A 54,943-nucleotide genomic window follows, 5' to 3' on the forward strand; every position below is an offset into this window, starting at 1 on the left:
GCTTTCCCCCACCACAACCCACCGCGCCGCGCCCCCCCCCCCCCCCCCGCGCGGGGCCCCCCGGTTGACACTTGTCCCGCCCCAAAGTGACAACGACGTGCCCCTCGGCGGCGGAGGGGAGCGTCAGCGGAGGCGGGAGCGCGTCAGTTGAGGACGCGGTAGCCGACCATGAGGTACCCGGTGGAGGAGACCCCGCTCGCGAGGGTCTCGAACCGCAGCGCGGGCACGCCCTCCAGGAGGCGGCGCCCGCCCTCCGCGACGCCGGGCGCGATCACCAGCCGCAGCTCGTCAACGACGCCTCCGGCCAGCATCGCCTGGGCGATCGAGATGCTGGCGTGCACGCCGATGTCGCCGCCGTCGCCCTCCTTCAGCCGCCGCGCGAACTCCACGATGTCGCCGTCCACCGCCTCCGCGCCGGACCACGCGGGCTCCAGAGGAGCCGACGTCGCGACGTACTTGGTCACTCCGTTGATGAAGTCCGAGAACGGCTGGATGTCCTTGCCCGGCCAGAACCGTGCCCACTCGTCGTAGCTGCGCCGACCGAGGATCACGGCGTCCTGCGAGCCGATCACCGTGCCCAGGTTGGCGTCCATGTCCTCGTCCCAGTCCGGGATGAACGCGTCAGGGTCCTCCGCCACCCCGTCCAGCGACACCAGTTCGTAGACCACGATCTTCCGCATGCGCACCCTCCTGCCGAACGGGGCACCGTGCAGCGCCCCGCGCATCCGCTGGTATAGAACCTAGGCCGACCGAGAGGAACCGCAAGCCAACGGAGGCGCGCGAGTTCGTCGGCCCGCCGTGGGCGGGGAACTCCTGAACCGGCTGCGCTCCTGTCAGGCCGCGCGACGGCGCGTGCGCCGGGAAGGCTGCCGGCGGGCGGCGGCCAGTTCGGCGACCGGAGCGGTGACACCTGGCGCCGTCGCGCCTCCCGCTTCGACCTTGACGAGCGGCACGCAGGCGCGCTCACGCACCCAGACGGCGGTGCGGGTCAACGGCGGACGGTTCATGAGGGGAGACGGTATCCGGATGAATACCGAAGGTCAACCGATTCCCGCTCGATTCACCCTGCGTGTCATCCGTTGGTCAACCTCCGTTCACCTGAGGAACGCCGCCACCCGGTCGGGCCAGGTGTCCGCGTCGGCCGCGTTCTCGGCGACGAACAGTTCCGAGCCGGGGATCAGCTCGTGCAGCCGGTCGGCGCTCGACAGCGGGTGACCCGGGTCCCCGGCCCACGGGAGCAGGAGCACCGGCATCCGCAGCGTCGCGATCTCCTCGGGGCTCGGCAGGTCGGACAGCGCCGCGCCGCGCAGCACGGCCGGGGCGGTCGCGTGCTGCAGCTGCGGCTCCAGGGTGACGCCGCGCTCGGCGAGTACGGGTGGCATGGCCAGCGTGGAGGCCGCCATCAGCTCCATGAGCGCGTCCCAGCCCTGCGCCTCCAGCAGGTCGGCCATCTGCCCGTAGATGCCGGCCTGCGCCGCGCGCGTCTCCCACGCGGTCGGCGGCAGGCCGAGCACGAGGCGGCGGAAACGCTCGGGATGCCGCACCGCGGCGGTGAGGATCGTGCCGGTGCCCATCGAGATGCCCACGGCGTCCACCGGCTCGCTGGCGCCCACGGCGTCGAGCAGCGCCAGCAGGTCGTCGGCGAGGGCCGTCCAGCGGTAGCGCTCCGGATCGTCGGGGCCTGCGGAGCGTCCGTGGCCCGCGGCGTCGTAGCGGACCAGGCGGTGGCCGCGCGCGGCGAGCGGCCGCAGGTCGAGCAGCTCCAGCTCGGCGTCGCGGCTGGAGGTGAGCCCGTGCGCCTGCAGCACGGTCGGGCCCTCGCCCGCGACGTCGTAGCTCAGGGTCGCACCGGTCCGGGAGAGCGTGAGGTCGGACATGGCCGCTCCTTCCTGCGTGCGCCAGGGTCGGCGTGGCGCGCGTCGGTCGTCATGGTAATCCCGGCGCCCGACGCCGACGCGGGTGACTCGGCGGCCCCCGCGCCGCACAATGTACGCATGCAGCAGCGCATCAGCAGGCTGACGACCGAGGGCGGCGCCGAGCTGGCGATCGCGACGGCCGGAGCCGGCCGCCCGCTGCTCTACGTGTCGGGCTGGGTGGGCCACCTGCAGCTGAGCTGGGAGATCCCGGAGGAGCGCGCCTACCTGGAGGGTCTCGCCCAGGGCTGCCTGTTGGTGCGGTACGACCGCGCGGGATGCGGGCTGTCCTCCCCGTCGGACCGGCCGCCGTCGCTCCCGTTCGAGCTGGAGCAGCTGGATGCCGTGGCCGCGGGCGTCGGCCCGGCGCCGTTCGACCTGATGGGGTCGTCGATGGGCGCGCCGATCGCGGTGGCATGGGCGGCGGCGCATCCGGAGCGGGTCAGGCGGCTGGTGCTCTACGGCGGGTGGAGCTCCGGTGCCGAGCTGTCGCCGCCGAGCGCACGCGACCACATCCTCGCGCTGGTGGAGTCGCACTGGGGCCTCGGCTCCGACGTCCTCACCGACATCTTCGCGCCGGACGCCCACGCCACGACGCGCGAGGAGTTCGGACGGTATCAGCGCGCGTCGTCGGACGCCGCGACGGCGAGGGCGCTGTTGGAGCTCAGTTACCGCCTCGACGTCGGCGACCTCCTCGACGGGGTGCGCGCCCCGACGCTGGTCGTGCACCGCGAGCGCGACCGTGCGGCGCCGGTCGCGCAGGCGAGGGCGCTGGCGGAGGGCATCCCCGGCGCGGAGCTCGTGGTGCTCCCCGGGCGCTCGCACCTGCCGTACGCCGGGGACGCCCACGCGCTGGTCGCGGCGGTGCGCCGCTTCCTCGGCCTCCGGGCGTCGCGACGCGGAGCGGGGACGCTCACCGAGCGGCAGATGGAGGTCGCCGCGCTGATCGCCGACGGCCGCACGAACCGGGAGATCGCCGACCGCCTCGGCATCGACGAGCGGTCGGCGGAAGGGCACGTCGAGCGCATCCGGCTGCGGCTGGGCTTCCGGTCGCGCGCGCAGGTGGCTGCCTGGTACGCGGCGCAGCGCGAGGGAGGGGCGCGCCGCTGAAGTGGGGTAGTTCCCCGCCTGGATCGGCGCGCGGGGTCGTGGAGGCTGACCTCCATGACCCGAACCACCAGCGCCCCTCCGGCGCAACCCGGCACCGCCGGCTTCGAGCAGCACGCCCTCCGCGGCCCGTTCAACGCCGCCTTCTTCCGCGTCATGGACCCGTACATCGAGCGGAAGCTTCGCCCGCACAAGCTGCACGCCTTCGCGGGCCTCCCAGCGGAGGTCGTCGAGCTCGGCTCCGGCGTCGGCGCGAACCTCCGCCACCTTCCGCGCGGCGCCACCCTGATCGCCATGGAGCCGAACGGCCACATGCACGCCCGGCTGCGCGCCGCGGCCGACCGCGCGGGCGTGCGGCTCGACCTCCGCGAGCGCCTGGCCGAACACACCGGCCTGGCCGACCAGAGCGTCGACACCGTGATCTCGTCGCTGGTGCTCTGCACCGTGCAGGACCCGGACGCCGTGCTCGCCGAGGTCCGCCGCATCCTTCGCCCGGGCGGGACGTACCGTTTCGTAGAGCACGTCGCCGCTCCGGACGGGACCCCGACGCGGCGGGTTCAGCGCCTGCTGCGCCGGCCGTGGGCGTGGACGTTCGAAGGCTGCTCGTGCGAGCGCGACCTGGAGGGCGCCCTCCGCACGGCCGGCTTCGCCCGCGTCGACGTGGAGCGCTACCGCATCCGCACGCCGTTCCTGCCGTTCAACACGCAGATCGCGGGGGTGGCAATCAGGTGAAGCGGTGTGGATAACACGGCGTGACTCCTTCGGCATCGGTAGTATTTCTGTCAGGACATCGGCGGAGGGAGCCATCGTGGACGAGTTGCTCATGACCCCCATCTACGCGCAGGCCGAGGCTGCTGACATCATCAGGATGCCGCGGTCCACCTTCAACCACTGGGCAACCGGCTACACGACGACATCGGGAAACCGCAAACCACCGTTTATCACGGTGGACCGTCCGGGGCGCGGTTACACGGTGCCGTTCATCGGCTTGGCTGAGGCCTGGATCGTGAAGGCATTCGCTCAAGCCGGAGTGCCTATGGGTCGGATCAGGCCGGCGCTGGAGCAGCTCCGTAGTCAGATCGGTGTTGAGCACGCTCTTGCGAGCGATCGGCTGAAGACGGACGGCGCAGACATCCTCTGGGATCTGCGGCAGCGGGATGCAGCGTTCGACGACAATCGCCTGGTCGTCGTCCGCAATGGCGACGCGACATTCGGCGAGATCGTGCGCGAGCACCTGAAACGCGTCGACTATCGGGACGGGTTCGTCGGTCAGCTCCGGATTCCGCGAGTCGACGGCGCAGACATCACCGTTGACCCGCAGATCAACTTCGGGCAGCCCACGCTTACGCAATACGGGATCCGTGTCGACGACATCCTGGATCGGATCGCAGCCGGCGAGACGATGGAAGAAGTCGCTGCCGACTTCGATCTTCCCAACGCGACCGTCGAGCGCCTCGCACTCGCGGCTGCATAGGCGGCATACGTGGCAGCGCTTCGGTTCTTCACCGATCGGAGCCTTGGCGACCATCATGTTCCCGGGGCACTCCGCGCCGCGGGATGGACGGTGGTGAGCATGCGCGAGCGGTACGGTCCCATTGCAGCGCAACAGCTCGCAGACATCGATTGGATCCACGAAGCGACCGGTGAGGGCGAGGTGCTTCTGACCGGCGACAAAGCGATCGCGAAACGACCTCTGGAAGCGAGGGCGGTCCTCGCGGCAGGGGCCCGTGTGTTCGCGTTAGGGAGCAGCCAACTCACTGGTGCCGCGAAGGCGGGAAGACTCCTGGGCCACGAGAGGGCGATCTTTAGGCGCGCACGCTCTCAGCGCGGACCGTACATCGTGAGCGTGAGCGTGACCGGACAGGGGCTTCAGACGCTCAAGTTGCTCGGGTAGCGCCGTCACGCCACCCGTGCCCTCCGGAACGCGACCCCCGACGTGATCCCCAGCACCACGATCCCGATCGCCTCGATGATGACGGTCTCCGGGACGAGGGTGAACGTCCACACCTCCCGGATGCCGAACAGGCCGACCGTCAGCGCGAGCAGGAGTGCTGCCAGGCTGGCGATGACGAACAGCAGGCTGAGCGTCGTGGCGAGCCGCAGCCACGCGCCGCGCAACACCAGCATCCCGATCGCCAGCACGATGGCGGCGATGGAGTTGAGGACGAACAGCACGCCGAGCAGACCGCCGACGCCGTCGAAGATCAGGAACAGATGGATTCCGCCGATCAGCACGAGCACGATCGCGCTCAGGATGCGCATGAGCCACAGGGGCCCCTGGCTGCTCTCGGTCATGGCACTACCCGCTTCCGTCTCCTGGCCTCCACCGCTGAAGGCCTCATGGGGAACACGAACGAGCCTCAGTATCGGTTCAATCTGAGGCGCAGGGCTAGCATCGCAACCATGCCTCACGCGTCGGACTGGAGCCCTGGCACCGTGCGTGGGGCGGCGGGCGGGCTCGTCGCGCTGACGGTGGCGACCTTCCTCGCGGTGACGACGGAGATGCTGCCGGTCGGGCTGCTGCCGGCGATCGGGAGCGACGTGCGGGTGTCCGACTCGGTCGCCGGGTTGCTTGTCACCGTCTATGCGTTCATGGTCGCGGTGCTGGCCGTGCCGCTGACGCTCTCGACGGCGCGGTTCTCCCGGAAGGGTCTGCTCCAGTCCACCCTCGTGGCGTACACCCTCAGCAACCTGGTCGTGGCGGTGGCTCCGAACTTCGGCGTGCTGGCGGCGGGACGGGCCTTCGGCGGGATCGCGCACGCGCTGTTCTTCTCGGTCAGCATCGGGTACGCGTCCCGGCTGGTGACCTCCGCGTTCACCGGGCGCGCGCTGGCGCTGGTCACCGCGGGAGCCTCGGCCGGGTTCGTGCTCGGGGTGCCGCTGTCGACCTCCCTCGGCACGGCGCTCGGCTGGCGTGCGGCGTTCGGAGTGCTGGCGGGGGTGTGCGCGATCACGGTCGTCGTCGTCGCGGTGCTGCTGCCGGCGGTGCCGGGAGGCGGGACCGGGCACACGGGGCAGGGCGCGGGCGCTCGCCGGGTGCGGCTGGGGATCGTGTCCACGACGAACGCGGTCGTGTACCTGGGGCAGTTCACCGTCTACACGTTCGTGTCGGTGATCCTGCTCGCGACCGGGCTCCCCCTCGCCGGGGTCGGCCCTGTGCTGCTCGGGATCGGCGCGGTCGGCCTCGCCGGGACGTGGTTCGCCGCGACCACGCTCGACCGGAGGCCGCGCGCGACCGTGCTGGCGCTGCTCGGCGCGGTGACGATCGGGCTGGTCGGTGTGGGGATCGCGTTCCCGGCGCTCGCCGGTGTGCTCGCGGCCGCTGTGCTGTGGGGCGCGGGCTTCGGCGGGGTGGCGTCGGTGTTCCAGACGGCGGCGATCCGCACGCGCGGCGCGACTCCGGAGGTCATCGGGGCGCTCGTGAACTCGACCGCCAACATCGGGATCGGGGGAGGCGCGGCGGTCGGCGCCGCGGTCCTGGCGGGCGTCGGGCTGGGCTGGCTGCCGTTCGCGGGGGCGGCACTGGTGGTCGTGGGGCTGGTCGTGGTCCTCGTCGCGCGCCGGTCCTTCCCCTCCACTCCCGACGGGGTATCCACCTACTCGAAGGGCACCTAAACGCCCTTATCCGGGCGTTTTAGGGGCGTTTACGTGCCCCTCGGCGAGCTCGGCAGTGGGCTCAGGGGCCGTAGGCCGTCAGGAAGCGGTCGCGGAAGGCGTCCATCCGCCAGACCGGTGCGCTCGGCGACGGCAGCAGCCCGGGCTGCCATCCCCACGACGCGATCCGCTGGGTGACGGACGGGTCCTTCGCGATGATGCTGATCGGGACGTCGTGGTTCGCCCCCGGCCCGCTGACGACCGTCGCCGGCTGGTGGTCGCCGAGCACCACGAGCACCAGGTTCGGGTCGTTGAACGTGGTCAGGAACGAGGTCAGCGCGCCCATCGAGTACTCGATCGACTGGCCGTACAGCTGCTGGACGTGGTGCGGGTCCTGCCAGACGACGCTCGGCGGGAGGCCCTCCGCCGGCTGCGGGCCGTACACCGAGCCGTCGCCGAGCTGGTCCCAGGGCAGCAGCTTCGGCAGCGGCGTCCACGGCGTGTGCGACGAGACCAGGTCGATCTCCGCCATCAGCGGCTGGTGCGGCCCGGAGAGCTCGTGCTGCTGGAAGTACGCCAGGCTGTACTGGTCGGGCACCCGCGCATAGCTGAAGCTCGGCCCCCGGTAGCCGACGTTCGTCGCGTTGAGCTCCTGCTCGTAGTGGTAGAAGGAGGTCCCGACCGGCCACGGTGTCAGGTCGGAGGGGACGTCGCTCACGGTCCGCCAGCCGGCCTTGCGGAAGGCGTCGCTGAGCGTGAACCGGGTGCCCGCGGTGACCTGGTTGTAGCGCTGCTGGGAGTCGACCCACAAGCCGGTCTGCAGGGTGGAGTGCGCGAGCCAGCTGATCCCGCCGAACGTGGACGAGGTGAGGAACGCGCTGCGTTCCGTGTAGCCGTGCGCGGCGAGGGCGGCGTTCCCGCTGCGGAGGACGGAATCCACCCCCGGCGAGAAGGAGGTGCCCTGCACGGCGACCTGCCCGTAGCTCTCCACGAAGACGACGACGACATCCTTGCCCTTCAGCCCGGTGAGCAGGTCGGAGGCGGGCAGCGCCGCGTACGGGTCGCTGGACGCCGCGCGGTCGAAGACGGCCTGGTCACGGGCGGCGACCTGCACCTGGTTCACCGTGGACGCCGCGGCGGAGAGCCCGTCCGCCGCCGCCACCGGCTCGCCGGGCACGAGCTGCACGCCGATCAGCGCGATGGCCAGCCAGCCGGCCGTGACCGCGGACGCCGCGATCAGGCTCGGCCGGCGCCGCGGGGTGAGGACGCGCGCCAGGCGCAGCAGCGACGCGGCCACCGCGACGACGGCCGCGGCCGCGAGCAGCGCGACGAACGCCAGGATGCCGATCGCCCCCGCCGTCCCGGTGGAGTCGCGGACCACGCCGTACCCGTCCACCAGCTCGGACCAGCCCGACACCACATCGAACGGCCGGCCGACCGTCGCCTCGAACACGCGGTCGAGCGCGGCCACGATCGTCGCGAGCACGAGCAGCAGGGCGACGAGGATCGCGAGCGTGCGGCGCGCCCAGCGCCACGGGAGCAGGATGAGCGCGGCCAGGGCGAGGACGCACTCCAGCGGGACGCGCGCGAGGGCGAGCGCCGAGTCGGAGGCGACCAGTCCGGGGGCGAGGGAGGCGAGGAAGAGAGTGAGGGTGGCGAGGATGGTGACCACGGCGCTCCAGACGTGGCGACCCTGGCGCACGCCGGTCACGGGAAGCCCCCGAACCGGTCGGACAGGGCGTAGCGGAGCAGCACGACATCGCCGATCGGTCGGGCCTCCACGAGCGCGGCGCGGCTGTCGCTCGTCCACGGGTACGCGCCCTCGCCGACGAAGCGAGGGGCGTCCCTGTCCCCGACGAAGAACGGCGCCACCGCGAGGTGCAGCTCGTCGGCCAGCCCGTCCGCGAGGAACTGGGTCAGCGTGGTCCCGCCGCCCTCCACCATGAGGCGTCGCACGCCGCGCTCGCCGAGGTCGGCGAGCAGGTCGGTCATCCGCACGTCGTCGCCGAGCGGCACGACGGTGGCGGCCTCGCCGAGCCGGTCGCTGATCCGGCTGTGCTGCGCGCGCGGGCAGTAGACGAGCTTCATGGTCTCGCCGAGGGTGAAGAAGTTCGCGTGCGGGTCGAGGTCGCCCGTGGAGGTAACGGTCGCCTTCCACGGCGTGCGGCATTTGCCGGAGGCCTCCCGCCGGTCCTGGCGCTCGGCGCTGCGGACGAGCAGCCGCGGGTTGTCGCGTCGCACCGTGCGGGCGCCGACGAGGATGACGTCGTGCCGCGCACGGACCTCGTCCACCCGGTCGAAGTCGGCGGCGTTCGAGAGCGCGAGCTTCGGCGGTCGCGCGGTGTCGAGGTAGCCGTCGAGGGAGATGGCGCAGCTGACGGTGACATACGGTCGCTCGGTCATGGCCGCATCCTCCTCCGTTGCAGCACGGCTGCGGACTGCACGATCAGCGCGGCAGGGGCGAAGCACACGAACGCCAGCACGCCGTACAGCGTGGCCGCGGAGACGCCGGCCGCTGCGCCGAAGCCCGCCATCGCGAACGCCCATCCGGCCGCGCCCTCCCGCGGACCCCAGCCGCCGAGGTTGAACGGGATGGAGGCCGCGAGCATCACGACCATCCCGAGCGCGAGCAGGCGGAATGGCGGCACGTCCGCGCCGACGGCGACCGCCGCGATCGCGAAGGTGCCCAGGTGGCACGCGCAGACGACCACGGACGCGACGACCGCCTTGACACAGACCGACACCGAGCCGAGGCCCTCCCTGACCTCCCGCCACTCGTGCGCCAGCGCCCGCCGGACGCGCCTGCTGGCGAACGCTGCGGCCGCTCCGCCGACGATCACCGCAGTGAGGGCGACGCCGAGCACCGGCAGCAGGACGCCCTCGAACTCCATCCCGACGATGGCGAGGACGACGACGGCGAGCACGAGTTGGACCGCCTGGCCGAGCAGCCGCTCCAGCGCGACGGCCCGTGCCGCGGCGCCCATCCGGTCGGCGTTCCTGCCGTGATCGACTGCGCGCTGGACGTCGCCGACCACGCCGCCGGGCAGCACGGTGTTCACGAACTGCGAGCGGTAGTACGCCCCGATCGCCGTGGACCAGCGGATCCCGACGCCGAGCCGTCCGGCGATCAGGCGCCAGCGCCACGCGGCCGCGACCGTGGCGATCGCCGTCAGGGCGAACGCGGCGATCACCGTCGGCCCGTCGAGGCTGAGGAGGCCGTGCAGGAAGGGTCCGGCGCCGACGCGGGCGACGATCGCGATCAGGATGGCGACGGGGATGAGGACGCGGAGCGTGATGCGGAGCCACGGTCGGGTGAGGACGCGGCGGAGTCCGGGTGACGCCGCCGCCGGCGTCGCCTCCTCCACCGCTGCGTCCAGCCGGGCGGTCATCGCGGCCACGCCAGGACGTCGAGGTGGTACACGACGGCGGACAGCCCGCCGCGTCGCTGCTGCTCGCGGCGCAGCTCCCGGTAACCGGCGGCGTGGTCGAGCAGCGCGCGGTCGCCGTCGACCTCCTCCTGCTCCACCGCCGCGTCGGTCCAGCCGTCGAACCACTCGCCCAGCAGCAGCGGGTCGCGACGGTCGAGCCGCCACGTCGTCAGCGCGGTGCGGACGTGCCAGCCCGCGCGCGTGAAGAGCCCGCGCACGATCGGCGCGCCGAACCTCCCGAGCAGGCGGCGGCCGTCGATCTCCCGGCGCTGGTGCTCGTTGAAGGCGCGGGCGAAGCGGATGTCGCGCGGGTCCCAGGGCCGGAGCTCCACGTCGCCGGTCACGCTGAGCGGCAGGAACGCGGGAGCGCCCGCGGCGAGGCACGCGTCCACGATCGCGTGCGCCTCCCGCGCGGTCACGACGTCGAGGAGTGCGGAGGCCGTCACCAGGTCCGCGCCGTCGAGGTCGGCGGCCGCGAGCCGGTCGAGCGGGGTGACCCGGGAGGCGACCGTGATCGGCATGCCGGAGCGGTCGAGGGGAGGCTGCGCCTCGGTCGCATGGGCGGTGAGGTCGGCGTTCCAGTCGTGCAGGACCCAGCTCTGCGGCCCGGAGAGCTGCGGCGCGAGCCAGCGCATCATCGAGCCGGTGCCGCTGCCGAGGTCGTGCACGGTGACCGGGCGGGCGCGCGCGGGCACGTCGGCGCCGACGAGTCCCGCCGCCAGGCGTGCGAGCCGCCGCGACCGCGCGCGCCCGTCCTCCGCCTCCCGCAGCGCGAGCCAGTCGGCACTGACCTCCAGCATTCCGCTCACGACGGCACCGCCTCCGGACGCAGCCCCTCGACGGCGGCCTCCCGCAGCGCGGAGGCGACCACCGCGATCGTGTCCTCCCAGCGCCGGCCGGCCCCTCTGGCCTCCAGCGCCGCCGCCTTCAGAGCATCGCGGCGCGCCGCGCTCGCCCACCACTGCTGCAGCACGACGCGCAGCGCCCAGGCGTCGTCCGGCGGCACGATCATCGCCGCGTCCTGCCGCACGATCGCCTCGGGGATGCCGCCGACGCCGGTCGCGAGCACCGGGACGCCGTGCGCGAGCGCCTCGGCGACGGCCATCCCGTAGCTCTCGCTGCGCGATGGCAGCACGACGAGGTCGGCCTCCCCGTACGCCTCTGAGAGGGCGCGCGGGTCGAGGACGCCCGCGAACCGGATCCGGCCGGCGAGGCCGGCGGCGTCGATCACGGCGGTCAGCGCCGCGACGAAGTCCGGGTCGACCGTCACCGAGCCGACCAGTGTGCAGGTCCAGTCGTCGCGATCGGCGAAGCCGGCGAGGGCGCGCAGCAGGAGGTCCTGGCCCTTGTGCGGCGCGACCGCGGCGACGCACAGCAGGCGGCCGCCGTCAGCGGAGGCCGTCGTCGCAGGAGCGGGGTCGACGCCCGGATGGGCGACCACGATCCGGTGCGGGTCGGCGGCGTCCTGCTCGAGGAGCTGGGAACGGGTCCACGCGCTCGTCGCGACGATGCGGCGGACGGAGCGCAGGGCGGCGAGGTCGCTGTCGTCGAGCATGCCGTCGCCCGAGGTCGTCGGCGCAGCGACCATGTGCGCCAGCACCACGATCCGCAGCCGCGACCGGTGCGCTACGACAGCCTCCGGCTCCCGGGACACCAGCAGTCCGTCGACCAGCGCGAGCGCCCCCTCCGGCAGCGCGGCCAGTGCGCGCGCCGTCCAGCCCGTGCCGCGGCCGGTGACCAGCAGCATGTGCACCGTCCACCCCTCGGCGCGGAGGCCGTCGCGGACGCGTTGGTCGTACCGGTTCCCGCCGCTCACCCGGCGCGGGTCGTCGATGGTCTCCGGCACCACGAAGTACACCTCGGTCATAGCGGCCTCGAGTAGCTCGCCCACGCGATGTGGGACTCGTGGAGGGTGACGGCGATGGAGGTCAGACCGGTCGCGCGGCCGAGCGACCCGGCGGCCGCGGCGTCGGCGAGCCGGTCGGCGATCGCCCGGCAGAGCACCTCCGTGGTGGTGTTCATCCCGGCGAAGGCGGGCTCGTCGTCCAGGTTGCGGTAGGTGAGCGAGCCGGTGATCTCCGCGAGAGCAGCCGATGCCCGGCCGATGTCGACCACGACGCCGTCCGCGTCGAGCTCGTCCGCGCCGAAGGTCGCGTCCACGATGAAGGTCGCGCCGTGCAGTCGCTGGGCGGGCCCGAACGCCGCGCCGGTGAAGCTGTGGGCGACCATGAGGTGGTCGCGGACCGTGACCGTGAACGGCATCAGGCGTCCCTCCAATCGATGCTGTGGCAGAGCTCGGAGCCGGGGTCGGCCGCCAGTCGTGCGAGGACGTCCGGCAGCTCTCGCCACGACGACGACCCGGTCAGGAGGGTGTCGAACGCCGGGTCGCGTAGCAGGTCGAGTGCGAGCGCCAGCCGGTCGGCGTGGCTGCGGCGGTCGCGGCGGGGCGACACGGTGCCGACCTGGCTCGATCGGAGGGTGAGCCGGCGGGAGTGGAAGTCCTCCCCGAGCATCAGCGTCACCGGCCGGTCGCCGAACCAGCTCGCCTCGATCACCTCGCCCTCGGCGACGACGGTCGCGAGCGCGAGGCGCAGGCCGGCCTCCGAACCGCTGGTGTGGATGACGAGGTCGCGGTCGCGCGGTGCGGAGTCAGGCTCTGCGAAGTGCACGCCCAGCTGCTCGGCGACCTCCCGCCGCGCCGGGTCGACGTCGACCAGGGTGACCTCCGCGCCCGGGATGCCGTGCGCCAGCCGTGCGACGCAGCAGCCGATCATCCCGGCGCCGATCATCGCGATCCGGTCGCCGAGCATCGGCGCCGCATCCCACAGCACGTTGACCGCGGTCTCCACCGCCCCCGCGAGCACCGCGCGCTCGGCGGGCACGCCCTCCGGCACCGGGAACACCGCAGTGGCCGGGACGACGAAGGCCGACTGGTGCGGGAACAGCGTGAACACCGTGCGCCCGGCCAGCTCAGGAGGCCCCTGCTCGACCACGCCGACGTTGAGGTAGCCGTACTTGACCGGCCCGGGGAAGTCGCCCTCCTGGAACGGCGCCCGCATCAGCGCGTACTGGCTCGGCGGCACCCGGCCGCCGAACACGGTCGCCTCGGTGCCGCGGCTCACCCCCGTGCGCAGCGTGCGGACGAGCACCTCCCCGTCGCGGGGCTCCCGCAGCGGCTCGGACCGCAGGGCGCCGACGCCGGGCTCCACGATCCAGAAGGCGGTGGCTTCCCGCATGTCCAGCTCCTCTCGCGGTGGTCGCTCGGTGGGGCGGACCCCTGTGAACCATCCGTGCACACGCTGCGTGTTAAGGCAAGATGCGGCAGCGCACGGTGCCGTTCCCCCAAGACACGAGGCTCATGTGAAAAGGGTTCAACTCGCAGCGGTCGGCTGGGCCGGCGCGGGCGTCGCGGTCGTCCTCCTGATCGGGCTGCTGGCGGTCGAGTGGTGGATGACGCCGCTGCCCGCTTCGGGCTGGGCGGCCGCCGCGGCGTACCTCCTGGTGTCGAACGTGCTGCTGGTCCGCGGCCTCCAGCGCCGCCGGACGGAACGCTTCGGCCCCGCCAACATCGTCACCTCGATGCGCTCGACGCTGGTCGGACTGATCACGGGACTGGTGGTGGCGTCGTTCAGCGGGGCCGTGCCCGTCCCGCTGCTGGTCGGCCTGGTCATCCCCGCCCTCGCGCTCGACGCGGTCGACGGCTGGGTGGCGCGGCGCACCGGGAGCACGAGCGAGCTGGGCGCCCGGTTCGACATGGAGGTGGACGCGTTCCTTCTGCTGGTGCTCAGCGTCTACGTGGCGCCTGTGCTCGGGCTCTGGGTGCTCGCGATCGGGGTGCTGCGGTACGCGTTCGTGGTGGCGGGGTGGCTGCTGCCGTGGATGCGGGCGACGTTGCCGTACCGGTACTGGCGGAAGGTGGTCACGGCGTTCGCGGGGGTGGCGCTCGCGGTGGCGTGCACGGGGGTGCTGCCCGCGCTCTCCATGGTGCTGGTCGCCGGGGCGCTGCTGCTGCTCGTGGAGTCGTTCGGGCGGGATGTGGTGTGGCTGGTGCGCGAGCGCGCCAGAGCGCAGCAGGACCAGCCGGTCGATTCGGTTCCTACGATGGAGAAGTGACCACTCCCACAAACGACGTCCCGACGCCCGCCCGCCCCCGCGTCCTCTCGCTCGGCGGCCCCAGCCTCGTCATCGAGTTCGGCGGCTCCCGCTTCCTCGTCGACCCGACCTTCGATCGGGCGGGTGAGTATCCGATCGGCTCACGGGTGCTCACCAAGACCTCGGACGCGCGCCTCCAGCCCGACGACCTGGGGCACATCGACGCGGTGCTGCTCTCGCACGACCAGCACCCGGACAACCTCGACGCCGGCGGTCGCGCGTATCTGCGGACGGCGCCCCTGGTCGTGACCACACCCCTCGCAGCCGGACGCCTGGACGCGTCGTGCCGCGGGCTCGAACCGTGGGACGCGGTCGTGATCGGCAGGGTCACCGTCACCGCCGTCCCCGCCCGGCACGGTCCGGAGGGGACCGAGGCCGCCACCGGCCCCGTGACCGGGTTCGTCCTCGAGGCTATGGACTCGCCCACGGTCTACGTCTCCGGCGACAATGCCTCGCTCGACATCGTGGCCGACATCGCCGAGCGCTTTCCGGCGATCGAGCTCGCCGTCCTGTTCGCGGGGGCGGCGCGGACCCCGCTGGTCGACGGCTTCCTCACGCTCACGAGCGAGGAGGCCGTGGAGGCCGCGCGGATTCTGGGGCGGCCGCGCGTGCTCCCCGCGCACACCGAGGGCTGGGCGCATTTCACCGAGGACACGGACGCCTTCGTGTCCGCCTTCGCCGCGGCCGGGCTCGGCGACCTGCTCCTCGACAGCACGCCAGGGAGCTGGGCTTCGATCTGATCGGCGTCATCTAGGCTGGCCATCCCGCCACCCCTCGAAAGGCCCCACCATGCCGAACCCCATCGGACGGGCGCTGCGCGATCGGCGTGCCGGGCACGACAAGGTCGTCTGGCTGCGGGACGGGCTGCAGGCTCCTGAGTCGTTCGTGCTGACCAGCCCGGCGTTCGCCGACGGGGCGCCCATTCCTGCGCAGTATCGCGGGAGGCTGTTCGGGCAGGACCTGTCCCCGGCGCTCGAGTGGACGGCGCCGCCTGTCGCGGCCGAGGAGCTGGTGCTCATCGTGGAGGACCCGGACGCGCCGCGCGCCGAGCCCGCCCTCCACACGATCGCGCGCGGCATCGACCCGACGCTCGGCGCGCTGCCGGAGGGCGGGCTGGCGCGGAAGGGCGCGGCGCCAGGGATCGCCTACGGCCGGGGGTCCCTCGGCTCCCGTGGCTGGCATGGCCCGATGCCGGTGCCGTCGCACGGGCCGCACGCCTATGTCTTCCAGCTCTTCGCGGTGGACCGCCGGCTCGACCTCCCCGCCTCGTTCGGGCTGGAGGACGTCGTGCGCGCGATGAGCGGTCACGTCATCGCCCGCGCCCGGCTCGACGGCAGCTACGAGAACCCGTAACCACACGAACGCGAACGCCCCCGCCCACGAAGGGCAGGGGCGTCCGAGGTCCGACGGCTACTGGTCGTCGTGGTTGATCGACCCGGGGGCGATCCCCGGCACGTCGTCCGGACCGTAGATCTTCGCGTCACCCGGGTAGGGCGACGTCCAGTGCTTGGTCTGGTACCAGGTGTAGCGGTTCATCAGCAGCGGGTTGTCGTAGTCCGGGATGGCCGGGTGGCCGGCCGTTCCGGTGAAGTGCTGCTTTCCTGCCCACTTCTGCCACTCGGCAGCGACGGACTTCTCGGATGCGGGCACAGCGGCGTCCTTCTCGGCCTGGGCGTTCACCGCGGCGGCCGCGGCTCCGGTCTGGCCGAGGGTGTCGTAGCCGCAGGCGGGCTTGGTCGCCACGCCTTCGGTCAGCGGGACCTGGTTGGGGACCGCGGTGTACGGCGTCAGGTCCGGCTTGTTCTGGAACGCGTCCACCATCGGGGTCGCCGCGGCGATCTTCTGGTTCAGCGGCTGGGCGCCCAGGATCTGCTCGATCGTGCGGACCATGCTGATCTGCGAGTAGTAGGTGCTCACCGTCTTGCCGTGCGCGGCGTACGGGCTGATGACCTGGATGGGCGCGCGGTGGCCGTCGACGTGGTCGGCCGAGTCCTGGCTGTCGTCCTCCGCGACGAAGATCGCCGAGTCCTTCCAGTACGGCGAGTGCGAGATCTCGTCGACGATCTTGCCGAGAGCGAGGTCGTTGTCGGCGACCATCGCCTTCGGGTCGGCGGTGCCTCCGGTGTGGTCGCTCGAGAGCCAGACCATGTTGAAGTTGGACGGCCCGTTCTTCTCGAAGTCCTGCTTCCAGGTCTCGTACCGGTAGATGTCGGGCACCGCGAGGTCGAACGGCGCCGCGTTCGGGTCGGAGATCGCGTTCAGCGACGGGATGACCGAGCCCGCGTTCCACTTGATGGACGGGTCGAAGAGCTGCGCGGGCGAACCGCCGCCCATGGTGCTGGTGGCGGCGCAGTAGTACTGCTGCCAGGTCGCGCCGGCCGGCTTGCCCTCGCCGTACTCGAACTCGCCGAAGTTCTTCGCGCTCTTCCCGGCGGACTGCACCGAGTTCCAGAGGAAGCCGCTGCGCTGGTGGCCCAGCACATCCTCTTCCGTGTCGTAGGAGCGGGTGTACTCACCGGCACTGGTCTGCGTGTAGGCGGTGTTGTCGCCCTGCATGAGCCAGTTGTGGCCTTCGGCCGAGTTCGTCCCGATGTCGTACGTGTTGTCGTACAGGCCGAACTGGGAGGCGAGGGCGTGCTGGTTCGGCGTCACCGTCTGACCGAACTGGGTCAGCGAGGGGTCGCCGTTGCCCTGCTTCATGTCGCCGTAGAGCTGGTCGTAGCCGCGGTTCTCCTTGACGACGAGGAAGACGTGCTTGATCGCGGAGGGGTCTCCCAGGCGCTTCGGGATGGCCACCGACGCGTTGTCGCTCTGGTCGCCCTGGGCCTGCTTGAGGGAGTTCTCGGTCCAGCCGTTCTGCGCGAAGACCTGAGCCGTCGCCTTACGGATCTCCTGGTCGCTCGGGAGCGTGAACTTGGTGAGCGACGCCGTGGTCGAGTGCGTGCCGTGCCCGGTGACCACCGGGACGCCCGCTCCCTTGTTGACGGTGATCCCCGGTCCTCGCGCGTCGATGCCGCGCGTGTTCGTGACGACGATCGAGCCGTTCACCGCCGCGACGTTCTCGGGGTAGTAGTCGGTCGGCAGGAGCCCGATGAGGCTCGCGGGGTCGCGCGGGTCGGCCGGGTTGACCTTGTAGACGGCGATTGCGTTGGCGTTGCCGAGCGACACCAGCAGGTGGTCGCCCTGCAGGGTGACGGCGGTCGGCTGGTAGCCGGTCTTCGACGACGCCCACGGCTGGGTCGCGATCGTCTGGACGACGGCGCCGGAGCGTGTGTCGATCACCGAGACGGTGTCGCTGTTCGTGTTGGCGACGTACAGCGTCGTGCCGCTGAGGTGCATCGCCGTCGGGTGGAGCTGGACCGGGATGGACCCGACCGCGGCCGACGGGTTCGCCGTGTCGATGACGCTGACCGTGCCGGTCGTCGACGTGCCGAGCGTGGTGTCGGCGGGGACCTGCGTGCCGTACGACCCCATCGTGGTCTCGCCGGGGAGCGCGAAACGGCCGCCCTCGTTGGAGACGTAGAGCTTGGCCCCGACGAACGTCAGCTGGCGCGGAGCGATGCCGACGGCGACGGTCTGCTTGATCGTGCCGGTGGCGGGGTCGATCGCGACGACCGTGTTCTGGCCGTTGACCGCGGCGTAGAGGGTCGAGCCGTCGGGCGAGAAGGTCATCCCGGCGGTCAGCGCCTCCTGGCCGGCGGCGGAGTTCGGGATGGCGATCGTGGTGCCGGCACCGAGCGAGCCGTCCGCATTGAACGGGTACCGCACGATGCCCGTCGCGACCGGCGCGAACAGGAACTTGCCGTCGGGCGAGAACACGGGGCCCTCCTGGCCGACGGTGCCGTCCGAGATCTTGAGGTACTTCATCGAGCCGTAGCCGGCGTTGGAGGCCGCGGTCGCGAACGCGGTCGCGGAGAGCGTGCCCGCCGCCGCGACCGGCTTGTAGCCGTTGAGGTCGAAGACCTGGAGGTCGACGGAGCGGTCGGCGCTGGTGCCGACGAGGAAGCGGCCGTCGGGGCTGACGGTCGAGCCCATGAGCTTGCCGAACGGCGTCATCAGGCGCGTTCCGGCCGGCTTGATCACCTGGTCGGACGAGATCTGCTCGCCGCCGGCGTAGTTCACGCCGACCTGCTGGTTCCCGAAGGCGAGGGTGGAGGCGGTGGCGATGCCGCCGCTGAGGACGACGAGCGCGCAGGTCGCTGCGGTGACCGCGAGGACGCGCTGCCGCGGCGTGAGGGACGAGAAACGGCGCCTGCCGGATTTCTGGCGCCGGGGGGTGTTGCGAGGCATGGGGCGAGACCTTTCCCGATGTGGAGGGGTGAGAAGGCGAGGGACCTCATAGCGAGGTCACAGAGAAGACACTGGTGTGCCCCTCGTTGTGGGGTCAACCAAACGGTGTATGAATGCGGGGTTACAGCGGCGCGCGGTCTCGGGCGTGTCGGTGGCGGCATCCCAGGCGGGAGGCGCGAAGCGCAGGTGAACGCGGGCGGGGCGTCGGACGGCTCGTCTGTCAGGACTCTCAGCTGCCCGCACCGCCCACGACGGTGGGACGATGGCGGCATGGACAATCTGGAGACCGCCGAGGACGCCATCCGGCGGGCGCGCGCGAGCCTCGCGTCGGCCGCGACTGCGCAGAGCGCTGCCCCCGCCGCCTGGGTCGAGGCGCTGCGGCTCGCGCTCGACGCGATCGAGAGCGCCGTCGCCGAGCTCAGCGAGCTGCGCGACCCGCCGCTGGAGAGCTCAGGGGAGACCGGTCCGGACTCCTCCTACATCCGCTGAGCCCCGTTCATCGGCTGAGTCCCGCTCAGCCGCCGAGCGCGCCGACGATCGTCTGCGCGTCGCCCCAGTATTGCGCGTAGTAACCGGGGTCGGCGTTCACCTGCACCGCGTGCGCGGCCTCCGTGGGAGTCATCGACTGCCAGCCGGGGAGGCGCGCCAGCTTGCGGAAGAAGTTCGTCGCCGCCGTGTAGGGGTCCATCCGGTCGGCGAGGGTGCCCCACGCACCGTTGTCGCGCTGCTGGAAGAGCCCGCGGCTGTCGGGGCCGGCCGCGTCGCCGTAGTCGAGGTTGCGGAGGCCGGACTCGCCGATCGCGGTCATCACCCCGATGGTCTCGCCGTACTGCCCGACGCCCTGGTCGCGGGCGGCTTGGAGGATCGTCGCGGCCATCGCGAGCTCCGGCGCGCAGAACCCGGCGACCGGCCCCTTCGGCACCGCACGGCCGGCCACCGTGGTCGCCGTGGCGTCGGCGCAGGGCGGGGGCGGGGCGGCGACGATCGCGGGAACGGACACGAGCCGGGAGGCCGCGAACAGGCCGCCGGCGACGACGAGGGTGGCCACGAGGAGGGCGACGACAGCTTTGCGCATCCCGCTCCTCCCGTCCGCTCGCCTCGCGTGGACCTCCCACCCGGACCCTCACCCTAGGAGCGCGCGCTTTGCGCCCGCTGAGGGCCTCCTGACCAACCTCTGGACGCTTCGCCGCCTGGCGAATCCGTTCTCCCTCTTGCGCTCGGCGCCCTCAGGGCATTCCATCCGATATGAGGCGTCGGACGACAGGAAGGGCAGCATGATGTCGAGCACCATCACCTCCGGCGGGATCGACGTCCGCGCGCTGGCCGGCGCGCTCGCCGACCGGGTCGACGGGGAGGTGCGCTTCGACGACGGCAGCCGCGCCGCCTACTCGACCGACGCCTCCAATTACCGGCAGGTGCCGATCGGCGTCGTCATCCCGCGCACCGTGGAGGCCGCGGTGGAGGCCATCGCCGTCTGCCGCGAGTTCGCCGCCCCCGTCTTCAGCCGCGGCGGCGGCACGAGTCTCGCCGGCGAGTGCACCAACCACGGCGTCGTCATCGACTGGAGCAAGTACTGCAACCGCGTGATCTCACTCGACACCGACGCGCGTGTGGCCGTGGTCGAGCCTGGCATCGTGCTCGACGACCTCAACGCGGTGCTCGCCCCGCACGGCCTCCAGTTCGGCCCGAAGCCGGCGACGCACTCGCACTGCACGCTCGGCGGGATGATCGGCAACAACTCGTGCGGCTCCAGCGCGCAGGCCTACGGCAAGACGGACGACAACGTGCGCCGGCTGGAGGTGCTGACCTACGAGGGCGACCGTTTCTGGGCGGGGCCGACCTCGACGGAGGAGTTCGAGCGCATCCAGCTCGAAGGCGGCCGGGTCGCCGAGCTCTACACCGCGATGCGCGACCTCGCCGAGGAGGACGGCGACCTGATCCGCGAGCGCTACCCGCGCATCCCGCGCCGGGTCTCCGGCTACAACCTCGACTCGTTGCTGCCGGAGGCGGGCTTCGACGTGGGCCGGGCCCTTGTCGGCTCGGAGTCCACCCTGGTCACGGTGCTGCACGCCGAGCTCGACCTGGTGCCGCTGCCGCCGGCGCGCACCTTCCTGGTGCTCGGCTTCCCGAGCATCGAGGACGCCGCCGACGCCGCCCCGACGATCGCCGGGCACGACCCGCTGACCATCGAGGGCATCGACAGCGTGCTGGTGAACGACCAGAAGACCAAGCGGCAGAACATAGAGGCGCTGAACCTGCTCCCCAACGGCGACGGCTGGCTGGTGTGCGAGTTCGGCGGCGACAGCAAGGCGGAGTCCGACGCGAAGGCGCAGCGGGCGGTCGCCGCGCTGCGCGAGCGGGACGTCGTCCCGGACGACCGCGTCTTCGACGATCCCGCGCAGCAGAAGGAGATCCTGGAGGTGCGCGAGGCCGGCCTCGGCGCCACCGCGTGGATGCCCGGCCGGCCCGACACCTGGGAGGGCTGGGAGGACGCCGCCGTCCCGCCGGAGCGACTGGGCGACTACCTGCGCGACTTCGGCCGGCTCCTCCACGAGTTCGGCTACGAGAACGTCTCCCGCTACGGCCACTTCGGGCAGGGCTGCGTGCACTGCCGCATCCCGTTCGACCTGGTCACCGAGGAGGGGATCGCGCACTACCGCGCGTTCATCGGCCGCGGCGCCGAGCTGGTCGCACAGTACGGCGGGTCGCTCTCCGGCGAGCACGGCGACGGCCAGGCGCGCGGCGCACTCCTGCCGATCATGTTCGGCGAGGAGGTCGTCCGGCTGTTCGAGCGGTTCAAGGCGCTGTTCGACCCGCACGACCGGATGAACCCCGGCAAAGTCGTGCACCCGTACCTGCCCACCGAGAACCTCCGGCTCGGCGCCGGCTACGGCCCGAAGGTCGACGTCGAGCTGCACTTCTCGTATCCGAAGGACCGCGGGCAGTTCGACCGCGCGGCCCTGCGCTGCGTGGGCGTCGGCAACTGCCGCAGCCACAGCGGCAACGTCATGTGTCCGTCGTTCCGCGCCACGAACGAGGAGGAGCACTCCACCCGCGGCCGGTCGCGGCTGCTCTTCGAGATGCTGGAGGGGCAGTACCGGGAGAGCCCGATCGCCGACGGCTGGCGCTCCACCGAGGTGCGGGACGCGCTCGACCTGTGCCTGTCGTGCAAGGGCTGCAAGACCGACTGCCCGGTGAACGTCGACATGGCGACCTACAAGGCCGAGTTCCTGTCGCACCACTACGCGGGGAGGCTGCGCCCGGCCGCCCACTACACGATGGGCTGGCTGCCGGTCTGGGCGCGGCTGGCGAGGGTCGCGCCGTCCCTCGTGAACCGGCTCGCCCGTCTCCCGGGCGTCGCGCGCGTCGCGAAGCGTCTCGGCGGCGTGGAGCCAGACCGTCCCGTGCCGCGGTTCGCGCCGCAGCGCTTCACCGACTGGTTCGCCGCCCGGCCGCCCGCGCCTCCCGCGCCGCTCGGTGACGTGATGATCTGGCCGGACACCTTCACCGACAACTTCCATCCGTCGATCGGGCGCGCGGCGGTCACCGTGCTGGAGGACGCCGGCTACCGCGTCGTCCTGCCTCCGGGGCACCTCTGCTGCGGGCTGACCTGGATCTCGACCGGGCAGCTCGCGACGGCCGGGAGGATGCTCGCACACACGGCGGCGGCGCTCGCCGCGGCGCTGGGCGACGACGTCCCGCTGGTCGGGCTGGAGCCGAGCTGCCTCGCGGTGTTCCGCTCGGACGCGCCGGAACTGCTCCCGGACGACCCGAACGTCGCCCTCGTCGCCGAGCGGGCGACCTCCTTCGCCGAGCTGCTGCAGCGGACGCCTGAGTGGTCGCCCCCGCATGTCGGCGGCCGCGCGGTCGTGCAGCCGCACTGCCACCAGCACGCGGTCGGCGGCTTCGGGGCGGACCAGGCCGTCCTCGACGCGGCCGGCATCGAGACCGCCACCGTGGAGGGCTGCTGCGGCCTCGCGGGGAACTTCGGCTTCGAGGCGGGCCACCTGGACGTGTCGGCGGCGGCCGCGGAGCACGCGCTGCTGCCGGCCCTCCGGGAGACGGGCCCCGACGCGCGCGTGATCGCCGACGGGTTCAGCTGCCGCACGCAAGTGGAGCAGCTCGGCGACACGCTCGGCCCGGATCAGCGGCCGCTGCACCTCGCCGAGGTGCTCGCGCTGCAGCTGGGTGCGCGCCGGGGCGTGCCCGTGCGCGTGGACCGTCCCGGTCGGGCCGCCGAGCGCATCCCGGCAGCGGCGGTCGAGCGCGCGCTCTCCTCCGACCGGGTCAGGCAGCGCTCGTGAGCGGAGGCCGGCCGTCCCCCCGCACCGAGGGTGGAGCGGGGACGAGGTCCCGAAACACTCGTCCCCGCCGCTCGGTCACCCGGCTCCGCACCGCCACGGTGCCGGGGAGGTCGGCGTTATGCGCAAGTGTGATCCGGTACGCGCAGAAAGTCGATGCCCACCCTCCGCCGAGAGGCACGTAAACGCCCCTAAAAGTGCGTTTTAGGGGCGTTTACGTGCCCTTCGGCAGAGGACTGCTGCGGGCGGAGGAGAGGAGCGGCATGATGGGCGCATGAGTGTGCGTCCTCCCGCCGTGGTCGTGCGCGGCCTCCGCAAGTCGTACGGGTCGTTCGAGGCCTTGCGCGGTGTCGACTTCGAGATCGCCGACGGCGAGACCTTCGCGCTGCTCGGGCCGAACGGCGCAGGGAAGAGCACGACCATCGAGATCCTGGAGGGCTACCGCGACCGGTCGGGCGGCGAGGCGAGCGTGCTCGGGGCCGACCCGGGCAAGGCGGGCACCGCGTGGAAGGCGCGGCTCGGGATCGTGCTGCAGTCCGGCGCCGAGGCGGCGAACGTGACCGTGCGCGAGCAGCTCACGCAGTTCGCGCGCTACTACCCGCGCAGCCGCGACGTCGAGGAGGTCATCGCCGCCGTCGGCCTGGAGGAGAAGGCGAAGGTCCGCATCCGCAACCTGTCGGGAGGCCAGCGCAGGCGGCTGGATGTCGCGCTCGGCGTGATCGGGCGCCCGGAGCTGCTCTTCCTCGACGAGCCGACCACTGGATTCGACCCGGAGGCCCGACGGCAGTTCTGGGAGCTGGTGCGCACGCTGAAACGCGAGGGCACCACCATCCTGCTCACCACCCACTATCTGGACGAGGCCGCGCAGCTCAGCGACCGGGCCGCCGTGATCGCGCACGGTGCGCTGCTCGACATCGGCGCGGTGGACGCGATCGGCGGGGCGGCCGCGAAGGTCCCGATCGTCCGTTGGCGGGACCCCACCGGCGCGCCGCATGAGGAACGCACCGACGCGCCCGGCGCCCTGGTCGCCCGGCTCGCCGCCGAGGCCGGTGGGGAGCCCCGCGACCTGGAGGTCATCCGCCCGAGCCTGGAGGACATCTACCTCGCGCTGGTGAAGGATGCGGACGAGCGGGCCGGTACGGAGGTGGCCGCATGACCTCGGTCGCGCTGGGCTGGTCCCGCATCCGCTACGAGGTGCTCGTGTACTTCCGCCAGGCGGACACCATCTTCTTCACGTTCCTGTTCCCGGTGGTCATGCTCGGGATCTTCTCCGTCGCGTTCCAGGGCCTCGGCAAGGTCGGCGCCGCCCCCGACGGCAGCGGCGGCATCACGCAGGCCGCCTACTACCTGCCGGGGATGATCGCCGCCGGCATCCTCCTCAGCGGCGTGCAGAACCTCGCCGTCGACATCGCCGTGGAGAAGAGCGACGGGACGCTGAAGCGCCTGGGCGGCACCCCGCTGCCGGTCGTCTCGTACTTCCTGGGCAAGATGGGCCAGGTCATCGCGACGAGCATCCTGCAGATCGGGCTGCTGCTGTTCGTCGCCCGGGTGCTGTTCGGGGTGGCGCTGCCGACCGACCCGCAGGCCTGGCTGCGCTTCGCGTGGATCTACCTGCTCGGCATCGTCACGTCCGCCGTGCTGGGCATCGCGCTCTCCGCGGTGCCGCGCACGGGCAAGAGCGCGACAGCGGTCATCATCCCGATCGTGCTGGTGCTGCAGTTCATCTCGGGCGTCTACCTGGCCTTCAACCTGCTGCCGACCTGGCTGCAGAACATCGCCAGCCTGTTCCCGCTCAAGTGGATCGCGCAGGGCATGCGGAGCGTGTTCCTCCCGGCGAGCTTCGAGGCCGCCGAGCCCAGCGGGAGCTGGCAGCTCGGCTGGATAGCGGTGGTGCTGCTGATCTGGCTGGTGGCGGGGCTGATCGCGTGCCGACTGTCCTTCCGGTGGATCCGGAAGGACGGTCAGTGACGCCGCCTCACTCGATCGGCGTGTCCGAGTCGTGCCCCCACTCCGCCCACGACCCGTCGTACACCCGCACGTTCGCGTGCCCGAGCAGGTAACGCAGCGCGAACCAGTCCGCCGAGCCGCGGTTGCCGATCGTGCAGTAGGTGATGACGGCCACATCGGGGTCGACCCCGGCGAACATCGCCGCCAGGGTGTCGCGGTCGCGGAACCGGCCGCGCTCGTCGAACACGCCCGCCGCGTCTACGTTCACCGCCGACGGGATGCGGCCCGCGCGGCCTCCCGGCTCCGGCGTCCCGGACGGCCAGAAGCGCTCGCCGGTGTACTCGGCGGCGCTCCGGGCGTCCACGATCGTGGTGCCCGGGCGGCCGATCGCCGCGCGCACGTCGGCGGCGGAGGCCCGGATCGTGTCGTCCGGTTCGGGCAGTGGATAGCGGGACGGCGGCACCTCGGGCGTCTCGGTCGTCCACGGCCGCCCGTCCTCCTGCCAGACCGCGCGGGAGGTGTCGAGGATGCGCACGTCCGCGTGCCGGTAGAGCGTCATCAGCCAGAACCCGAGCGACGGGGCGTAGCCGTAGAAGACGACGGTCGTGTCCGGCGTGATGCCGGAACGCTCGAAGAGTGCGCGGATCGCATCGTCGGCGACCGGACGGTAGTCCGGGCCCTTGAGGTCGGCGTACGGGTTCCAGAGCACGGCGCCGGGGAGGTGGCCCGAGGTGTAGGCGGCGGCGTTCACGTCCACCTCGATGACGCGGACGCCGGGGTCCGCGAGGTGGGATTCGAGCCAGTCCGGCCCGATGAGAGGAGCACTGGCGCGCAGCTCGCGCGCATCGGCTCGGGTAGTGGTGGTGGAGCTCATGGTGGCCTCCTTGCGGCTCACTCCAACTGGATCCAGCCGAGCAGGTCCTCCCGCGCGACTGCCTGGAAGAGGGCAGGATGGTCGGACCTCATGTGGGCGCTGATGTCGTCGACGACCTCGGCGTCGGTCTCGCCGCGGGCGATGTAGCCGCATTCGCACCGGATGATCCTGGTCATCTCGTCCTCCCTCATAGTTCTACGCACGGCCCGTTGGCAGAATGTTGGCATGACGTTGGCGTCCGGTGGGGTCCGGGTTCAGCTCTGCGGGACATTGCACCTCGAAGTGGCCGCTGAGCGGCTGGAGGAGGGCCTCCCGGGCCGCCAGGGACGGCTGCTGTTCGCGTACCTCGTGCTCAACCGGCACCGCCCGTGCACGCGCGACGAGCTGGCCGAGGCGGTCTGGCCCGGCGCGGTCGCCGTCCACGGCGCAGGGCTGAACCCCCTGGTGTCCAAGCTGAGGCGGCTGCTCGGCGCGGACGCGCTGGAGGGACGCGCGGCGCTGCGACTGGAGCTGGGCGAGGACGCCCACGTCGATGTGGAGTGGGCGGAGCAGGCCGTCCACCGCGCCGAGTCGCAGGTCGCGCTCGGGCATTGGGAGGCCGCCTGGGGTCCGGCGATCGGCGCGATGCTGGTGGCCCAGCGGGAGTTCCTGCCCGGCGAGGACGCCGGCTGGATCGAGGAGGAGCGTCGCGCGCTCGCCGACATCCTCGTCCGGGCGCTGGACGCCTACGCGCTCGCGAGCCTGGAGATGGGCGGCACGGAGCTTCCCGCCGCCGTGCGCGCGGGGCGCCGCCTGGTGTCGGTCGCACCCCTACGCGAGACCGGCTACCAGGTGCTCATGCGGGCGCTCCAACGGCAGGGCGACGTCGGGGCGGCGGTGGCGGTGTACGGCGAGCTGCGCGCGCTGCTGCGCGACGAGCTCGGTGTCTCGCCCAGCCCCGCCACGCAGCACCTCTACGCATCCCTCCTCGCCGACCCATGAACGCCGAGGGGCACGTAAACGCCCCTAAAACCGCGCCTTAGGGGCGTTTACGTGCCCCTCGACGTCAGGCGACGCCGTGGGTGAGCATGCTTTCGGCGGCAGCGACGACGGCTTCGTCCCACGGGCGCGGGACGAAGCCGAGCACGCGCCGCGCCTTCTCGCTCGACACCTTCTTCCGGTAACCGAGCTCGGCCGCCATCGGCCGCATCCCCGGGTTCGCCTCGGCCGCGGCGCGCACCGCCGCGTCGGGAAGCAGCGCCGTCGGCGGAGGCACCCGGCCCGCGCGCTCGCCGAGCCCGTCCCGAAGCACCGCGCCGACCTCCGCGAGCGGCACCGCGTCCTCCTGGGACGCGAGCAGGAAGCGCTCGCCCGCCGCGCCCTCCGCGGTGATCGCGGCGATGTGCGCGGCGGCGACATCGCGCACGTCCACGAACGGGACGGCGAAGTCCGGATACGCAGGCAGCTTGCCCGTGAGCACGCGCCGCACCAGGTGGTTCGCCCCCGAGAGGTTCGTTCCGATCAACGGCCCGACGACCGCGACCGGGAGCATCGTGACCAGCTCGGTGGAGCCGCCGTCGAGCAGCTCCCACGCCGCGCGCTCGGCGAGCACCTTGCTGCGCCCGTACGCGTCCATCCCCGGGCCGTCGAGCGGCGACCAGTCAGCCTCCGTGAACGCGCGGTCGAGGGGTGGATGACCGAACCCGACCGCGTGGAAGGCGGAGGTCAGCACGACGCGCGGCACCCCGGCATCCCTGGCGGCGCGCAGCACCCGCAGCGTGCCCTCCCGTGCCGGCACGATCACGTCGTCCTCGTCGTCGACCGGCCCCAGGTGGACGGGGGAGGCGACGTGCAGCACCGCGTCGACGCCGTCCACCGCCTCGGTCCAGCCGGCGTCGTCCAGGAGGTCGGCCGCGACGAAGTGCAGCGCGTCGCCGTTCGTCATCCCCGCCTCGGCCAGAGCGGCGCGCGCGGCGTCCTCGCGGTCGAGCGAGCGGATCGTGGCGCGGACCTCGTGGCCGCTGCCGAGGAGCTGGAGGATGATGTGGCCGGCGATGAAGCCGGAGCCGCCGGTGACGAGGATGCGCTGGTCGGCCATGCTCGGTCCTTTCGGTAGGTCTGGTGCTGACCTTTCGATGGTTCCCCCACCGGCCCGAAGCATCCAGCCCCCTGCCGACACTGGTAGCGGGAGGGACACCCTGCCCGTCCCGTCCCCGCGTAGCGTGGACCGCATGAACGTCGAGGCGGAGGGGCAGGGCAACCTGCTGGGGGAGTTCCTGCGCGCCCGCCGCGAGCTGGTCGCGCCCGAGAGCCTCGGCATCCCCGTGCTCGGCACGCGCCGGGTGGCCGGTCTCCGCCGCGAGGAGGTCGCGATGCTGTCCGGCATCAGCGCCGAGTACTACCTCCGGCTGGAGCAGGGCCGCGACCGCAACCCGTCCGGGCAGGTGCTGCGCTCGATCGCGCGCGTGCTGCAACTGGACGAGGAGGCCACCGCGTACCTGCTCGGGCTGCCCGACAGCGACCGGGCGCCGCGCCGGCCGCGACGCCCGCGACCCGAGACCGTTCCCGAGAGCCTGGCCGCCCTCGTGCCGCAGCTTCCGTTCCCGGCGTTCGTGGAGGGCCGCTACCTCGACGTGCTGGCCGCCAACGCCCTCGCCTCCGCGCTCTCGCCGCGGCTGGTCCCCGGCCGCAACCGGATGCGTGACGTGTTCCTCGACCCGGCCGAGCAGGCGCTCTTCCCCGACTGGGAGGCCGCCTCGGCCGTGCTGATCGCGGGCTTCCGGCGCTCGGTCGGCGCGGACGCCGACGACGCGCGCGTGGTCGAGCTGGTCGGCGAGCTGTCGATCGCGAGCCCGGTGTTCCGGAGGCTGTGGAGCCGGCACGACGTGCGTGAGCGCCAGGGCGCGACTTTCGCCTTCCAGCATCCTCAGGTCGGGCCGCTCGCGGTGCACCGCGAGAAGCTGCAGGTCACCGGCACCGACGGGATCGTGCTGGTGCTCTACCACGCCGCCACGGACGCCGACGCCGAGAAGCTGCGGCTGCTGGGGGCGCTGGCCGACACGGCGGAGGACACCGCGGCCGAGCGCTCGAGCTTGTAAGGTGGAGTGATTCACGGGGGACTCGCCTATCGGGGCGACTTGTCTGGTTCGATTTCCAGAGTCCTCCACCACACCGTCCGCGCTCCCCAGGTCTGGCGCTCTCGCGCCGAAAGCGTTGAGATGGACCATGACGAACCTGACCCTGATCCAGCGCTCGCCGGATCCGGAGGCCGTCGGCACGTCCCGCGACCGCCGGCCCACCCTGGCCGAGCGGTTCCGGGCGATGGGACGCAGCCGCATCGGCGCGCTCCTCCTGCTGCTCGCGACGCTCATCGCCATCGTCTGGGCGAACATCTCCTTCACCGGCTACGAGCACTTCTGGGAGACGCACCTCACCCTCGGGCTGGGTGACCTCCACCTCGACTTCACACTCCACGCCCTCGTCAACGACGCGCTGATGGCGATCTTCTTCTTCACCGTGGGGCTGGAGGTGCGGCGCGAGTTCGCGATCGGCGAGCTGACGAGCTGGTCGCGCGCCGTCGTCCCGGTGGTCGCGGCGATCTTCGGGCTCGCGGTGCCTGCGGGCATCTTCGTGCTGTTCGCGATGGGGACCGGGCACGCCAACGCGTGGGGCGTCGTGATCTCGACCGACACGGCGTTCCTGGTCGGCGGCCTCGCCCTGATCGGGCCCCGCGCGGTCGGCCGCCTGCGGGTGTTCCTGCTCGCGCTCGCCGTGGTGGACGACATCGGCGCGCTGAGCATCATCGCGCTCGTCTACACGAAGGACTTCAACCCGGTTCCGCTGATCGTCGCGGCGGTCGGGCTGGTCGGCGTGTACTTCACGCGGTACCTCCGCGGCGGGCGCGGGCCCGTCTACGGGACGCTCGCGGTGATCGTCTGGCTGGCGTTCCTCGCCTCCGGCGTGCACCCGACGCTGGCCGGGGTCGCGATCGCGCTGCTGATCCCGGTGTACCGGCCCAACCGGCGCGACGTGGAGCACGCCCTCGACCTGGCGAGGACGTTCCGGCAGTCGCCGAACACCGAGTACGCCCGGGCCGCCGCCAACAGTCTCCGGGAGTCCATCTCCATCAACGAGCGGCTGCAGTCGGCGTGGTCGCCGTACGTCGCGTACGTCGTGCTCCCGCTGTTCGCGCTCGCCAACGCGGGCGTGCGGTTGAACGGCGACATCCTGGTCGGCGCCGTGGTCTCGCCGCTTGCGTGGGGCGTGGTCGCCGGGCTCGTGGTCGGCAAGTTCGTGGGCGTGTTCGGCTCGACCGTGATGCTGCGGGCGCTGCGCATCGGAGAGTTCGGCCCGGGCCTCACGGTGGACCGGCTGGCCGGCGGCGCCGCCCTGTGCGGGATCGGCTTCACCATCTCGCTGTTCATCGTCGACCTCGCCATCCCGGAGGAGGCCGCCCAGAACGCCGCCAGAGTCGGGGTCCTGGCGGCGACGGTGATCGCGTTCGTCGTCGCCACGATCGTGTTCCGCCTCTCCGACGCGCGCCGGCCCAAGGAGGAGATGGGGCTCACCCTCGTGCGCCCGGTCGACCCGAAGCGCGACCACGTCTTCGGCGACCCGAACGCGCCGTTCACGATCGTGGAGTACGGCGACTTCCAGTGCGGCTTCTGCCTCAAGGCGACCGGATCGGTCGGCGAGGTGCGCGAGGTGCTCGGCGACGACCTCCGCTACGTGTGGCGGCACGCCCCGCTGACCCGGTTCCATCCGAACGCGCTCGCCGCGGCGGAGGCCTCGGAGGCGGCCGCACGGCAGGGCAGGTTCTTCGAGTTCGAGCGCAGCCTGTTCGCCGACCAGGAGCACCAGCTCCCGTCGGACATCCTGCGGCGCGCCGCCGAGCTCGGCCTCGACCTGGAGCGGTTCGAGGCCGACCTGAGCTCGCCGGAGGTGGCCGCGCGGGTGCGCGACGACATGCTCGACGCGGAGGCGATGGACATCACCGCCGTGCCGACCTTCTTCATCAACGGCCGCCGCCACATGGGCCCGTACGACGCGCAGTCGCTCATCCGGGCGCTGCAGGCGAGCGTCGCCGCGCCCTGACAGGCCTCGAGTTTCCCTTGTTAGTTTGATAGAACATAAGGTGTAGGCTGTGGCACGCAGCCCAGCATGATGCCGACGAGGAGTTCCACGACATGACCGAGTACGGGGAGCCGTTCGACCTGATCACCATCGGGCGCATCGGTGTCGACCTCTACCCCCTGCAAGACGGGGTGGGGCTGGAGGAGGTCGAGACGTTCGGCAAGTTCCTCGGCGGCAGCGCGACCAACGTGTCGATCGCCGCCGCGCGGCACGGTCTCCGCTCGGCGGTGGTCACCGCCACCGGCGACGACCCGTTCGGGCGCTACGCGCATCGCGAGCTGCGCCGGTTGGGCGTCGACGACCGGTTCGTCGGCACGGTCGACACCCTCAAGACGCCGGTGACCTTCTGCGAGATCTTCCCGCCGGATCACTTCCCGCTGTACTTCTACCGCGACCCGCTCGCGCCCGACCTCGCCATCACGGCGAAGGACCTCGACCTCGACGCGATCAGCCGGGCCCGCATCTACTGGTCGACCGTGACCGGGCTGTCCCGTGACCCGAGCCGCACCGCGCACCACGTCGCGTGGGAGGCGCGGGGTCGCCGGCCGCTCACCATCCTCGACCTCGACTACCGGCCGATGTTCTGGGCGAACGGGGCGACGGCCACGGCCGAGGTGGAGCGTGCGCTCGGCCAGGTCACCGTCGCCGTCGGCAACCGCGAGGAGTGCGAGATCGCGGTGGGCGAGACCGAGCCGATGCGCGCGGCCGACGCCCTCCTCGAGCGCGGCGTCGAGCTGGCCGTCGTCAAGCAGGGCCCGCGCGGCGTGCTCGCCAAGACGTGCGAGGAGACCGTGGAGGTGCCTCCGTACTTCGTCGAGGTCGTCAACGGCCTCGGCGCGGGCGACGGCTTCGGCGGGGCGCTCTGCTACGGCCTGCTGCAGGACTGGTCGCTGGAGCGGGTCATCCGCTTCGCGAACATCGCCGGAGCCATCGTGGCCACGCGCCGCGAGTGCTCCACCGCCATGCCGACGACCGCCGAGGTCGAATCGGTGCTGAAGGAGCTCCAGAATGTCCCCAGCTGACTTGATCGCCGGCCCCGCTCCGATCATCGACGCGACCGCGTTCGAGCGCCTCCGTGCCCGCCGTCACACCAGCCCCGACGACATCGCGACCGTGCTCGCCACCCGCACCCGGCGCCCGCTGGTCCGCGACGACGGCCGCCTCTTCATCGTGGCGGCCGACCATCCGGCCCGCGGCGCCCTCGGCGTCGGCGACGACCCGATGGCGATGGCCGACCGCTACGACCTCCTGCAGCGGCTCGCTCTCGCACTGTCGCGCCCGGGGGTGGACGGCGTGCTCGGCACCCCCGACATCATCGAGGACCTGGCGCTGCTGGGCGCCCTCGACGACAAGATCGCCGTCGGCTCGATGAACCGTGGCGGCCTCCGCGGCGCCGTCTTCGAGATGGACGACCGCTACACCGGCTACGACGTCGACGCCATGGCGCGCGACGGTGTGGACGCGGCCAAGCTGCTCGTCCGCGTCAACCTGGAGGACGCCGGAACGGCGCGCACGCTGGAGGCGACGGCGCACGCGGTCACCGCGGCGGCCCGGGCGCGGCTCCCGATCCTGCTCGAGCCGTTCCTGAGCCGCTGGAGCGACGGCCGGGTCGTCAACGACCTCACCACGGACGCGGTCATCCACTCGGTGGCCATCGCCTCCGGCCTGGGCACCTCCTCGGCGTACACCTGGCTGAAGCTCCCGGTCGTGCCCGAGATGGAGCGCGTCATGGCGGCGACCACGCTGCCCACGCTCCTGCTCGGCGGCGACACCGACGCCGCGCCGGAGGAGACCTTCGCGTCATGGGAGGCCGCGCTCGCGCTCCCGGGAGTGCACGGCCTCGTCGTCGGGCGCACGCTCCTCTACCCGAAGGACGGGGACGTCGGCCGCGCGGTCGACATCGCCGCCTCCCTCGTCCACGGCCGCTGATCCGGCCCGCTCACCGCACGCAGCACCTCGAAGGAACGACACCATGACCAGCACCGACACCACCACCGCCCCCGTCGCCGCGGGCGCGCTGCCGACCATCCCGCACTGGATCGACGGCGCCGAGCGGCCCTCCACCAGCGGGCGCACCGCTCCGGTCTTCAACCCGGCCCTCGGCGTCGCGACGGCGAACGTCGCCCTCGCCGATCAGCCCGAAGTCGACGAGGCGATCGCCTCGGCGCAGCGCGGTTTCGAGGTGTGGGGCCAGTACTCGATCGCCAAGCGGCAGTCGGTGCTGTTCGCCTTCCGGGAGCTACTGAACGCGCGCAAAGGCGAGCTGGCCGCGATCATCACGGCGGAGCACGGCAAGGTGCTCTCCGACGCGATGGGCGAGATCCTGCGCGGTCAGGAGGTCGTGGAGCTGGCGACCGGCTTCCCGCACCTGATCAAGGGCGCCTATTCCGAGAACGCGTCGACCGGCATCGACGTGTACTCGCTGAAGCAGCCGCTCGGCGTGGTGGGCATCATCTCCCCGTTCAACTTCCCGGCGATGGTGCCGATGTGGTTTTTCCCCGTCGCCATCGCGGCCGGCAACGCCGTCGTGCTCAAGCCGTCCGAGAAGGACCCGTCGGCGGCACTGTGGCTGGCCCGGCTATGGAAGGAGGCCGGCCTCCCGGACGGCGTCTTCACCGTGCTCCAGGGCGACAAGCTCGCCGTCGACGGCCTCCTGAACAGCCCGGTCGTCCAGTCCATCTCGTTCGTCGGCTCGACCCCGATCGCCCAGTACATCTACGAGACGGCGTCGAAGAACGGCAAGCGCGTCCAGGCCCTCGGCGGCGCGAAGAACCACATGCTGGTGCTGCCGGACGCCGACCTCGACCTGGTCGCCGACCAGGCGGTCAACGCCGGATACGGCGCGGCCGGCGAGCGCTGCATGGCCGTCTCGGTCGTTCTCGCCGTGGAGCCGGTCGCGGACGACCTCATCGCGAAGATCACCGAGCGCATCGGCCGGCTCCGCATCGGCAACGGCGCGGGCGATGCGGCGGGCGAACCCGACATGGGCCCGCTGATCACCGGTGTGCACCGCGACAAGGTGTCCGGCTATGTCGACATCGCCGAGGCCGACGGCGCGGACATCGTCGTCGACGGCCGCGGCTTCACCGTCGAGGGCCACGAGGACGGCTTCTTCTTCGGCCCGACACTGATCGACAACATCCCGATCACCTCCGCCGCCTACCGCGAGGAGATCTTCGGACCGGTGCTGTCCGTCGTTCGGGTGCAGACCTTCCAGGAGGGTCTCGACCTCATCAACTCGGGGCAGTTCGGCAACGGCACCGCGATCTTCACCAACGACGGCGGCGCCGCCCGGCGGTTCCAGAACGAGGTGCAGGTCGGCATGATCGGCATCAACGTGCCCATCCCGGTCCCGGTCGCCTACCACTCGTTCGGCGGCTGGAAGGCCTCCCTGTTCGGCGACGCCAAGGCGTACGGCGTGCACGGCTTCGACTTCTTCACCCGCGAGAAGGCGATCACCAGCCGCTGGCTCGACCCGGCGACGCACGGCGGTATCAACCTCGGCTTCCCGCAGAACACCTGAGGTCCGGCAGATGACAGCGCACAACGAATGGTTCTTCCCGCGCGGCACACTGAGTGACCGCTCGTGGGAGTCCGTGGTAGACGACTCCCTCGATGGCTGGCAGCACACCGGGCTGCGCGTGGCGGAGCTCGCCGGCAACGCGGTCGAGCTGGAGGCCGGTGACGTCGAGCGCATCGTCGTCCCGCTCGCCGGGTCGTTCGCGGTCGAGCACGAGGGGGAGACCACCCACCTCGCCGGCCGGTCGAGCGTTTTCGACGGGCCGACCGACGTGGTCTACGTCGGCGCCAGGAACGCGCTGACGATCAGCGGGTCCGGCCGGGTCGCCGTGGCGGAGGCCCCAACGCGAGTCCGCAAGCCGTCGGCGTATATCGCCACGGACGAGGTGCCGGTCGAGCTGCGCGGGGCCGGCCGCGACAGCCGGCAGGTGCACAACTTCGGCATCCCCGGTTCTCTCGATGCCGCCTCCCTGATCGTCTGCGAGGTCATCACGCCGGCCGGCAACTGGTCGTCCCATCCCGCGCACAAGCACGACGAGGACGTGCCGGGCCACGAGTCCCGGCTCGAGGAGATCTACTACTTCGAGTCGGCTCCCGTGCGCGGCGCGAACGCCCCGGCGACGGCCGACGCCTTCGGGAGCTTCGCCGCCCACCGCTCGGCTGCCGGCGATATCGAGACCAACGCGCTCGTGCGCACCGGCGACATCGCCCTGGTGCCGTTCGGCTATCACGGCCCGGCCGTCGCAGCCCCCGAGTACGACCTCTACTACCTCAACGTCATGGCAGGCCCGGGGGAGGAGCGGGCATGGCTGATCAGCGACGACCCGCGCCAGGCGTGGCTGCGCGACACCTGGACCGCCCAGGACATCGACCCTCGCCTTCCCTACGTCTCGACCACGCAAGGAGCCGCGCAATGACGACCAACACGGCGACGACCCGCAGGATGACGGTGGCCCAGGCGCTCGTCGAGTTCCTCGCCAACCAGTGGACGGTCGACGGGGACGTGCGCGAGCGCACCATCCCCGGAATGCTGGGCATCTTCGGACACGGCAACGTCGCCGGCGTCGGCCAGGCGCTCACGCAGGCGAACGTGCAGGACCCGGGCTTGATGCCGTACTACCAGGCGCGCAACGAGCAGGCGATGGTCCACCAGGCGGTCGGCTACGCGCGCATCCACCGCCGCCGGGCCACGCTCGCCTCGACCGCGTCGGTCGGACCGGGCGCCGCCAACATGATCACGGGCGCCGCCCTCGCGACGGCCAACCGCCTCCCGGCGCTGCTGCTGCCGTCCGACACCTTCGCGACCCGCGTCGCCGATCCGGTGTTGCAGCAGCTGGAGCACCCGCACGACCTCGGCATCCAGGTCACGGACGCCTTCCGGCCGGTGTCGCGGTTCTTCGACCGCGTGCAGCGGCCGGAGCAGCTCTTCTCGATCGCTCTCGCGGCGATGCGCGTGCTGACCGACCCGGCCGAGACCGGCGCGGTGACCATCGCGCTGCCGGAGGACGTGCAGGCCGAAGCGCTCGACGTCCCGGAGGAGTTCCTCGCCCCGCGCGAGTGGCACGTCCGCCGTCCGGTCCCGGAGGGCTGGGCGCTGGCGGCGGCCGTCGACGCGATCCGCGTCGCGCAGCGTCCCGTGATCGTCGCGGGTGGAGGGGTGCTGTACTCGGGCGCGGAGGACGTGCTGCGCGCCTTCGTGGAGGCCACCGGCATCCCGGTCGGCACCACGCAGGCCGGCGGGGGCGCGCTGACCTGGGACCACCCGCAGTACCTCGGCGGCGTGGGCGCGACCGGCACCACCGCCGCCAACCGGGTCACGGCGCAGGCCGACCTCGTCATCGGCATCGGCACTCGCTACAGCGACTTCACCACCGCCAGCCGCACGATCTTCCAGAACCCGGACGTGCGGTTCGTCAACCTCAACGTCGCGCCGTTCGACGCCTACAAGCACGGCTCGCAGCTCCCGCTGATCGCCGACGCGCGGGAGGCGCTCACGGCGCTCAGCGAGGCTCTCGCCGGGTACGCGGTGCACCCCGGCTACGCGACGTGGATCGCCGAGGAGAAGACGGAGTGGGACGCCGTTGCCGACACGGCCCTCGCTCCCACGACTCTCGAAGGCGAATCCTCGCTCATCGGACAGCCGCAGATCATCGGCGCCGTCCAACGCGCCTCCGACCCGCGCGACGTGGTCGTGCAGGCGGCGGGCTCCCTTCCCGGCGACCTCCACAAGCTGTGGCGCGTCCGCGACCCGCTCGGCTATCACGTCGAATATGCCTTCTCGTGCATGGGCTACGAGATCGCCGGCGGGCTGGGCGTCAAACGCGGGCTCGAAGCGGCCGGCGACGACCGCGACGTCATCGTCCTGGTCGGCGACGGCTCCTACCTGATGCTGCACACCGAGCTCGCGACCGCCGTCGCCGAGGGCATCAAGATCGTCGTCGTGCTCATCCAGAACCACGGCTACGCCTCCATCGGCCACCTCTCCGAGACGGTCGGTTCGCAGCGCTACGGCACCCGCTACCGGTACCGCGATGAGGCCGAACAGAACTTCGAGCGCGGCGACTTCCTGCCCGTCGATCTCGCCGCCAATGCGCGCAGCTTCGGCATCGACGTGATCGAACTCGCGCCGGGCCCCGATACGGCCGCCCGGCTCGAGGAGGCCGTCAGAGCGGCCAAGGCGTCCACGACCTCCACGCTGATCCACGTCGACTCCGACCCGTTCGTGTACGCACCGGACGGCGAGGGCTGGTGGGATGTGCCGGTCGCGGAGACGTCCGAGCTGGAGAGCACGCAGAACGCCCGCGCCGACTACCTCCGGCAGCAGAAGCAGCAACGGCCCCTGCTCGGCTGAGCGCGCCATACCGAACCACCCCCGACCACCGAAGCCCCGACCAGCCACCGACGCCACCGAAGGACGACGATGACAGACACCGCCACCGACCACCTCCCGGCCGAGGCTCACACCTCCGGCCTCCGCATCGGTACCGCGCCCGACTCGTGGGGCGTGTGGTTCCCGGAGGACCCGCGGCAGACCCCCTGGGACCGCTTCCTCGACGAGGTGCAGACCGCCGGGTACCACTGGATCGAGCTCGGGCCGTACGGGTACCTCCCGACCGATCCGGCGCAGCTCCTGGACGAGCTCGCCCAGCGCGACCTGCGGATCAGCGGCGGCACCGTCTTCACCGGTTTCCACAAGGGCGCCGACCAGTGGGACCGTGCCCTCGAGCAGGTCGAGAAGGTCGCCGCGCTCACCCGCGCGGTCGGCGGCGAGCACATCGTCGTCATCCCCGACCTCTGGCGGTCGGAAGCCTCCGGCGAGACCCTGGAGCCGCGCACGCTGACCGACGAGCAGTGGGCGTCGCTGGCCGCCGGTCACGACCGCCTCGGTCGTATGCTGCTCGAGGAATACGGCCTCCGGCAGCAGTTCCACTCGCACGCCGACTCCCACGTTGGCACGCACCGCGAGGTGGAGCGCCTGCTCGCGCAGACCGATGCGCGCTACGTGAACCTCTGCCTCGACACCGGCCACTTCGCCTACTACGGCGGCGACAGCGTCACGCTGATCCAGGACCACCCGGAGCGCATCGGCTATCTGCACCTCAAGCAGATCGACCCCGAGTTCCGCTTCGAGGTGCTCAAGAACGACATCGCGTTCGCGGACGCCGCGATCGACGTGATGGTCGAGCCGCCGGCCGGCATCCCGGACTTCGCGCCGATCATCGAAGCGGTCGCAGGCATCGACCCGGAGATCTTCGCGATCGTCGAACAGGACATGCCCGGCATCGACATCGACGTCCCGCTCGGGATCGCCACCCGCACCCGGCAGCACATCTTCGGCTGCTCGCCTCTGACTCGCACGCGCTGACCACTACCGCTGACTCCCTCCGCCACGCACAGAAAGAGCCGCACCGAATGACCACCAGCAACCAGGACCTCCGCGTCGGCGTCGTCGGCGCCGGGCAGATGGGCGCCGACCACATCCAGCGCATCACCCGCACGATCAGCGGCGCGACCGTCTCCGCGATCGTGGAGCCGGACGCCGGCCGGGCGGAGGCCGCGGCAGCCGCGGCGCCGGGAGCGCGGGCGTTCGCGAGCGTCGAGGACGCCCTGGACGCGTCCGCGCTCGACGCGGTGATCATCGCGACACCCGGCCAGTTCCACGAGCCCGTGCTGGTGCCCGCGCTGGAGGCGAAGCTCCCCATCCTGTGCGAGAAGCCGCTGACGCCGGACAGCGCTTCGGCGCTGCGCATCCTGGAGCGGGAGCAGAAGCTCGACCGCCCGCACATCCAGCTCGGCTTCATGCGCCGCTTCGACGAGGAGTACCGCGCGCTGCGCGAGCTCATCGTCGGCGGCGACGCGGGGGAGCTGCTGATGCTGCGCGGCGTGCACCGCAACCCGTCGGTGCCCGACAGCTACACCCAGTCGATGCTCATCACCGACTCGGTCGTGCACGAATTCGACGTCATGCCGTGGCTCGCCGGCTCGCCCGTGCGCAGCGTCGAGGTCAAGTACCCGCGGCGCAACGACCTCGCGCCCGAGCGGCTCCGCGAGCCCATCCTGGTGCTCATCGAGCTGGAGAACGGCGTGCTGGTCGACGTGGAGATGAACGTCAGCGTGCGGTTCGGCTACCAGGTCGGCGCCGAGGCGGTCTTCCAGACCGGCGTCGCGCGGATCGGCCAGCCGTCCGGACTGCAGCGCTGGTCCGACGCCGCGTTCTCGGTCGCCGAGCACACGACCTTCAAGACCCGGTTCGCCCGTGCGTACGACACCCAGGTGCAGGCATGGGTGGACGCGGTGCGCGACGGCTCGCTCGTCGCCGGACCGAACGCCTGGGACGGCTACCTCGTCGCCCTCGCCTGCGAGGCCGGCGTCCGGGCGCTTGACCAGTCCGGCCCCATCCCCGTCGCGACGCCCACCCGCCCGCCGTTCTACGCCTAACCTCCTGTCGCCGAAGGGCACGTAAACGCCCCTAAAACGCCGTCTTAAGGGCGTTTACGTGCCCTTCGACGGGTGGACGGCGGGGTCAGCGGTCGACGAGGGTGAGCTCGAACGAGTAGAGGTCGGGCCGGTAGACGTGCCGGCCGAACTCCACGGCCCGGCCGGAGTTGTCGAACGCGGTGCGCGACATGGTGAGCAGTGCAGACCCGCGGCGGATCTCGAGGAGGTTGGCCTCGTTCGCGTTCGCGGCGCGGGCGCCGATCCGCTGGTTGGCGACCCGGATGGCCACGCCGCGCGCCTTCAGGAGCTGGTAGAGGCCGCGCGTCTCCAGGTCCTCGCGCGAGATGTCGATGAAGTCCTCGGGCAGCGTGTTCTCGAGGATCGCCAGCGGGACGCCGTCCGCCGATCGCAGCCGGGTGAGCTCCAGCACCGGGTTGCCGTACGGGACGCCGAGCTCCTTCGCCGCGGTCTCGTCCGCGATCCCGATCTCGTACGAGATGACGCGGGTCGTCGGCGTCTGTCCGGACTGGCCCAGGTCCTCGTAGAGGCTGGTCAGCTCGACGTTGCGGGTTACCCGGCCGTGGACGACCTGCGTCCCGATGCCGCGGCGGCGGACCAGGAGGCCCTTGTCGACCAGCTCCTGCAGCGCTCGGCGGACGGTGGGACGTGACAGCCCGAGCCGGTTGCCGAGCGAGATCTCGTTCTCGAGGCGCGACCCCGGGGGCACCGTCTCGGAACGGATCGCCGCCTCCAGCGCCGTCGCGAGCTGGTAGTAGAGCGGCACCGGGCTGCCCTTGTCGAGGCTGTCGAAGAGGTCCACGGGCAGCGGGTACTCGGCTTGCATCCGCGTCCTCCACAGGTCGGTCCAAATGTCAGAACAACCGTACACCTTGTGGATGATGTCAGCCCGCGGGCGCTGGGCTATTCCGTGGCGCTGAGAGCGATGGTGCCGATGCCGAGGGCGGCGAGGATCGCGGCCGAGATGCGCTCGAGCGTCTTGGCCACCGCCGGCCGTTTGAGCCAGAGGATCGCGCGCGACGCGAGCAGCGCCACCACCGTCAGGTAGGCCGCGGCGACCGCGGCGTCGATCGCGCCCAGCAGGAGGGTGTTGCCGATCGCGGCGCCGTCGTGGGGGACGAACTGCGGCGCGATGGCGAGGAAGAAGAGGCCGACCTTCGGGTTCATCACCGTGGACAGCACTCCGGCGAGGAAGCCCGAGTGGAGGCTGGTCGTCCGCACCGTCGCCTCCGGGCCGTGGGCGGCGTGCCGGCGGCTGGCGATCAGCGCCGAGACGCCGAGATAGATGAGGTAGAGGCCTCCCGCGATCTTGACGACGCGGTAGACCTCCGCGGACTGCTCCAGCAGCGCGGCCAGCCCGAGCGCGACGGCGAGCGCCCACAGCATCGAGCCGACGGCTGACCCCGCGGACGCCGCGAGGCCGGCGCCCGAGCGGGCCAAGCTGTAACGGAGGACGAGGAACGTGTCGGGGCCGGGCGTCACCGCCAGGATCACGCACAGGCCCGCGAAGGCGAGGAGGGCGGGGGCTGTCATGCAGCAAGTGTAGGGGGCGACGGCCGGCACGTCGCCAACGGAGGACTTTCGGCCCCCACCCTCCCCGATCTCCTCCGTTGACTGCTATTGAGGGCTCCGCGCGCGCGAATCTCCTCCGTTAGCCACGCCAGCAGTTCAACGGGCCGGCAGGCGCAGCTCCAGGGCGGTCCCGGCGGGGCCGGTGGAGGCCACGCGCACCTCGCCACCGTGCCGCACCGCGACCTCCCGCACGAGCGCGAGCCCGATCCCGAAGCCCGACCGCAACCGACCGGCGGTCGTCGGAGCGCTCGGCGCCGCGCGGGCGAACCGGTCGAAGATCCTGGCAGGGTCGATGCCCTGGATGCCGGGCCCCTGGTCCGCCACGGTCAGGTACGCCGAGCGCCCCTCCCGGCGGATCGTCGCCGTCACCACGCCGCCGGCGGGGGAGTGGGCCACCGCATTGTCGAGCAGGGCCGTCGCGCAGCGCTGCAGCGTCGTCGCAGGGACATCGCTCGCGACCTCGTCCCGCACCTCCAGCCGGACCGTCACCCCGGCCTGCTCCGCGAGTACCCCGAGCGACTCGACGGCCCTGCGCACCGGGTCGGCCAGCTGCACGGGACCGTCCGACGCCGCGGCGCGTTCGCGTTCGGGGTCCGCGGCGAGCAGCAGGTCGTTGACGACCTCGATCAGCGTGCGGGTGTCGTCCCGCAGCTCGGCCACGGTCCCCGTCGACGGGTCGCCGTCCGGGAGGCCGCGCTGCAGCACCTGGAGGCGTGCGTCGAGCACCGCGAGCGGCGTACGCAGCTCGTGGCTGGCGTCCGCGACGAAGTCCCGCTGCCGGCGCAGCGCCTCCCCGAGCGGCCGGACGGCGCGCCGGGTGACCACCACGGCCAGCACGCCGGCGACGATCACCGCGAGCACGCCGACGACGATGAACGCGATCATCGCGTCCACCGTGTCGATGTAGATCTTGTGCTCGCCGGGACGCGGGGCCTCCGAGAGCTCCTTCGGCTGGAGTTGGTCGAGCACGAAGAAGAACGCCACCCCGATCGCCGCGACGACCAGCGCGCCCGACGCGATCGTGAGCTGGAGGCCGACCGTGCGGGAGGCGCGGCGGACCTCCCGGAAGTCCACGTCGTCGCGCCTGGTCGCGGGCCCCTTCACAGCTGCCCCAGCCGGTAGCCCTCGCCGCGCACGGTCGCGATGATCTCCGGATCGGTCTTGCGCCGCAGGTAGTGGACGTAGGTGTCCACGGTCCCGGGCTGCTCGTCCGCCTCGAACACGGCCTCCAGGATGTGCGCGCGCGAGAACGTCCGCAGCGGGCTCTCCGCCAGCAGCCGCAGGAGGTCGGACTCCCGCTCGGTGAGCTGGATGCGGCCCTCGTACGGCGAGTAGATGCTGCGGCTCTCCGGGTAGAACCGCCAGCCGCCGACCGGCAGCTCCCGGCCCTCGCCGGTGAACGTGCGGGTCAGCGCTCGCAGCCGGGCGAGCAGCTCGTCGAACTCGAACGGCTTGACGAGGTAGTCGTTCGCCCCGGCGTCCAGGCCTTCGACGCGGTCCCGGAGGGCGCCGAGCGCGGTGAGCATGATGATCGGCGCGACGACACGGCCGTCGCGCAGCTTGCCGACAAGGGTCACGCCGTCGATGCCGGGCAGCCGGCGGTCGACCACCATCGCGTCGAACCGCTCCCGGAGCCCGGCGGCCAGCCCGGCCTCCCCGTCGACCACGCGGGTCACGTCGTAGGCCTCCGTCAGCACCTGCTCGATCAGCGGGCCGAGGCGCGGGTCGTCCTCGACGAGCAGCACGCGCAGTCGGGTGGCCTCCATGTCGTTCAACTTATCGCGGCCTCCGCGGTTCGCGGCCGTGCGCGGGGTCGAGCCCCTGGCCGATGAGCGGGATGCGCTCCAGAGGTGGCGCGATCAGCCGCAGCACGCCGAGCACGAGCAGGACCGCCGCCGTCGCGTAGACGAGCGACGCCAGCACGTCGCTGGGGTTGTGCACGCCGAGGTACACCCGGGAGAACGCGGTCAGCAGTGGTGCGACGACCGCGAACGCGATCAGCGGGCTCCGCAGGCGGCCCTGGCCGAACACGATCAGCAGGGCGAGGGCGAGCGCCACCGCGAAACTCGTGTGCCCGCTCGGGAAGCTGAACCCGGTGTCGGTGAGGACGTGGTGCGGGAGCCCGGCGGACAACGGGCGCGGGCGCTGCACGACACCCTTGACGAGGGAGCTGCCGAGCCAGGGGAGCAGGGCCAGCGCCGCCAACGCGAGCGCCGGGCCGAGCCTGCGCCGGGCGATCCACGTCGCCGCGGAGATCAGCCCGACGATCGGGACGGCGGCCGTCGGCGAGAAGAGGAGGTCGTCGGCCAGCGCCACCGCGTCGAGGAACGGCGTCCGGGCTCCCTCCACGGCCTGGATGACGCCGAGGTCCCACGCGGTGATGGCGGGGGAGGCCACGATCGCGAGCCCGGCGAGCACCACGAGCAGGACGACGATGAGCGGGAGGACGATGCCGCGGGCGGTGGCGGACGGCGTGGCCGGCGACCGGTTCAGCCCGCCCGTTCGCTGCGGCTCGGCCGGGCGCCTCGGCTCGTCTCCGACTGGCGCACGGCGGGGTGTGGTCGCGGTCATCGCTCCTCCTTCGACCACCCAGCCTGCGCGCCGCCTCCCCAGATGCCGCTAAGGATCCCCGGCCCGCTCCCAGCCCCAGGCCTCTCAGAGGATTCTGGGAGGCGATGCGGAATGCTGTCGGGATGCTCCGCAACAAGGTCCCCGCCGTCACGGCGCTGTTCTGGGTCACGAAGCTGCTGACGACGGCGATGGGGGAGACGACCTCCGACTACCTGGTCAAGAACTACGACCCGGTCATCGCGGTCATCGCCGCCTTCGTGGTGTTCGCCGCCGCCCTGGTGCTGCAGTTCGCCGTGCGCCGCTACATCCCGTGGGTGTACTGGCTGACGGTCCTGATGGTGGCGGTGTTCGGGACGATGGTCGCCGACGTCCTGCACATCGTCCTCCTCATTCCGTACTGGGTGTCGACACTGACCTTCGCGGCGGTCCTGGCCGTCGTGTTCGTGGTCTGGTACCGCACGCAGCGGACGCTGTCGGTGCACCACATCGACACGCGTGCCCGGGAGTTCTTCTACTGGTGCGCGGTGCTGGCGACGTTCGCGCTCGGCACGGCGGTCGGTGACCTCACCGCGACGACCTTCGGACTCGGCTACCTGGTGTCCGGGATCCTGTTCGGCGTGCTGTTCGCCATCCCGGGCGTCGCGTACCGCTGGTGGGGGCTCGGCGCGACCGCAGCCTTCTGGACCTCATATGTTCTGACCCGGCCTTTCGGAGCCTCGCTCTCGGACTATCTGGCCGTCTCCCACGCGCGCGGCGGCCTCGACCTGGGCCCCGGACCGGTCAGTCTGGTGCTGTTCGCGGCGATCGTCGTGTGCGTCGTGGTGATGAGCGTCCGCCGTCCCGCGGAGCCGGGGGCGACCGCCGCGGAGGGCCGCGCGAGCACCACGCTCGCCGCCGACTAGGCGCACTCCCGGGTTCCCTTAAAGCGAGCCGCTGGTACTCTCGATCGGGTATGACGCCCGCGGAACCCCCACGCACGCGCGGCCGCCGCTCGGCAGGCCGACGCGCCGCCGTACCCCCGGCGAGGCGGTCGAGCGCCCCGAAGGCGTCCCGAACCGCGCCGGCCGCGCCTCGGAACGTGTCCGCTCCCCGCCGTCGCGCCCGCCGCCCGCTGCAGCTCCCGCTCCACCACCGCCTCGGCGTCTCGCTGGCCGTGATCGCGCTGGTCTGCGGCTTCTCGATCGTGCCGACGGACGCCGCGCTCGCCGCGACCGTGGTCGGTCCGGAGGCCACGACGATGGCTCCCGGCGCGCCCGCCTCGGACGCCGTGCAGCACCTCCTGGTGGACGCCACGATCGGCGCCCCCGTCGTCGACCGCGACACCCTCGGCGCGACGGACAGCATCCAGAGCCTCTCCCGCATCGGCACGAACGAGTCGTGGGCCGAGCTGGTGCTGATGTTCGGCGGCTGGCAGACGACCAAGCCGAACGTGGACTTCATGCTTCGCTGGATGCGCCAGGAGAACGGCCCGCCGGACTGGTGGAACCGCAACAACCCGCTGAACAACGGCTACGGCTCCGGAGGCGGCGCCGGCTTCGGCAGCTACCCCGACCTCGTGACGGCCGCGAAGTACTGCGCCGAGAACCTGCAGCGCGGCTACCCTGCCGTGGTCGCAGGACTCACCGCGGGCACGAGCGCCGACGTGACGGCCGCCGCGATCTGGGCCTCCCCGTGGGCGAGCAGCCACTACGGCTACGGCTCGCACTGGAGCACGTCCCCCGTGCAGATCGTCACCGCCCCCGCCTCCGCCTGGGGCAACTAGCCCCCTCGCCCACCCCTACCAGCGCCGAGGGGCACGTAGTTGTCACTTAGCGCGCTTGTAAGTGACAACAACGTGCCCCTCGGGTGGCTCGGTGGGAACGGGAGGGCGCGGGTAACGGCGCGTGCGCGTCAGTGCGTGAGCTCGGAGGGGGCGCCCTCGCGGGTGATGATCGCGGCGTCGCCGTCCTCGTCCAGCTTCACGCCGAGGCGCTTGCGGAAAGCGCGGGTGAGCACCAGCAGCGTGATGATCCCGATCGTCAGCCAGATCAGGCCGTAGGTGAGCGCGTCGAGGTGGAGGTTGACCCACAGCACGCCGGTCAGCACCATCCCGATCGCCGGCAGCACGATGTTGCGGATGATCTGCTTCGCGCCGCGCACCTGCCGCTTGCGGATCGCGAAATGGATGATGACCGTCGCGTTCACCATCGTGAAGGCGATGAGCGCGCCGAAGTTGATCATCGACGACACGAACTCCAGGGTGAACGCGGCCGCCAGCAGCGAGACAGCGCCGACCAGCAGCACCGCCACGGCGGGCGTTCGGAACTTCGGGTGCACGAACGAGAGCGTCCGCGAGATGCGGCCGTCGCCGTTGCGCGCCATCACGTAGATCATGCGCGAGACGCTCGCGTGCGACGCCAGGCTGGAGGCCACCGCCGCCGCGACCGCGGCCGAGATGAAGAGGATCTGGAAGAGCAGGCCGCCGGTCTTGAGCGCGATCTCCGGCAGCGTGTCGTCCGTGAAGTGGAAGCCGGCGAGCGTCGGGAAGCGCGACTGCGCGAACCAGGCCGCGACGAAGAAGATCGCGCCGCCGATCATCAGCGCGAGCACGATCGCCTTGGGCACGGTTCGGGTGTCCTTGGCTTCCTCGGTGTACATCGTGATCGCGTCGAAGCCGATGAAGGAGAAGCAGACGACGGTCGCGCCGCCGATCACCGCCAGGATGTGGACGCCTCCGTGGAAGAGCGGCGCGAGGCTGAACGCCGTCCCGTTGCCCGCCCCGGCGTTCAGGGACGCCCAGGTCAGCGCCACAAACACGGCGATCAGCACGATCTGGAACGCCACCAGGACGCCGTTGACCTTGGAGGTGGAGGACATGCTGAACAGGTTCATCGCCGTGATGGCGACGACGTAGCCGACCACCCAGATCCAGCCCGGCACCTGCGGGAAGAACGACTCCAGGTACAGCCGGACGATGAGCGCGTTCACCAGCGGCAGCAGCAGGTAGTCGAGCAGCGACGACCAGCCGACGAGGAAGCCGACGTTCGGGTGGATGGTCTCCGACGCGTACGTGTACGCCGACCCCGCCGAGGGGAAGACCCGCGTCATCCGGCCGTAGCTCACCGCGGTGAACACCATCGCCACGAGCGCGAAGAGGTACGCGGACGGCACGACGCCGTTGGTCTCGCCGGTCACGATGCCGAACGTGTCGAACACGGTCATCGGGGTCATGTAGCCGAGTCCGAGGCCGACGATCGCCCAGAGGCCGAGGGACCGGCGGAGTGCGGTGGGGGCGGGGTTTGTGGACACGCGAGCTCCTTCGCTGCAGTCGGGGACGTGCCATAGTAAGCGCACTCCGCGACGAAATCCGAATCGACAACGACGGATCGCATACCACATCGGGTGATTTCGCCACGGAATACGTGGTGATTCGGCGTTTTGAGTGTCGATTCCGGCAGTCGGCGAAATCTACTTCGCGAGCCACTCCCGCAGCCGCGGCAACGGCCAGGTCGTCACGATCCGCTCCGCCGGCACACCGTTGGCGGCCGCCCGCGCCGCACCGTAGGCGAGGAAGTCGAGCTGCCCCGGCGCGTGCGCGTCGGTGTCGATCGAGAACAGGCAGCCCGCGTCGAGCGCCCGTTGGATGAGGTCGTCCGGCGGGTCCTGCCGCTCCGGCCGCGAGTTGATCTCGACCGCGACGCCGTTCTCCACGCACGCCGCGAACACCGCGTCGGCGTCGAACTCGCTCGGCGGCCGGGTGCCGCGCGACCCCTGGACCAGCCGCCCTGTGCAGTGGCCCAGCACGTTCGTGTGCTTGGCGCGGATGCCGCCGAGCATCCGGGCGGTCATCGTGCGGCTGTCCGCACGCAGCTTGGAGTGCACGCTCGCCACCACGACATCCAGCCGGTCGAGGAGGGCGGGCGTCTGGTCGAGCGTGCCGTCCTCCAGGATGTCGACCTCGATGCCGGTGAGGAGGGTCACGCTGCCGGTGTCGAGGCCGGCGATGATGCCGAGCTGCTCCTCCAGCCGCTCGGCGCTCAGGCCGCTGGCGACCGTGAGCGTGGGGGAGTGGTCGGTGATCGCCTGGTACTCGCGGCCCAGCGTCGCGGCCGCGGCTGCCATGACCTCGATGGGCACCGTGCCGTCCGACCACTCGGTGTGGCTGTGGAGGTCGCCGCGCAGCTGGGCGCGCAGCTCGGCGCCGCCGGCATCGAGCGGCTCCGCGTTGCGCTCGCGGAGGTCGGCCAGGTAGGTCGGGACCTCCCCCTCGACGGCCTGCGAGATGACCTGGAAGGTGCGGTCGCCGATCCCCTTGGTGCGCTTGAGCCGGCCGTCCGCGACGCGGGACGCGACCTCGTCCGTGCCGAGCGGCCCGATGATCGCGGCGGCCTTACGGAACGCCTGCACCTTGAAGGAGGGGGCGAGCTCGCGCTCCAGCCAGAAGGCGATCTCGTTCAGCGCTGCGACCGGTTCCATGCTCCACATGCTCCCACCCCAGCCCTCCCCACATCCATCCCACCCACCGAAGGGCACGTCGTTGTCACTTTTCGCGCCCGGAAGTGACAACGACGTGCCCCTCGGCGGGCGGCGAGCGGGGGTTACGGGGGGTTACGGGGGGAGGCGGGCGTCAGTGGGGGCCGCGGGTAGCGTCGGAGGGTGAGCAGCGCGATCGAGAATCTGGGCCGCGAGTCCCGCGTGTACGAGCCGAGCGCCGCGTTCGCCGCGCAGGCGAACGTCGGGCCGGACGTGTTCGCAGAGGCCGCCGACCCGGTGGCGTTCTGGGAGCGGCAGGCCGCCCGCCTCGACTGGGCCGAGCCCTGGCACACCGCGCACACCTGGGAGCCCGCAACGCCCGGACCGGACGGCGAGCTCGGCATCCCGCGCGCCGAGTGGTTCGCGGGCGGGAGGCTGAACGCCGCCGTCAACTGCGTCGACCGGCACGTCGCCGCCGGCAACGGCGACCGCGTCGCGCTCCACTTCGAGGGCGAGCCGGGCGACCGCGAGACCGTCACCTACGCCGACCTCCAGCGCCGCGTCGCCCGGGCGGCCAACGCCCTCACCGCGCTCGGCGTCAGGGAGGGCGACCGCGTCGTCGTCTACCTGCCGGTGCTCGTGGAGACGGTCGTCATCACGCTCGCGATCGCCCGCATCGGCGCCATCCACTCGCTCGTGTTCGGCGGGTTCTCGGCGGAGGCGCTCCGGTTCCGGGTGGAGGACACCCGGGCGAAACTGCTGGTGACCTCCGACGGGCAGTTCCGCCGCGGCGTCGCGGTCCCGGTGAAGGCGCAGGCCGACGCCGCCGTCGCGGGCGTCGACGTGATCGAGCATGTGCTGGTCGTCCGCCGGACCGGCGAGCTCACCCCGGACATCCCGTGGACTCCCGGCCGCGACGTCTGGTGGCACGACGTCGTGGACACCGCCCCGGACGTGCACGAGCCGGAGTCCTTCGACGCGGAGACCCCGCTCTTCATCATCTACACCTCCGGCACCACCGGCCGACCGAAGGGCGTCGTCCACACCACCGGCGGCTACCTCACCCAGGCGTCGTGGAGCCACTGGGCGCTCTTCGACGCGAAGGACTCCGACGTCTACTGGTGCACCGCCGACCTCGCCTGGGTCACCGCGCACACCTACGTCCTGTACGGCCCGCTGTCGAACGGCGCGACCTCCGTCATTTACGAGGGCACACCGAACACGCCGAGCACCGGCCGGCATTTCGAGATCATCGAGCGTTACGGCGTGACGACGTACTACACGGCGCCCACGCTCATCCGCACGTTCATGAGCTGGTTCCCGGACGGTCTCGCCGCGGCCGGCACCTGGGACCTCTCCAGCATCCGGCTCCTCGGCACCGTGGGGGAGGCCATCAACCCGGAGGTGTGGGTCTGGTTCCGGGAGCAGCTCGGCGCCGGCCGCGCACCCGTGGTCGACACCTGGTGGCAGTCGGAGTCGGGCGCGGCCATCGTCGCCCCGCTGCCCGGCGTCACCGCGCTGAAGCCCGGCTCGGCGACGCTGGCGGTGCCCGGCGTGACCGTGCGGGTGGTGGATGAGCGCGGGGAGGACGTGCCGCGCGGCTCCGGCGGCTCCATCGTGATCGACGGCACCTGGCCTGCGATGTCGCGGACGGTCTGGGGCGACCCGGAGCGCTACCGCGACTCCTACTGGCGCACGTTCGCCGACCGCGGCTACTTCCTCGCCGGCGACGGCGCGGCCGTGGACGACGACGGCTACCTGTGGTTGCTCGGGAGGCTGGACGACGTGATCAACGTCTCCGGCCACCGGCTGTCGACCATCGAGATCGAGTCGGCGCTGGTCGCGCATCCGTCCGTCGCGGAGGCCGCCGTGGTCGGCGTCGGCGATGCGACCACCGGGCAGGCGGTGGCGGCGTTCGTCATCCCGGCCGGTGCGCTCGATCCCTCCGGACTCCGCGAGCAGGTGGCCCGCGCGATCGGCGCGATCGCGAAGCCGCGGCACGTCGTGGTCGTCGACGACCTCCCGAAGACCCGCTCCGGCAAGATCATGCGGCGATTGCTGGTCGACCTCTTCGACGGCCGCCCGCTCGGCGACACGACCTCCCTGCAGGACGAGACGGTGCCGGGGCGGATCGCGGAGGTGCTGGCGGCCGGCCGGTAGCCCCGATGACGCTGGTCCCAGACTCTAGGACGCCGTGCCCACCGCGGCCGCCGCGAAGATCTCCTCGCGGAAGGCCAGCGCCAGCGCCGCGGCCGCGGGTCGTGCCGCCGGGTCGCGCGCGGTCATCGCGCGCAGCAGCGCCGTCCACGAGCCCGGCAGGTCATCCGGCACCGGCGGGTCGAACTTCAGCCGCGCGAGCGCCGACTCCACGGCGCCGCCCGGGTACGTCACGGTGCGCGTGAAGCACTCCAACAGCACCAGCCCGAGCGAGTACACGTCGCTCGCGGGCGTCGCGGCCTTCAGGGAGGCCTGCTCGGGGCTCAGGTAGGCGGCCGTCCCGGTGGTGGTCTTCCCCTCCTCCTCCAGCTCCGGCGACGCCAGGACGCCACCCGCGATCCCGAAGTCCGTCAGCCGCGCGCGGGCCCGGAAGGTCGTCGTCCCGTAGGTCACGAGCATCACGTTCGACGGCTTGATGTCGCGGTGCACGACGCCGTTCGCGTGCACGTACTCCAGCGCCTCCGCCAGGTCGTAGGCGATCTCCGCGATCTCTTCCGTCGTGAGCGTGCGCTCGCGTAGGGTGGCGGCCAGGTCGCTGCCGGTCACGAGCTCCATCACCAGGAACGGCCGCGGGTCCTTCGGCGCCGAGTAGTCGATCCCGGCGTCGATCAGCGAGACGATGCCGTGGTGGCTGAGCCGCGCGAGCGCGGTCTGCTCGGTGCGGTACTGCGCCATCTGCTCCTCGGTCGCCGAGCGGTACAGCTTGATCGCCACCTCCCGATCGAGGATCTCGTCGGTCGCGCGGAAGACGATCGCCTCGCCGCCGCGGCCGATCTGCGTCTGCGGACGGTAACGGCCGAGCAGGGCCGGGATCTCGGGTTCGGTCATCCTGCCGCCGATCGGAACAGGGCGAAGGAGGTCTCACCGACGATCACGCTCTCGCCGTCGTGGAGGGCGAGCTCCTGGTCGCTGGACAGTTCCAGCTGCCAGGGGGCGCCAGGCGAGTCCGGCAGCACGAACTCCACCCCGTTCTCGGCGGCGTTGAGCAGCAGGAGGAAGGAGTCGGCGCCCTCGTGCATGAGCACGAACGCGATCGTGCGGGCCTCCGGGTCGTTCCAGTCGTCGTCGGTGAACGACTCCCCGTCCGCACGCACGATGCGCACGGTGTCGGAGCCGCCGACGTCGGGCGCGTGCCGGTACCACTCGGGACGGAGGGCGGGCTCGGTGCGGCGCAGGCGGATGAGCGCCGCCGTGAACGCGTGCAGGTCCCAGTCGGCGTTCGCCCAGTCGTACCAGGAGATCTCGTTGTCCTGGCAGTACGCGTTGTTGTTGCCTTGCTGGGTGCGGCCGAGCTCGTCGCCGCCGAGGATCATCGGGACGCCGGCCGAGAGCAGCACGGTCGCGAGGAGGTTCTTCCGCTGCCGGACCCGCACAGCGACGATCTCCTCGTCGTCGGTCGGGCCCTCCACGCCGTAGTTGCGCGAGCGGTTGTCGGACTCGCCGTCGCGGTTGTCCTCCCCGTTCGCGTCGTTGTGCTTCTCGTCGTAGCTGGTGAGGTCAGCCAGCGTGAAGCCGTCGTGGGCGGTGACGAAGTTGACGCTCGAGAGCGGCGCGCGGCGGGAGTCCTCGTAGATGTCCGGGCTGCCGAGCACGCGCTGCGCGAGCGTCCCCAGCACGCCGGGGGTGCCGCGCCAGAAGTCGCGCACGTCGTCGCGGAACTGCCCGTTCCACTCCGACCAATCGGCAGGGAATCCGCCGAGCTGGTACCCGGCGGTGTCCCAGGGCTCGGCGATCAGCTTGACGCGCGCGAGGGTCGGGTCCTGCTGGATGAGCGTGAGGAAGGCGCTATGCATGCTGGCGTCGCCGCCCTGCCGGGTGAGCGTGGTGGCCAGATCGAACCGGAATCCGTCGATGTGGTAGTCCTCGACCCAGTAGCGCAGCGAGTCCATGATGAGCTGCAGGGCGGCGGGATGGCTGACGTTGACGCTGTTGCCGGTGCCGGTGGTGTCGAAGTAGTGCGCGCGGTCGCCGTCGACGAGCCGGTAGTAGGAGGGGTTGTCGATGCCCTTGAAGCTGTAGGTCGGGCCGAGGTCGTTGCCCTCGGCGGTGTGGTTGTAGACGACGTCGAGGATGACCTCCAGGCCGGCCGCGTGCAGCGCCTTGACCATGCCCTTGAACTCGTCGACCTGGTGCCCGGTGTCGCCGGTGGCGGCGTACTCGTTGTGCGGCGCGAAGAAGCCGATGGAGTTGTAGCCCCAGTAGTTGCGGAGGCCTTTCTCCTGCAGGTGCGGGTCCTGCACGAACTGGTGCACCGGCATGAGCTCGACCGCGGTGACCCCGAGGTTCTTGAGGTACTCGACGGCGGCCGGGTGCGCGAGGCCGGCGTAGGTGCCGCGGAACTCTTCCGGCACCCACTCCATCAGCTTGGTGAAGCCCTTGACGTGGGTCTCGTAGATGATGGTCTCGCTGAGCGGCGTGAACGGACGCTCGTGGTCGCCCCAGTCGAACTCCTGCGGGTCGACGACGACCCCGAGCGCGACGTGCCGCTTGCCGTTGGTGTCGCTGCGCCGCTTGGGCCGGCCGAGCTGGTGTCCGAACACGGCCTGCGAGTTGTCCCACGACCCGGTGACGGCGCGGGCGCGCGTCGGGAGGAGGACCTTCGCTGGCGAGAAGCGGAGCCCGTTGGCCGGGTCCCAGGGTCCCGCGACCCGGACGCCGTAGCGGGTGCCGGGGACGAGGCCCTGGACGTAGCCGTGGAAGACATGCCCGGTCCGATTGGTGAGCTCGGTCCGGGTCTCCCGGCCGCGAGCGTCGAACAGGCAGACGTAGATGTTGTCCGCGTTCTCGCTGTAGACGGCGACATTGGCGCCGCCCTCGACGAGCGTGATGCCGAGCGGATACGGCGCGGAGCCGTCGCGGCTCACCGGACCGCCCGGGAAGAGTTGCTGTGCGCGATGCTTCTGGGCGCGGGGTCGCTGAGCTGGGGGCAGAGCTGGGGCACGGTGCCTCCGATGATCGGTAGACCGAAAGGCTACCTGCGCGCGCGAGCGCGCGGGAAGCGGTTGACAGGGGTATCGCGGCCAGCTATGCGGCCGCGACGTACTCCTGCCGCACGACGCCGTCCGTGGCGTATTCGATGAAGCCGAAGTCCCGATCGGAGTTCAGGATCACCGCGTCGTTCGCCACGGCATACGCGGCGATGAGGCAGTCGAGAGCGCCCGCGGCGCGCACCGCACCGTTGTCCCAGAGCGCCTCCTGGATGCCCAGGGCCGCGCTCTCACTGGGGTGCTCCCACGCCGGAAGCAAGTCGTCCATGTCTGCCTGCAACTCCCGGTGCTCTTCGGGAGAGCGGGCGGAGTGGCAATACTCCAGGACCTGCGGTGGGCAGGTGATGAGCAGGTGGTGGGGGAGGATCTCCCTCAGCCGCCGCGCGATCGCCGGGCTGCTGGAAACCCTCTGCCAGATGCTGTTGTCGACGAGGTAGGTCGTCACGAGTCGGCGCTCGCGCCCGGAAGGAACGTCGGAGTGATGGTCGGAGCGTCGATCTGGTCCGGCTCGAAGCGGCGGGCGATGATGCGCTCGACGGCCGCCTGCTGACGGTGCATCGCGAGCAGCCTCCGGAGTGCGATGTCGACAGCCTCCCGGTTGGAGGATGCGCCCGTGGTCGCCTTCGCCTGCGCGAGCAGGTCCGGATCGATGTCGATCGATGTGATGGCCATGTCGTCTCCCTCCAAACTATATAGACCACTATATAGCGATGTGGGCGTTGCGTACAACATGTCCTTCACCTTTCCACTCGTCTGACGCTCACCGCGCCGCCGAACACGGCCTCCGTGACCGCCTCCTCCGCGGCGGCCGGGAGGCCGCTCCCGCTGAGCGACGCCTCCACCCGGAGCCCCGCGCGGGTGAACCCGAACACTCCGTCGACGCAGGTGACGTCCGTGGCACGGGCGCCGGCCGGCAGTTCGCGGCGCAGCTCGATGAGGCGCCGGTACCAGGCGAGCAGCCGGGCGTGCGTCGGGCGGCCGGGTTCGGTCCAGTCGAGGCGGGCGCTTTCGAAGGTGGCCGGGTCCTGCGGGTCGGGGACCACATCCGGGTCCCAGCCCATCCGGGCGAACTCGGCGATCCGGCCGGTGCGGGTAGCCTCGGCCAGCTCGGGCTCGGGGTGGGAGCTGAAGAACGGCCACGGGGTGGTCGCGCCCCACTCCTCGCCCATGAACAGCATCGGCGTGAACGGGCCGAGCAGGATCAGGGCGGCGGCGACCGCGAGGCGGCCCTCATCGAGCGTCGCGGTGAGCCGGTCGCCGACAGCGCGGTTGCCGATCTGGTCGTGGTCCTGGCTGAAGGCGACCAGCCGGGTGAACGGGATGTCGGCGTCGAGCGGCCGGCCGTGGTTCCGTCCGCGGAAGCTCGACCAGCTGCCGTCGTGGAAGAAGCCGCGCTCGAAGACCTTCACGAGCGCCTGCGGCCCGGCGAAGTCGGCGTAGTACCCGCTCGTCTCTCCGGTCAGGTTGACGTGGACGGCGTGGTGCACGTCGTCATCCCACTGGGCGTCGAGGCCGTACCCGTGGCTGCGCCGCTCGCGGATCAGCCTCGGGTCGTTGAGGTCGCTCTCGGCGATCAGGATCGCCGGCCGGCCCGTCGTCTCGCGGATGCCGGTCGCCTCCCGCGCGAGCGCTTCCAGGATGTGCTCGGCGCTGCTGTCGCGGAGGGCGTGCACGGCGTCCAACCGAAGGCCGTCGACGTGCATGTCACGCAGCCAATACCGGGCGTTGTCGAGGATGAGCCGCCGGACCTCGCCCGAGTCCGGCCCGTCGAGGTTGACGGACGACCCCCAGGTGTTGCGTCCCTCGCTCAGGTAGGGGCCGAACATCGGGAGGTAGTTGCCGCTCGGCCCGAGGTGGTTGTAGACGACGTCCTGGATGACCGCGATCCCGCGGCCGTGACAGGCGTCCACGAACCGCTGGTAGGCGTCGGGACCGCCGTAGGGCTCGTGCA

General features: G+C 71.7%; 53 protein-coding genes (1 of these 53 running past the window's edge). 25 read left to right on the top strand and 28 right to left on the bottom strand.

Going from position 1 to position 54,943, the window contains the following annotated elements; translation table 11 throughout:
* Positions 1-143 precede the first annotated feature (143 nt).
* The 3 genes from ACFRFH_RS07870 to ACFRFH_RS07880 all read right to left on the bottom strand — a co-directional run bounded on the left by ACFRFH_RS07870 (position 144) and on the right by ACFRFH_RS07880 (position 1,877).
* On the bottom strand, positions 144-680 hold the full coding sequence (locus ACFRFH_RS07870; RefSeq protein WP_382462427.1) for a dihydrofolate reductase family protein: 537 nt from the start codon (positions 678-680) through the stop codon (positions 144-146).
* Between the two features lie 153 nt (positions 681-833).
* Complete coding sequence (locus ACFRFH_RS07875; protein ID WP_382462428.1) at positions 834-1,007, bottom strand: hypothetical protein; 174 nt, start codon at positions 1,005-1,007, stop codon at positions 834-836.
* Between the two features lie 87 nt (positions 1,008-1,094).
* Complete coding sequence (locus ACFRFH_RS07880) at positions 1,095-1,877, bottom strand: alpha/beta fold hydrolase (protein WP_382462429.1); 783 nt, start codon at positions 1,875-1,877, stop codon at positions 1,095-1,097.
* A 117-nt stretch (positions 1,878-1,994) separates the two neighbouring features.
* Between ACFRFH_RS07880 and ACFRFH_RS07885 the strand changes: the two genes are divergently transcribed.
* The 4 genes from ACFRFH_RS07885 (at position 1,995) to ACFRFH_RS07900 (ending at position 4,914) form a co-directional block, all read left to right on the top strand.
* Entirely contained in the window at positions 1,995-3,023 is a 1,029-nt protein-coding gene (locus ACFRFH_RS07885; RefSeq protein WP_382462430.1) for an alpha/beta fold hydrolase, read from the top strand.
* Between the two features lie 54 nt (positions 3,024-3,077).
* Positions 3,078-3,752: a class I SAM-dependent methyltransferase gene (locus ACFRFH_RS07890; RefSeq protein WP_382462431.1), complete on the top strand. Its 675-nt coding sequence runs from the start codon at positions 3,078-3,080 to the stop codon at positions 3,750-3,752.
* Positions 3,753-3,828: 76 nt separating this feature from the next.
* Positions 3,829-4,494: a DUF433 domain-containing protein gene (locus ACFRFH_RS07895; RefSeq protein WP_382462432.1), complete on the top strand. Its 666-nt coding sequence runs from the start codon at positions 3,829-3,831 to the stop codon at positions 4,492-4,494.
* Positions 4,495-4,503: 9 nt separating this feature from the next.
* Positions 4,504-4,914, top strand: coding sequence for a hypothetical protein (locus tag ACFRFH_RS07900; protein ID WP_382462433.1), 411 nt, complete (start codon positions 4,504-4,506; stop codon positions 4,912-4,914).
* Between the two features lie 5 nt (positions 4,915-4,919).
* Here ACFRFH_RS07900 and ACFRFH_RS07905 read toward each other — a convergent pair whose 3' ends face one another.
* Complete coding sequence (locus ACFRFH_RS07905; protein ID WP_370055793.1) at positions 4,920-5,315, bottom strand: hypothetical protein; 396 nt, start codon at positions 5,313-5,315, stop codon at positions 4,920-4,922.
* A 108-nt stretch (positions 5,316-5,423) separates the two neighbouring features.
* Here ACFRFH_RS07905 and ACFRFH_RS07910 point away from each other — a divergent pair, with 108 nt between their 5' ends.
* Positions 5,424-6,635: an MFS transporter gene (locus ACFRFH_RS07910; protein WP_382462434.1), complete on the top strand. Its 1,212-nt coding sequence runs from the start codon at positions 5,424-5,426 to the stop codon at positions 6,633-6,635.
* A 61-nt stretch (positions 6,636-6,696) separates the two neighbouring features.
* Here the strand turns inward: ACFRFH_RS07910 and ACFRFH_RS07915 are convergent, their stop codons facing one another.
* From ACFRFH_RS07915 to ACFRFH_RS07945, 7 genes are read right to left on the bottom strand one after another with little or no spacing between them, the layout of a single operon-like run.
* On the bottom strand, positions 6,697-8,325 hold the full coding sequence (locus ACFRFH_RS07915; protein ID WP_382462435.1) for a CDP-alcohol phosphatidyltransferase: 1,629 nt from the start codon (positions 8,323-8,325) through the stop codon (positions 6,697-6,699).
* Positions 8,322-9,017: a RibD family protein gene (locus ACFRFH_RS07920; protein ID WP_382462436.1), complete on the bottom strand. Its 696-nt coding sequence runs from the start codon at positions 9,015-9,017 to the stop codon at positions 8,322-8,324. The genes ACFRFH_RS07915 and ACFRFH_RS07920 overlap by 4 nt, the downstream gene beginning before the upstream one ends.
* Positions 9,014-10,003 carry a lysylphosphatidylglycerol synthase transmembrane domain-containing protein gene (locus ACFRFH_RS07925; RefSeq protein ID WP_382462743.1) on the bottom strand — a complete coding sequence of 330 codons (990 nt, stop codon included), beginning with the start codon at positions 10,001-10,003 and terminating at the stop codon, positions 9,014-9,016. Before ACFRFH_RS07925 ends, ACFRFH_RS07920 begins: the two co-directional genes overlap by 4 nt.
* The gene (locus tag ACFRFH_RS07930) at positions 10,000-10,851 is read right to left on the bottom strand and encodes an SAM-dependent methyltransferase (RefSeq protein ID WP_382462437.1); all 852 of its coding nucleotides are present in this window, start codon (positions 10,849-10,851) and stop codon (positions 10,000-10,002) included. Before ACFRFH_RS07930 ends, ACFRFH_RS07925 begins: the two co-directional genes overlap by 4 nt.
* Positions 10,848-11,909 carry a glycosyltransferase family 4 protein gene (locus ACFRFH_RS07935; RefSeq protein WP_382462438.1) on the bottom strand — a complete coding sequence of 354 codons (1,062 nt, stop codon included), beginning with the start codon at positions 11,907-11,909 and terminating at the stop codon, positions 10,848-10,850. The genes ACFRFH_RS07930 and ACFRFH_RS07935 overlap by 4 nt, the downstream gene beginning before the upstream one ends.
* Complete coding sequence (locus ACFRFH_RS07940; protein ID WP_382462439.1) at positions 11,906-12,304, bottom strand: 6-pyruvoyl tetrahydropterin synthase family protein; 399 nt, start codon at positions 12,302-12,304, stop codon at positions 11,906-11,908. Before ACFRFH_RS07940 ends, ACFRFH_RS07935 begins: the two co-directional genes overlap by 4 nt.
* The gene (locus ACFRFH_RS07945; protein WP_382462440.1) at positions 12,304-13,278 is read right to left on the bottom strand and encodes a dehydrogenase; all 975 of its coding nucleotides are present in this window, start codon (positions 13,276-13,278) and stop codon (positions 12,304-12,306) included. The genes ACFRFH_RS07940 and ACFRFH_RS07945 overlap by 1 nt, the downstream gene beginning before the upstream one ends.
* Positions 13,279-13,402: 124 nt before the next feature.
* Between ACFRFH_RS07945 and ACFRFH_RS07950 the strand changes: the two genes are divergently transcribed.
* From ACFRFH_RS07950 to ACFRFH_RS07960, 3 genes are read left to right on the top strand one after another with little or no spacing between them, the layout of a single operon-like run.
* Positions 13,403-14,155, top strand: a complete 753-nt coding sequence (locus tag ACFRFH_RS07950) for a CDP-alcohol phosphatidyltransferase family protein (RefSeq protein WP_382462441.1) — start codon at positions 13,403-13,405, stop codon at positions 14,153-14,155.
* Positions 14,152-14,934: an MBL fold metallo-hydrolase gene (locus ACFRFH_RS07955; RefSeq protein WP_382462442.1), complete on the top strand. Its 783-nt coding sequence runs from the start codon at positions 14,152-14,154 to the stop codon at positions 14,932-14,934. The genes ACFRFH_RS07950 and ACFRFH_RS07955 overlap by 4 nt, the downstream gene beginning before the upstream one ends.
* Positions 14,935-14,983: 49 nt before the next feature.
* Positions 14,984-15,547 (top strand): YbhB/YbcL family Raf kinase inhibitor-like protein, encoded by a 564-nt coding sequence (locus ACFRFH_RS07960; protein WP_382462443.1) that lies wholly within the window; start codon positions 14,984-14,986, stop codon positions 15,545-15,547.
* 57 nt (positions 15,548-15,604) lie between these two features.
* Here ACFRFH_RS07960 and ACFRFH_RS07965 read toward each other — a convergent pair whose 3' ends face one another.
* Positions 15,605-18,484: an alkaline phosphatase family protein gene (locus ACFRFH_RS07965; RefSeq protein WP_382462444.1), complete on the bottom strand. Its 2,880-nt coding sequence runs from the start codon at positions 18,482-18,484 to the stop codon at positions 15,605-15,607.
* 270 nt (positions 18,485-18,754) lie between these two features.
* Between ACFRFH_RS07965 and ACFRFH_RS07970 the strand changes: the two genes are divergently transcribed.
* Positions 18,755-18,973, top strand: coding sequence for a hypothetical protein (locus tag ACFRFH_RS07970; protein ID WP_382462445.1), 219 nt, complete (start codon positions 18,755-18,757; stop codon positions 18,971-18,973).
* 25 nt (positions 18,974-18,998) lie between these two features.
* Here ACFRFH_RS07970 and ACFRFH_RS07975 read toward each other — a convergent pair whose 3' ends face one another.
* Entirely contained in the window at positions 18,999-19,559 is a 561-nt protein-coding gene (locus tag ACFRFH_RS07975) for a hypothetical protein (RefSeq protein WP_382462446.1), read from the bottom strand.
* Between the two features lie 199 nt (positions 19,560-19,758).
* On the opposite strand from ACFRFH_RS07975, the gene ACFRFH_RS07980 reads away from it, so the two are divergent.
* From ACFRFH_RS07980 to ACFRFH_RS07990, 3 genes are all read left to right on the top strand, one after another.
* Positions 19,759-22,788 carry an FAD-binding and (Fe-S)-binding domain-containing protein gene (locus tag ACFRFH_RS07980; RefSeq protein ID WP_382462447.1) on the top strand — a complete coding sequence of 1,010 codons (3,030 nt, stop codon included), beginning with the start codon at positions 19,759-19,761 and terminating at the stop codon, positions 22,786-22,788.
* 271 nt (positions 22,789-23,059) lie between these two features.
* A complete protein-coding gene (locus ACFRFH_RS07985) occupies positions 23,060-23,941 on the top strand; it encodes an ABC transporter ATP-binding protein (protein WP_382462448.1) in 882 nt (293 codons plus the stop codon).
* Complete coding sequence (locus tag ACFRFH_RS07990; protein WP_382462449.1) at positions 23,938-24,753, top strand: ABC transporter permease; 816 nt, start codon at positions 23,938-23,940, stop codon at positions 24,751-24,753. The genes ACFRFH_RS07985 and ACFRFH_RS07990 overlap by 4 nt, the downstream gene beginning before the upstream one ends.
* Before the next feature lie 7 nt (positions 24,754-24,760).
* On the opposite strand, the gene ACFRFH_RS07995 is transcribed toward ACFRFH_RS07990, so the two are convergent.
* Both ACFRFH_RS07995 and ACFRFH_RS08000 read right to left on the bottom strand, forming a co-directional pair.
* A complete protein-coding gene (locus tag ACFRFH_RS07995; RefSeq protein ID WP_382462450.1) occupies positions 24,761-25,606 on the bottom strand; it encodes a sulfurtransferase in 846 nt (281 codons plus the stop codon).
* Between the two features lie 17 nt (positions 25,607-25,623).
* Positions 25,624-25,782 (bottom strand): DUF1059 domain-containing protein, encoded by a 159-nt coding sequence (locus tag ACFRFH_RS08000; protein ID WP_185275210.1) that lies wholly within the window; start codon positions 25,780-25,782, stop codon positions 25,624-25,626.
* A gap of 49 nt (positions 25,783-25,831) precedes the next feature.
* On the opposite strand from ACFRFH_RS08000, the gene ACFRFH_RS08005 reads away from it, so the two are divergent.
* A complete protein-coding gene (locus ACFRFH_RS08005) occupies positions 25,832-26,587 on the top strand; it encodes a BTAD domain-containing putative transcriptional regulator (RefSeq protein WP_382462451.1) in 756 nt (251 codons plus the stop codon).
* A 64-nt stretch (positions 26,588-26,651) separates the two neighbouring features.
* On the opposite strand, the gene ACFRFH_RS08010 is transcribed toward ACFRFH_RS08005, so the two are convergent.
* A complete protein-coding gene (locus ACFRFH_RS08010; protein ID WP_382462452.1) occupies positions 26,652-27,683 on the bottom strand; it encodes an NAD-dependent epimerase/dehydratase family protein in 1,032 nt (343 codons plus the stop codon).
* 133 nt (positions 27,684-27,816) lie between these two features.
* Between ACFRFH_RS08010 and ACFRFH_RS08015 the strand changes: the two genes are divergently transcribed.
* The 9 genes from ACFRFH_RS08015 to ACFRFH_RS08055 all read left to right on the top strand — a co-directional run bounded on the left by ACFRFH_RS08015 (position 27,817) and on the right by ACFRFH_RS08055 (position 39,175).
* Positions 27,817-28,683, top strand: a complete 867-nt coding sequence (locus tag ACFRFH_RS08015; RefSeq protein WP_382462453.1) for a helix-turn-helix domain-containing protein — start codon at positions 27,817-27,819, stop codon at positions 28,681-28,683.
* A 127-nt stretch (positions 28,684-28,810) separates the two neighbouring features.
* Positions 28,811-30,679: a Na+/H+ antiporter NhaA gene (gene nhaA / locus ACFRFH_RS08020; protein ID WP_382462454.1), complete on the top strand. Its 1,869-nt coding sequence runs from the start codon at positions 28,811-28,813 to the stop codon at positions 30,677-30,679.
* Between the two features lie 92 nt (positions 30,680-30,771).
* Positions 30,772-31,740, top strand: a complete 969-nt coding sequence (gene iolC / locus ACFRFH_RS08025; RefSeq protein ID WP_382462455.1) for a 5-dehydro-2-deoxygluconokinase — start codon at positions 30,772-30,774, stop codon at positions 31,738-31,740.
* Positions 31,727-32,647, top strand: coding sequence for a class I fructose-bisphosphate aldolase (locus tag ACFRFH_RS08030; protein ID WP_382462456.1), 921 nt, complete (start codon positions 31,727-31,729; stop codon positions 32,645-32,647). Before iolC ends, ACFRFH_RS08030 begins: the two co-directional genes overlap by 14 nt.
* Positions 32,648-32,690: 43 nt before the next feature.
* Positions 32,691-34,241: a CoA-acylating methylmalonate-semialdehyde dehydrogenase gene (locus ACFRFH_RS08035; RefSeq protein WP_382462457.1), complete on the top strand. Its 1,551-nt coding sequence runs from the start codon at positions 32,691-32,693 to the stop codon at positions 34,239-34,241.
* Positions 34,242-34,251: 10 nt separating this feature from the next.
* Positions 34,252-35,154, top strand: a complete 903-nt coding sequence (gene iolB / locus ACFRFH_RS08040; protein ID WP_382462458.1) for a 5-deoxy-glucuronate isomerase — start codon at positions 34,252-34,254, stop codon at positions 35,152-35,154.
* Positions 35,151-37,088: a 3D-(3,5/4)-trihydroxycyclohexane-1,2-dione acylhydrolase (decyclizing) gene (gene iolD / locus ACFRFH_RS08045; RefSeq protein ID WP_382462459.1), complete on the top strand. Its 1,938-nt coding sequence runs from the start codon at positions 35,151-35,153 to the stop codon at positions 37,086-37,088. The genes iolB and iolD overlap by 4 nt, the downstream gene beginning before the upstream one ends.
* 69 nt (positions 37,089-37,157) lie before the next feature.
* A complete protein-coding gene (locus tag ACFRFH_RS08050; protein ID WP_382462460.1) occupies positions 37,158-38,102 on the top strand; it encodes a sugar phosphate isomerase/epimerase family protein in 945 nt (314 codons plus the stop codon).
* Positions 38,103-38,149: 47 nt separating this feature from the next.
* Positions 38,150-39,175, top strand: a complete 1,026-nt coding sequence (locus ACFRFH_RS08055; RefSeq protein ID WP_382462461.1) for a Gfo/Idh/MocA family protein — start codon at positions 38,150-38,152, stop codon at positions 39,173-39,175.
* An 85-nt stretch (positions 39,176-39,260) separates the two neighbouring features.
* On the opposite strand, the gene ACFRFH_RS08060 is transcribed toward ACFRFH_RS08055, so the two are convergent.
* The 5 genes from ACFRFH_RS08060 to ACFRFH_RS08080 all read right to left on the bottom strand — a co-directional run bounded on the left by ACFRFH_RS08060 (position 39,261) and on the right by ACFRFH_RS08080 (position 43,336).
* The gene (locus ACFRFH_RS08060; protein WP_382462462.1) at positions 39,261-40,019 is read right to left on the bottom strand and encodes a GntR family transcriptional regulator; all 759 of its coding nucleotides are present in this window, start codon (positions 40,017-40,019) and stop codon (positions 39,261-39,263) included.
* Positions 40,020-40,096: 77 nt separating this feature from the next.
* Positions 40,097-40,726, bottom strand: coding sequence for a LysE family translocator (locus ACFRFH_RS08065; protein WP_382462463.1), 630 nt, complete (start codon positions 40,724-40,726; stop codon positions 40,097-40,099).
* Between the two features lie 135 nt (positions 40,727-40,861).
* Positions 40,862-41,839 (bottom strand): sensor histidine kinase, encoded by a 978-nt coding sequence (locus tag ACFRFH_RS08070; RefSeq protein WP_382462464.1) that lies wholly within the window; start codon positions 41,837-41,839, stop codon positions 40,862-40,864.
* A 26-nt stretch (positions 41,840-41,865) separates the two neighbouring features.
* Positions 41,866-42,531, bottom strand: a complete 666-nt coding sequence (locus tag ACFRFH_RS08075; RefSeq protein WP_382462465.1) for a response regulator transcription factor — start codon at positions 42,529-42,531, stop codon at positions 41,866-41,868.
* A gap of 10 nt (positions 42,532-42,541) precedes the next feature.
* Complete coding sequence (locus tag ACFRFH_RS08080; protein WP_382462466.1) at positions 42,542-43,336, bottom strand: phosphatase PAP2 family protein; 795 nt, start codon at positions 43,334-43,336, stop codon at positions 42,542-42,544.
* Between the two features lie 104 nt (positions 43,337-43,440).
* On the opposite strand from ACFRFH_RS08080, the gene ACFRFH_RS08085 reads away from it, so the two are divergent.
* Positions 43,441-44,238, top strand: coding sequence for a hypothetical protein (locus ACFRFH_RS08085; RefSeq protein WP_382462467.1), 798 nt, complete (start codon positions 43,441-43,443; stop codon positions 44,236-44,238).
* Between the two features lie 176 nt (positions 44,239-44,414).
* Positions 44,415-45,098, top strand: a complete 684-nt coding sequence (locus ACFRFH_RS08090) for a hypothetical protein (RefSeq protein WP_382462468.1) — start codon at positions 44,415-44,417, stop codon at positions 45,096-45,098.
* 128 nt (positions 45,099-45,226) lie between these two features.
* Here the strand turns inward: ACFRFH_RS08090 and ACFRFH_RS08095 are convergent, their stop codons facing one another.
* Positions 45,227-46,624 carry an APC family permease gene (locus ACFRFH_RS08095; RefSeq protein ID WP_382462469.1) on the bottom strand — a complete coding sequence of 466 codons (1,398 nt, stop codon included), beginning with the start codon at positions 46,622-46,624 and terminating at the stop codon, positions 45,227-45,229.
* 159 nt (positions 46,625-46,783) lie between these two features.
* Positions 46,784-47,791 carry a PHP domain-containing protein gene (locus ACFRFH_RS08100; RefSeq protein WP_382462470.1) on the bottom strand — a complete coding sequence of 336 codons (1,008 nt, stop codon included), beginning with the start codon at positions 47,789-47,791 and terminating at the stop codon, positions 46,784-46,786.
* Between the two features lie 180 nt (positions 47,792-47,971).
* Between ACFRFH_RS08100 and acs the strand changes: the two genes are divergently transcribed.
* Positions 47,972-49,948 carry an acetate--CoA ligase gene (gene acs / locus ACFRFH_RS08105; RefSeq protein ID WP_382462471.1) on the top strand — a complete coding sequence of 659 codons (1,977 nt, stop codon included), beginning with the start codon at positions 47,972-47,974 and terminating at the stop codon, positions 49,946-49,948.
* Between the two features lie 24 nt (positions 49,949-49,972).
* Here acs and ACFRFH_RS08110 read toward each other — a convergent pair whose 3' ends face one another.
* The 5 genes from ACFRFH_RS08110 to treZ all read right to left on the bottom strand — a co-directional run.
* Positions 49,973-50,833 (bottom strand): serine/threonine-protein kinase, encoded by an 861-nt coding sequence (locus ACFRFH_RS08110; protein WP_382462472.1) that lies wholly within the window; start codon positions 50,831-50,833, stop codon positions 49,973-49,975.
* Positions 50,830-52,869, bottom strand: coding sequence for a glycogen debranching protein GlgX (glgX, locus tag ACFRFH_RS08115; protein ID WP_382462473.1), 2,040 nt, complete (start codon positions 52,867-52,869; stop codon positions 50,830-50,832). Before glgX ends, ACFRFH_RS08110 begins: the two co-directional genes overlap by 4 nt.
* Positions 52,870-53,029: 160 nt before the next feature.
* On the bottom strand, positions 53,030-53,437 hold the full coding sequence (locus tag ACFRFH_RS08120; protein ID WP_382462474.1) for a PIN domain-containing protein: 408 nt from the start codon (positions 53,435-53,437) through the stop codon (positions 53,030-53,032).
* Complete coding sequence (locus ACFRFH_RS08125) at positions 53,434-53,664, bottom strand: type II toxin-antitoxin system VapB family antitoxin (protein WP_382462475.1); 231 nt, start codon at positions 53,662-53,664, stop codon at positions 53,434-53,436. Before ACFRFH_RS08125 ends, ACFRFH_RS08120 begins: the two co-directional genes overlap by 4 nt.
* Positions 53,665-53,729: 65 nt before the next feature.
* Positions 53,730-54,943, bottom strand: the 3' portion of a protein-coding gene (treZ, locus tag ACFRFH_RS08130; protein ID WP_382462476.1) for a malto-oligosyltrehalose trehalohydrolase. 466 nt of this gene lie beyond the right edge of the window; the window shows 1,214 of its 1,680 coding nt (coding positions 467-1,680); its start codon lies off the right edge, out of view — the gene reads right to left on this strand; its stop codon occupies positions 53,730-53,732.

Source organism: Leifsonia sp. NPDC056824 (assembly GCF_042789575.1).
Taxonomy (GTDB): domain Bacteria; phylum Actinomycetota; class Actinomycetes; order Actinomycetales; family Microbacteriaceae; genus Leifsonia.

What these genes read in the sequence shown, in the direction of transcription:
- ACFRFH_RS08060 (WP_382462462.1), bottom strand. Translation starts at nt 40,019, where the DNA reads ATGCAAGCCGAGTACCCGCTGCCCGTGGACCTCTTCGACAGCCTCGAC.
- ACFRFH_RS07875 (WP_382462428.1), bottom strand. Translation starts at nt 1,007, where the DNA reads ATGAACCGTCCGCCGTTGACCCGCACCGCCGTCTGGGTGCGTGAGCGC.
- ACFRFH_RS07985 (WP_382462448.1), top strand. Translation starts at nt 23,060, where the DNA reads ATGAGTGTGCGTCCTCCCGCCGTGGTCGTGCGCGGCCTCCGCAAGTCG.
- ACFRFH_RS07870 (WP_382462427.1), bottom strand. Translation starts at nt 680, where the DNA reads ATGCGGAAGATCGTGGTCTACGAACTGGTGTCGCTGGACGGGGTGGCG.
- ACFRFH_RS07910 (WP_382462434.1), top strand. Translation starts at nt 5,424, where the DNA reads ATGCCTCACGCGTCGGACTGGAGCCCTGGCACCGTGCGTGGGGCGGCG.
- ACFRFH_RS08125 (WP_382462475.1), bottom strand. Translation starts at nt 53,664, where the DNA reads ATGGCCATCACATCGATCGACATCGATCCGGACCTGCTCGCGCAGGCG.
- iolC (WP_382462455.1), top strand. Translation starts at nt 30,772, where the DNA reads ATGACCGAGTACGGGGAGCCGTTCGACCTGATCACCATCGGGCGCATC.
- ACFRFH_RS07920 (WP_382462436.1), bottom strand. Translation starts at nt 9,017, where the DNA reads ATGACCGAGCGACCGTATGTCACCGTCAGCTGCGCCATCTCCCTCGAC.
- iolD (WP_382462459.1), top strand. Translation starts at nt 35,151, where the DNA reads ATGACGACCAACACGGCGACGACCCGCAGGATGACGGTGGCCCAGGCG.
- ACFRFH_RS08065 (WP_382462463.1), bottom strand. Translation starts at nt 40,726, where the DNA reads ATGACAGCCCCCGCCCTCCTCGCCTTCGCGGGCCTGTGCGTGATCCTG.
- ACFRFH_RS08075 (WP_382462465.1), bottom strand. Translation starts at nt 42,531, where the DNA reads ATGGAGGCCACCCGACTGCGCGTGCTGCTCGTCGAGGACGACCCGCGC.
- ACFRFH_RS08080 (WP_382462466.1), bottom strand. Translation starts at nt 43,336, where the DNA reads ATGACCGCGACCACACCCCGCCGTGCGCCAGTCGGAGACGAGCCGAGG.
- ACFRFH_RS07945 (WP_382462440.1), bottom strand. Translation starts at nt 13,278, where the DNA reads ATGCGGGAAGCCACCGCCTTCTGGATCGTGGAGCCCGGCGTCGGCGCC.
- ACFRFH_RS07960 (WP_382462443.1), top strand. Translation starts at nt 14,984, where the DNA reads ATGCCGAACCCCATCGGACGGGCGCTGCGCGATCGGCGTGCCGGGCAC.
- ACFRFH_RS07995 (WP_382462450.1), bottom strand. Translation starts at nt 25,606, where the DNA reads ATGAGCTCCACCACCACTACCCGAGCCGATGCGCGCGAGCTGCGCGCC.
- ACFRFH_RS08100 (WP_382462470.1), bottom strand. Translation starts at nt 47,791, where the DNA reads ATGGAACCGGTCGCAGCGCTGAACGAGATCGCCTTCTGGCTGGAGCGC.
- ACFRFH_RS08110 (WP_382462472.1), bottom strand. Translation starts at nt 50,833, where the DNA reads ATGACCGAACCCGAGATCCCGGCCCTGCTCGGCCGTTACCGTCCGCAG.
- ACFRFH_RS08030 (WP_382462456.1), top strand. Translation starts at nt 31,727, where the DNA reads ATGTCCCCAGCTGACTTGATCGCCGGCCCCGCTCCGATCATCGACGCG.
- ACFRFH_RS07905 (WP_370055793.1), bottom strand. Translation starts at nt 5,315, where the DNA reads ATGACCGAGAGCAGCCAGGGGCCCCTGTGGCTCATGCGCATCCTGAGC.
- ACFRFH_RS07925 (WP_382462743.1), bottom strand. Translation starts at nt 10,003, where the DNA reads ATGACCGCCCGGCTGGACGCAGCGGTGGAGGAGGCGACGCCGGCGGCG.
- ACFRFH_RS08055 (WP_382462461.1), top strand. Translation starts at nt 38,150, where the DNA reads ATGACCACCAGCAACCAGGACCTCCGCGTCGGCGTCGTCGGCGCCGGG.
- ACFRFH_RS07970 (WP_382462445.1), top strand. Translation starts at nt 18,755, where the DNA reads ATGGACAATCTGGAGACCGCCGAGGACGCCATCCGGCGGGCGCGCGCG.
- ACFRFH_RS07965 (WP_382462444.1), bottom strand. Translation starts at nt 18,484, where the DNA reads ATGCCTCGCAACACCCCCCGGCGCCAGAAATCCGGCAGGCGCCGTTTC.
- iolB (WP_382462458.1), top strand. Translation starts at nt 34,252, where the DNA reads ATGACAGCGCACAACGAATGGTTCTTCCCGCGCGGCACACTGAGTGAC.
- ACFRFH_RS07980 (WP_382462447.1), top strand. Translation starts at nt 19,759, where the DNA reads ATGATGTCGAGCACCATCACCTCCGGCGGGATCGACGTCCGCGCGCTG.
- nhaA (WP_382462454.1), top strand. Translation starts at nt 28,811, where the DNA reads ATGACGAACCTGACCCTGATCCAGCGCTCGCCGGATCCGGAGGCCGTC.
- ACFRFH_RS07935 (WP_382462438.1), bottom strand. Translation starts at nt 11,909, where the DNA reads ATGACCGAGGTGTACTTCGTGGTGCCGGAGACCATCGACGACCCGCGC.
- ACFRFH_RS08050 (WP_382462460.1), top strand. Translation starts at nt 37,158, where the DNA reads ATGACAGACACCGCCACCGACCACCTCCCGGCCGAGGCTCACACCTCC.
- ACFRFH_RS08010 (WP_382462452.1), bottom strand. Translation starts at nt 27,683, where the DNA reads ATGGCCGACCAGCGCATCCTCGTCACCGGCGGCTCCGGCTTCATCGCC.
- ACFRFH_RS07940 (WP_382462439.1), bottom strand. Translation starts at nt 12,304, where the DNA reads ATGCCGTTCACGGTCACGGTCCGCGACCACCTCATGGTCGCCCACAGC.
- ACFRFH_RS08015 (WP_382462453.1), top strand. Translation starts at nt 27,817, where the DNA reads ATGAACGTCGAGGCGGAGGGGCAGGGCAACCTGCTGGGGGAGTTCCTG.
- ACFRFH_RS08000 (WP_185275210.1), bottom strand. Translation starts at nt 25,782, where the DNA reads ATGACCAGGATCATCCGGTGCGAATGCGGCTACATCGCCCGCGGCGAG.
- ACFRFH_RS07975 (WP_382462446.1), bottom strand. Translation starts at nt 19,559, where the DNA reads ATGCGCAAAGCTGTCGTCGCCCTCCTCGTGGCCACCCTCGTCGTCGCC.
- ACFRFH_RS07990 (WP_382462449.1), top strand. Translation starts at nt 23,938, where the DNA reads ATGACCTCGGTCGCGCTGGGCTGGTCCCGCATCCGCTACGAGGTGCTC.
- ACFRFH_RS07885 (WP_382462430.1), top strand. Translation starts at nt 1,995, where the DNA reads ATGCAGCAGCGCATCAGCAGGCTGACGACCGAGGGCGGCGCCGAGCTG.
- ACFRFH_RS08005 (WP_382462451.1), top strand. Translation starts at nt 25,832, where the DNA reads ATGACGTTGGCGTCCGGTGGGGTCCGGGTTCAGCTCTGCGGGACATTG.
- ACFRFH_RS08035 (WP_382462457.1), top strand. Translation starts at nt 32,691, where the DNA reads ATGACCAGCACCGACACCACCACCGCCCCCGTCGCCGCGGGCGCGCTG.
- ACFRFH_RS07880 (WP_382462429.1), bottom strand. Translation starts at nt 1,877, where the DNA reads ATGTCCGACCTCACGCTCTCCCGGACCGGTGCGACCCTGAGCTACGAC.
- ACFRFH_RS08085 (WP_382462467.1), top strand. Translation starts at nt 43,441, where the DNA reads ATGCGGAATGCTGTCGGGATGCTCCGCAACAAGGTCCCCGCCGTCACG.
- ACFRFH_RS07890 (WP_382462431.1), top strand. Translation starts at nt 3,078, where the DNA reads ATGACCCGAACCACCAGCGCCCCTCCGGCGCAACCCGGCACCGCCGGC.